Source organism: Cupriavidus sp. MEYA8 (assembly GCF_059278825.1).
In genome coordinates this window covers 515,542-573,212 of the sequence record NZ_JCAEMD010000003.1, presented here as the reverse complement: position 1 = coordinate 573,212, position 57,671 = coordinate 515,542, and the positions used below count along the sequence as shown (strand labels likewise).

At 60.6% G+C, this 57,671-nt stretch carries 52 protein-coding genes and 3 pseudogenes (1 of these 55 running past the window's edge); 30 read left to right on the top strand and 25 right to left on the bottom strand.

Annotated features, from left to right (window positions below; translation table 11 throughout):
• Positions 1-772: 772 nt before the first annotated feature.
• Complete coding sequence (locus AC5WJ1_RS30560) at positions 773-1,771, top strand: PRTRC system protein D (RefSeq protein ID WP_494477190.1); 999 nt, start codon at positions 773-775, stop codon at positions 1,769-1,771.
• Between the two features lie 546 nt (positions 1,772-2,317).
• Positions 2,318-2,449, top strand: coding sequence for a hypothetical protein (locus AC5WJ1_RS30555; RefSeq protein ID WP_494477189.1), 132 nt, complete (start codon positions 2,318-2,320; stop codon positions 2,447-2,449).
• Between the two features lie 75 nt (positions 2,450-2,524).
• Here the strand turns inward: AC5WJ1_RS30555 and AC5WJ1_RS30550 are convergent, their stop codons facing one another.
• The 6 genes from AC5WJ1_RS30550 to AC5WJ1_RS30525 form a co-directional block, all read right to left on the bottom strand.
• Positions 2,525-2,731: a hypothetical protein gene (locus AC5WJ1_RS30550; RefSeq protein ID WP_494477188.1), complete on the bottom strand. Its 207-nt coding sequence runs from the start codon at positions 2,729-2,731 to the stop codon at positions 2,525-2,527.
• A 102-nt stretch (positions 2,732-2,833) separates the two neighbouring features.
• Positions 2,834-3,910, bottom strand: coding sequence for a primase-helicase zinc-binding domain-containing protein (locus tag AC5WJ1_RS30545; RefSeq protein WP_494477405.1), 1,077 nt, complete (start codon positions 3,908-3,910; stop codon positions 2,834-2,836).
• Between the two features lie 217 nt (positions 3,911-4,127).
• Positions 4,128-4,694: a single-stranded DNA-binding protein gene (locus AC5WJ1_RS30540; protein WP_494477187.1), complete on the bottom strand. Its 567-nt coding sequence runs from the start codon at positions 4,692-4,694 to the stop codon at positions 4,128-4,130.
• A gap of 12 nt (positions 4,695-4,706) precedes the next feature.
• On the bottom strand, positions 4,707-5,492 hold the full coding sequence (locus AC5WJ1_RS30535; RefSeq protein ID WP_494477186.1) for a hypothetical protein: 786 nt from the start codon (positions 5,490-5,492) through the stop codon (positions 4,707-4,709).
• Between the two features lie 4 nt (positions 5,493-5,496).
• The gene (locus tag AC5WJ1_RS30530; RefSeq protein WP_494477185.1) at positions 5,497-5,925 is read right to left on the bottom strand and encodes a hypothetical protein; all 429 of its coding nucleotides are present in this window, start codon (positions 5,923-5,925) and stop codon (positions 5,497-5,499) included.
• Between the two features lie 102 nt (positions 5,926-6,027).
• Positions 6,028-6,336: a hypothetical protein gene (locus AC5WJ1_RS30525; protein ID WP_494477184.1), complete on the bottom strand. Its 309-nt coding sequence runs from the start codon at positions 6,334-6,336 to the stop codon at positions 6,028-6,030.
• Between the two features lie 680 nt (positions 6,337-7,016).
• Here AC5WJ1_RS30525 and AC5WJ1_RS30520 point away from each other — a divergent pair.
• The 6 genes from AC5WJ1_RS30520 to AC5WJ1_RS30495 all read left to right on the top strand — a co-directional run bounded on the left by AC5WJ1_RS30520 (position 7,017) and on the right by AC5WJ1_RS30495 (position 12,810).
• Entirely contained in the window at positions 7,017-8,183 is a 1,167-nt protein-coding gene (locus tag AC5WJ1_RS30520) for a hypothetical protein (protein ID WP_494477183.1), read from the top strand.
• Between the two features lie 2 nt (positions 8,184-8,185).
• Complete coding sequence (locus tag AC5WJ1_RS30515; protein ID WP_494477182.1) at positions 8,186-9,358, top strand: FlhC family transcriptional regulator; 1,173 nt, start codon at positions 8,186-8,188, stop codon at positions 9,356-9,358.
• Between the two features lie 4 nt (positions 9,359-9,362).
• The gene (locus tag AC5WJ1_RS30510) at positions 9,363-10,400 is read left to right on the top strand and encodes a CAP domain-containing protein (RefSeq protein ID WP_494477181.1); all 1,038 of its coding nucleotides are present in this window, start codon (positions 9,363-9,365) and stop codon (positions 10,398-10,400) included.
• 480 nt (positions 10,401-10,880) lie between these two features.
• Positions 10,881-11,033, top strand: a complete 153-nt coding sequence (locus AC5WJ1_RS30505; RefSeq protein ID WP_494477180.1) for a YqaE/Pmp3 family membrane protein — start codon at positions 10,881-10,883, stop codon at positions 11,031-11,033.
• Between the two features lie 21 nt (positions 11,034-11,054).
• Positions 11,055-11,696, top strand: a complete 642-nt coding sequence (locus AC5WJ1_RS30500) for a hypothetical protein (RefSeq protein WP_494477179.1) — start codon at positions 11,055-11,057, stop codon at positions 11,694-11,696.
• Between the two features lie 94 nt (positions 11,697-11,790).
• A complete protein-coding gene (locus tag AC5WJ1_RS30495; RefSeq protein WP_494477178.1) occupies positions 11,791-12,810 on the top strand; it encodes a CAP domain-containing protein in 1,020 nt (339 codons plus the stop codon).
• Positions 12,811-12,882: 72 nt separating this feature from the next.
• Here the strand turns inward: AC5WJ1_RS30495 and AC5WJ1_RS30490 are convergent, their stop codons facing one another.
• From AC5WJ1_RS30490 to AC5WJ1_RS30415, 16 genes are all read right to left on the bottom strand, one after another.
• Entirely contained in the window at positions 12,883-13,362 is a 480-nt protein-coding gene (locus AC5WJ1_RS30490; RefSeq protein ID WP_494477177.1) for a hypothetical protein, read from the bottom strand.
• A 9-nt stretch (positions 13,363-13,371) separates the two neighbouring features.
• Positions 13,372-14,619 carry a shufflon system plasmid conjugative transfer pilus tip adhesin PilV gene (pilV, locus tag AC5WJ1_RS30485; RefSeq protein WP_494477176.1) on the bottom strand — a complete coding sequence of 416 codons (1,248 nt, stop codon included), beginning with the start codon at positions 14,617-14,619 and terminating at the stop codon, positions 13,372-13,374.
• 7 nt (positions 14,620-14,626) lie between these two features.
• The gene (locus AC5WJ1_RS30480; protein WP_494477175.1) at positions 14,627-15,106 is read right to left on the bottom strand and encodes a hypothetical protein; all 480 of its coding nucleotides are present in this window, start codon (positions 15,104-15,106) and stop codon (positions 14,627-14,629) included.
• Between the two features lie 196 nt (positions 15,107-15,302).
• The gene (locus AC5WJ1_RS30475; RefSeq protein WP_494477174.1) at positions 15,303-15,803 is read right to left on the bottom strand and encodes a type 4 pilus major pilin; all 501 of its coding nucleotides are present in this window, start codon (positions 15,801-15,803) and stop codon (positions 15,303-15,305) included.
• Positions 15,804-15,837: 34 nt separating this feature from the next.
• Positions 15,838-16,878 (bottom strand): type II secretion system F family protein, encoded by a 1,041-nt coding sequence (locus AC5WJ1_RS30470; protein ID WP_494477173.1) that lies wholly within the window; start codon positions 16,876-16,878, stop codon positions 15,838-15,840.
• Entirely contained in the window at positions 16,875-18,680 is a 1,806-nt protein-coding gene (locus AC5WJ1_RS30465) for a GspE/PulE family protein (RefSeq protein ID WP_494477172.1), read from the bottom strand. Before AC5WJ1_RS30465 ends, AC5WJ1_RS30470 begins: the two co-directional genes overlap by 4 nt.
• The gene (gene pilO2, locus AC5WJ1_RS30460) at positions 18,680-19,918 is read right to left on the bottom strand and encodes a type 4b pilus protein PilO2 (RefSeq protein WP_494477171.1); all 1,239 of its coding nucleotides are present in this window, start codon (positions 19,916-19,918) and stop codon (positions 18,680-18,682) included. Before pilO2 ends, AC5WJ1_RS30465 begins: the two co-directional genes overlap by 1 nt.
• A gap of 3 nt (positions 19,919-19,921) precedes the next feature.
• Entirely contained in the window at positions 19,922-20,608 is a 687-nt protein-coding gene (gene pilP / locus AC5WJ1_RS30455; protein WP_494477170.1) for a type IV pilus biogenesis protein PilP, read from the bottom strand.
• Positions 20,609-20,623: 15 nt separating this feature from the next.
• A complete protein-coding gene (locus AC5WJ1_RS30450; protein ID WP_494477169.1) occupies positions 20,624-22,282 on the bottom strand; it encodes a type II secretion system protein GspD in 1,659 nt (552 codons plus the stop codon).
• Entirely contained in the window at positions 22,279-22,791 is a 513-nt protein-coding gene (locus tag AC5WJ1_RS30445; RefSeq protein ID WP_494477168.1) for a toxin co-regulated pilus biosynthesis Q family protein, read from the bottom strand. Before AC5WJ1_RS30445 ends, AC5WJ1_RS30450 begins: the two co-directional genes overlap by 4 nt.
• 28 nt (positions 22,792-22,819) lie before the next feature.
• Positions 22,820-23,224, bottom strand: coding sequence for a lytic transglycosylase domain-containing protein (locus AC5WJ1_RS30440; RefSeq protein WP_494477404.1), 405 nt, complete (start codon positions 23,222-23,224; stop codon positions 22,820-22,822).
• 26 nt (positions 23,225-23,250) lie between these two features.
• Positions 23,251-24,540: a TrbG/VirB9 family P-type conjugative transfer protein gene (locus AC5WJ1_RS30435; protein ID WP_494477167.1), complete on the bottom strand. Its 1,290-nt coding sequence runs from the start codon at positions 24,538-24,540 to the stop codon at positions 23,251-23,253.
• Entirely contained in the window at positions 24,537-25,334 is a 798-nt protein-coding gene (locus AC5WJ1_RS30430) for a lysozyme family protein (RefSeq protein WP_494477166.1), read from the bottom strand. Before AC5WJ1_RS30430 ends, AC5WJ1_RS30435 begins: the two co-directional genes overlap by 4 nt.
• Positions 25,327-26,553, bottom strand: a complete 1,227-nt coding sequence (locus AC5WJ1_RS30425; protein ID WP_439673040.1) for a TraB/TrbI/VirB10 family type IV secretion system protein — start codon at positions 26,551-26,553, stop codon at positions 25,327-25,329. Before AC5WJ1_RS30425 ends, AC5WJ1_RS30430 begins: the two co-directional genes overlap by 8 nt.
• A gap of 14 nt (positions 26,554-26,567) precedes the next feature.
• Positions 26,568-27,476, bottom strand: a complete 909-nt coding sequence (locus AC5WJ1_RS30420; RefSeq protein ID WP_494477165.1) for a TrbG/VirB9 family P-type conjugative transfer protein — start codon at positions 27,474-27,476, stop codon at positions 26,568-26,570.
• 15 nt (positions 27,477-27,491) lie between these two features.
• Positions 27,492-28,199, bottom strand: a complete 708-nt coding sequence (locus tag AC5WJ1_RS30415; RefSeq protein WP_494477164.1) for a VirB8/TrbF family protein — start codon at positions 28,197-28,199, stop codon at positions 27,492-27,494.
• Positions 28,200-28,577: 378 nt separating this feature from the next.
• Here AC5WJ1_RS30415 and AC5WJ1_RS30410 point away from each other — a divergent pair, with 378 nt between their 5' ends.
• The 15 genes from AC5WJ1_RS30410 (at position 28,578) to AC5WJ1_RS30340 (ending at position 44,715) form a co-directional block, all read left to right on the top strand.
• Positions 28,578-29,627, top strand: coding sequence for a TadA family conjugal transfer-associated ATPase (locus AC5WJ1_RS30410; protein WP_494477163.1), 1,050 nt, complete (start codon positions 28,578-28,580; stop codon positions 29,625-29,627).
• A gap of 19 nt (positions 29,628-29,646) precedes the next feature.
• Positions 29,647-29,994 carry a TrbC/VirB2 family protein gene (locus AC5WJ1_RS30405; protein ID WP_494477162.1) on the top strand — a complete coding sequence of 116 codons (348 nt, stop codon included), beginning with the start codon at positions 29,647-29,649 and terminating at the stop codon, positions 29,992-29,994.
• A gap of 1 nt (position 29,995) precedes the next feature.
• Entirely contained in the window at positions 29,996-30,325 is a 330-nt protein-coding gene (locus AC5WJ1_RS30400; protein ID WP_494477161.1) for a conjugal transfer protein, read from the top strand.
• A complete protein-coding gene (locus AC5WJ1_RS30395) occupies positions 30,319-32,775 on the top strand; it encodes a VirB4 family type IV secretion system protein (protein ID WP_494477160.1) in 2,457 nt (818 codons plus the stop codon). Before AC5WJ1_RS30400 ends, AC5WJ1_RS30395 begins: the two co-directional genes overlap by 7 nt.
• A 14-nt stretch (positions 32,776-32,789) precedes the next feature.
• Positions 32,790-33,548: a TrbJ/VirB5 family protein gene (locus tag AC5WJ1_RS30390; RefSeq protein WP_494477159.1), complete on the top strand. Its 759-nt coding sequence runs from the start codon at positions 32,790-32,792 to the stop codon at positions 33,546-33,548.
• A 17-nt stretch (positions 33,549-33,565) separates the two neighbouring features.
• On the top strand, positions 33,566-34,609 hold the full coding sequence (locus AC5WJ1_RS30385) for a TrbL/VirB6 family protein (protein WP_494477158.1): 1,044 nt from the start codon (positions 33,566-33,568) through the stop codon (positions 34,607-34,609).
• Complete coding sequence (locus tag AC5WJ1_RS30380; protein ID WP_494477157.1) at positions 34,609-35,853, top strand: TraI domain-containing protein; 1,245 nt, start codon at positions 34,609-34,611, stop codon at positions 35,851-35,853. The genes AC5WJ1_RS30385 and AC5WJ1_RS30380 overlap by 1 nt, the downstream gene beginning before the upstream one ends.
• On the top strand, positions 35,850-37,715 hold the full coding sequence (traD, locus tag AC5WJ1_RS30375; RefSeq protein WP_494477156.1) for a conjugative transfer system coupling protein TraD: 1,866 nt from the start codon (positions 35,850-35,852) through the stop codon (positions 37,713-37,715). Before AC5WJ1_RS30380 ends, traD begins: the two co-directional genes overlap by 4 nt.
• 6 nt (positions 37,716-37,721) lie before the next feature.
• Complete coding sequence (locus AC5WJ1_RS30370; protein ID WP_439672793.1) at positions 37,722-38,228, top strand: hypothetical protein; 507 nt, start codon at positions 37,722-37,724, stop codon at positions 38,226-38,228.
• The gene (locus AC5WJ1_RS30365; protein WP_492344664.1) at positions 38,203-38,499 is read left to right on the top strand and encodes a hypothetical protein; all 297 of its coding nucleotides are present in this window, start codon (positions 38,203-38,205) and stop codon (positions 38,497-38,499) included. Before AC5WJ1_RS30370 ends, AC5WJ1_RS30365 begins: the two co-directional genes overlap by 26 nt.
• 1 nt (position 38,500) lies before the next feature.
• A complete protein-coding gene (locus tag AC5WJ1_RS30360; protein ID WP_494477155.1) occupies positions 38,501-39,118 on the top strand; it encodes an IncC plasmid conjugative DNA transfer DtrJ family protein in 618 nt (205 codons plus the stop codon).
• 54 nt (positions 39,119-39,172) lie between these two features.
• The gene (locus AC5WJ1_RS30355) at positions 39,173-40,024 is read left to right on the top strand and encodes an ATPase (RefSeq protein ID WP_494477154.1); all 852 of its coding nucleotides are present in this window, start codon (positions 39,173-39,175) and stop codon (positions 40,022-40,024) included.
• Positions 40,025-40,140: 116 nt separating this feature from the next.
• Positions 40,141-41,129 (top strand): IS630 family transposase gene (locus tag AC5WJ1_RS30350; RefSeq protein ID WP_494477153.1). Its coding sequence is split into 2 segments (ribosomal slippage): positions 40,141-40,591 and positions 40,591-41,129, totalling 990 coding nucleotides; the frame shifts between segments, so codons are not numbered across the junction.
• Between the two features lie 190 nt (positions 41,130-41,319).
• A complete protein-coding gene (locus tag AC5WJ1_RS30345) occupies positions 41,320-43,041 on the top strand; it encodes an ATP-dependent helicase (protein ID WP_494477152.1) in 1,722 nt (573 codons plus the stop codon).
• Positions 43,042-43,470: 429 nt separating this feature from the next.
• Positions 43,471-44,715, top strand: coding sequence for a helix-turn-helix domain-containing protein (locus tag AC5WJ1_RS30340; RefSeq protein WP_494477151.1), 1,245 nt, complete (start codon positions 43,471-43,473; stop codon positions 44,713-44,715).
• Positions 44,716-44,813: 98 nt separating this feature from the next.
• On the opposite strand, the gene AC5WJ1_RS30335 is transcribed toward AC5WJ1_RS30340, so the two are convergent.
• Positions 44,814-46,181 (bottom strand): replication initiation protein, encoded by a 1,368-nt coding sequence (locus AC5WJ1_RS30335; protein WP_494477150.1) that lies wholly within the window; start codon positions 46,179-46,181, stop codon positions 44,814-44,816.
• Positions 46,182-47,533: 1,352 nt separating this feature from the next.
• Here AC5WJ1_RS30335 and AC5WJ1_RS30330 point away from each other — a divergent pair.
• Complete coding sequence (locus tag AC5WJ1_RS30330) at positions 47,534-48,730, top strand: ParA family protein (protein ID WP_494477149.1); 1,197 nt, start codon at positions 47,534-47,536, stop codon at positions 48,728-48,730.
• Positions 48,731-49,717, top strand: a complete 987-nt coding sequence (locus tag AC5WJ1_RS30325) for a ParB/RepB/Spo0J family partition protein (RefSeq protein ID WP_494477148.1) — start codon at positions 48,731-48,733, stop codon at positions 49,715-49,717.
• 264 nt (positions 49,718-49,981) lie between these two features.
• Here the strand turns inward: AC5WJ1_RS30325 and AC5WJ1_RS30320 are convergent.
• Positions 49,982-50,933: pseudogene (locus AC5WJ1_RS30320) on the bottom strand (RNA-guided endonuclease InsQ/TnpB family protein).
• Between the two features lie 1,255 nt (positions 50,934-52,188).
• Positions 52,189-53,742, bottom strand: a complete 1,554-nt coding sequence (locus tag AC5WJ1_RS30315; RefSeq protein WP_494477147.1) for a phage integrase family protein — start codon at positions 53,740-53,742, stop codon at positions 52,189-52,191.
• A gap of 165 nt (positions 53,743-53,907) precedes the next feature.
• Between AC5WJ1_RS30315 and AC5WJ1_RS30310 the strand changes: the two are divergent.
• The 5 genes and pseudogenes from AC5WJ1_RS30310 to AC5WJ1_RS30290 all read left to right on the top strand — a co-directional run.
• Positions 53,908-54,138 (top strand): annotated as a pseudogene (locus AC5WJ1_RS30310) (adenylate/guanylate cyclase domain-containing protein); the annotation flags it as partial.
• 1,057 nt (positions 54,139-55,195) lie between these two features.
• Positions 55,196-55,387, top strand: a complete 192-nt coding sequence (locus AC5WJ1_RS30305) for a hypothetical protein (protein ID WP_494477146.1) — start codon at positions 55,196-55,198, stop codon at positions 55,385-55,387.
• Positions 55,388-55,636: 249 nt separating this feature from the next.
• A protein-coding gene (locus AC5WJ1_RS30300) for an IS5 family transposase (RefSeq protein ID WP_494477145.1) occupies positions 55,637-56,448 on the top strand; the annotation gives its coding sequence in 2 pieces (ribosomal slippage) (positions 55,637-55,988 and positions 55,988-56,448; 813 coding nt in all).
• Positions 56,449-56,455: 7 nt separating this feature from the next.
• Positions 56,456-56,671: pseudogene (locus tag AC5WJ1_RS30295) on the top strand (DDE-type integrase/transposase/recombinase); the annotation flags it as partial.
• 356 nt (positions 56,672-57,027) lie between these two features.
• Positions 57,028-57,671 carry the start of a sensor histidine kinase gene (locus AC5WJ1_RS30290; RefSeq protein ID WP_494477144.1) on the top strand. Its footprint extends 1,213 nt past the window's final position, so the window shows 644 of its 1,857 coding nt (coding positions 1-644); its start codon is at positions 57,028-57,030; its stop codon lies beyond the right edge, outside the window.

Sequence of the window (57,671 nt, the reverse complement as noted above, 5' to 3'; positions counted from 1 at the left end):
CGCCAGGATCAAGTCCTGAATGCCTCCGGCCTATGCCGTGATGGGTGATTACTTGTTGCGCCGTTCTGGTACCGGTAGCGCCCCCCGGGTCGATATTGCTCAGAAGCTTGCGTCCACCGTCGTATCGGTACGCACCAGCTCCCCGCCCCAAAGCCGGATCATTCCCGCCGCAGTGTGTCGGGCTTCGTGATCCGCGCCCAGCCAATCGGCTGAAAGGACGTCGGGCATTCGTGGAAATTCGACAGAGCACCTGTCCGGTGTCCGGCTTCGGAATTGTCCACACTACGGTCTATTTTCACGAACAGACCGCCAATCGGCTTGGTATCGCGGTGTCCGGTGTCCTCACTATCCGACACGGTCCACTTGATTAGATTGAAAAAAATGCCGGTTCAATTTCCGGCGTGAACAACTGGCACCGCAAGGCCCGGTTGCCCGGCTTTGGGTGTTGGATTTGCCGCGCAGATGTCGGCGAGGTCGATGCGTCGGGGACGCTGAAGGTATGCCAAGCATAAACCAAAGCTCCGAGCCGTCGCAACGAAATCGCCGGCAAATTCGCGAGCTTTTGAAAACTTGACTTCGCGCCGCGCGGAGTAGATTCGAAAGGGATCGGAGAGCAGGTGTTAGGGCGTGTCCGCAGGTGATAGATGGGCTCACACCCTGGTCTCACTTGCTTACACCTGATGACACTAGATAGCCCGTGCTGTCAGACGTCTAACAGACGTGTAACACCACCGCGCTCCGACACCGTTCAACATGCCAAGGAGAGCTTCAAATGAGCACCAATACCATTGCGGTCGATGTCGGCTATGGAAACACCAAGTTCGCCTTCCCCCTCGGCGCTGAGGTGGCGACCCGCATGTTTCCATCGCTGGCCCCCACGCGCTCGGCATCCAGCCTCGCCAGCCACGGCGGTGGCTACTTCCAGGCTCGCGATGTGGTTCATGTGACTGTTGATGGCGCAGAATACGAGGTAGGCCCCGACGTCTCAATCACTTCGGCCTATGGTAATAACGGGCGCACCCTGTCGGAAGATTTCGTCACCACGCCTGAGTATGCGGCCCTGCTGTTTGGTGCGCTTCACTATTCCCAGGCCAGGGACGTTGGCCAACTCATCCTCGGCCTTCCCGTCCACACGCTGCAGAAGTATGCCGGCGCCCTGCAGGAGCGATTTACCGGCGTCCATGACTTCGGCGCCGGCGACGTCACGATCAAGCGCGTCGTCGCTCTCCCCCAACCCCTCGGCTCACTGGTGACGTTCATGCGCCAGTCGGGGAAGGAACTGGACCCCGACGACAATTGCCTGATTGTGGATGTCGGCTACTTCACGACCGACTGGGTTGTCGCCCGCGGCTACATGATGGACGACACCCGTAGTGGCGGCGTGCCGGGTGGCTCCTCTCGGATCTACAAGCAGGTGGCCATGCTCCTCTCCGCCGACGAAGGCGGCGAGCCGACCGGGGACATCGAGCGCATCGACAAGTCACTGCGCGAGGGCAAGCTTATGCGCTACTACAACAAGATGGTCGACCTGCGGCCGTACTTCGAAGTCGCCAAGGCCCAGTGCCAAATGGCTGTGAAGGAGATGCAGACCCGGGTGGGCCGCACGGAAGATATCGCGGCGATCGTCCTGACCGGTGGCGGTAGCGCTTTGTACTCAGGCGCCATCCGTGCTGCCTTCCCCCGCTCGCACATTGTCGCCATGGAGTCCCCATGCTACGCCAATGTCCGGGGATTCTTTGACATCGGCAGCGCGCGTCAAGCCCGAGGCTGAGTAACTGGCTATGGAAAAGCTCGCGATCAAAGTTGCCCTCAGCCCGCTGACGACGCCGCGGCTTTGCGCCCAGCTCGCCGAGATCAGTGATCCCCGCCTGCGAGCGGAGGTCCTCCGTCGCCTGGCGGAGTTGGGCGCGGAAGCAATGCTTTCGGCGGGTAGCGGTGTAGTTGTGCAGCCGCCCGCCGGCGGGATCCTTGCTGCGCTTACCTACCGGCCAGACCGGAATCCGGTTCCCACCCCTGCACCTGCCCTGGTCCCGGCTCCGGTTCAGGGGCTGCTTCCATCCAGTGCAGCCCCAGCTCGCCGTGAAGCCCGGCCAGTAGACACTGCCATGAGCTCCCAAACTGCCTCCAAGGCGGCGGTCAGCAGTGCGCCCCGGGAGCCTGAGAATCAATCGGTCCCCCCTCCCGGCAATCTCGATCTGACCGCAGTGAATTCGGCGATGTCCAGGTTCTTCGATTGACACATTGACGGGCCACCCTTGATTCGCTCGAATTCCATGGCAATCTAGAGGTCAACGAAGCAGCGAAAGGAATCATATCCATGCAATTCTTCGACTATCTTTCGACCAACCACGAGATCAACCGATTTGTGTTTGCAGTAGTTATCTGCTATTGCGTCATCGAGGGGGTGGTGTCCCGCTATCGAGGTCTCAAGGCACGGAAGGCGGGCTGACCACACAGCGCGCGTCGTGCGAAAAGGAAAAAAGCCCAGCAATTGCTGGGCTTTGTCGTTAAAGGGAAGGCCGGGTCAGTGCAGCGTCGGCAAGCAGTAATCCAATGCGGAGTCGAGAGACAGGCTGCGCTCTACGAACACCATCCTTCCAGATTCGTCACGGCGATAAATGTGAAAGAACTGCGCTTCCGACTGACGGGCCTGCACGTCATGGTTCTTCGTGCTGCGCATGGCATGAATGTGCAGCTTATTGACAATCATTGTGAAACCCTTTTGCGGCATTGCATTCTCCAGTGAGACCTGCCACGCGGGGGACTCCGCCCCTGTGGGTCGGACCCACAGGGCGGAGGTTGAATATGAGCCACTGGACGGTGGCGGTTAAAGTCAGGCAGCAACGACAGCCTGTTGAGACATCTGGCGAAGCTGGTACTCCGTTCGCCATTGATCGCAAAAGTCCGTGCCACGGACCTTCGGGCGATGCAGGACAACACTGAAACCGACCGCACGTAGCCGCTTTTGCAGCGTCAGTGCGTCGGCCATCCCGGGGGACTTGCCCGTCTTCACGTCGACCTTGTCGAAGTCCGCAAAGATGTGCACCGTGTGGATGCCCAAGCCATCAGGCACCACGAACTTGCTCAACTCCACACGGTTCAGACAGAACCAGGTCGGCACGCGGAACAGCATGTATGCGGCATACGCGCTCTCCAGGCCCTCTGCGACACCGATCTCCCCGTTTCGCGGAGACATCAGGCGAACTGCTCCACCATCGAGCGGCAACGCTGTCAGGTAGTTTCGCTTCGAGGGCAGAATCTCTCCGTCTTTCGAAATGACCGTCGCCTTCTCAGCCTTGTGAGGATCCAACGAGGTCCGGTGGACCGTCGCAATCCTTCCATCTGGTAGCCGATACTCAGCAACGATTGTGGGATACCGCCCTACGATCTCCTTCTCATGCCAGTACTCCTGCGTGGCAAGCCGCAATGCCTGCGGCGGCGGTGCGCATAAGCCAGGAACGCGGGCAGCTAGGTAACGCATGCCATGGTCGCCCGCCGTCAACGGCTTCGAAGAATTGACTTGCTTCATCACGCAGCGCAACAGATCTGCGGGACTCATAGCCTTCTGTCGTGATGGCCGCGGCTTATGGGAGACGACCGGAACGGGGTCAATCGACTGGCCGTTCAGCCGGCACTTCAACTCTAAGTAAGACATGCTGGTGTATCGCCGGACAAGCTCAAGTCCGTCGCCGCCAGCTGGGCTGCCGTCGTTGCACTTGCGGCATACCCAGTCGCCGCGATTCCGCTTGCGGGTGTAAGTGAATCGATCGCGCCCCCCACACATTGGACACGGTCCAGAGCGGCCACGCCAGAAGGCGTCGGTAAGAGCGGACGCTGGAAGGTACTGCGCAACCAGAGCGTCCCATTGGTCGGACGACCAGCCTTTAACAATTTCACTAAGGTCTTTCAGCTTCATGGGATGACTCCAGGTGGAGAAGGTTTGTCGATGCCTGAGACAGGCGAAGGTACGCTTGCTCAAAAGACATCCCGGCAGAAGCCAGAAGGTCTTTTCAGCATCGCGTTCGCGAAGCGAAGGAAGAATGGCCGGGCGGCCTGGAGAAAGTGACTGCTGCTACCGGTGTACCCGGTAGCAGACAGTTAAAACGGGTAGTGCGACGAGCTACACGTCAATACATCGGCGCACCGTCATAGCGGAACGGAATCCCGTCGAGCGCTGCCGGGTGCCGGAACGGGATATCGTCGTCGAAATCCCCGAAGCCACTCGACGGCGGCTGTGCGGGCTGCCGACGCGCCGGCGGCTGGCGCTGCCCCGTTGGGGCCGAACGCTGCGTGCTGTCAGGACTTTGCTGCGAGGCTGCGCGGTCCGTAGCGGGATCGCTATCGCCGTCGTTCGCACCTCCGCGGCTGCCAAGCATCTGCATTTGATCTGCGACGATCTCGGTGCTGTACTTGTCCTGGCCGGACTGATCCAGCCATTTGCGCGTACGAATGCGGCCTTCGATATAGACCGACGAGCCCTTGCGCAGGTACTGGCCAGCAATCTCCGCCAGCTTTCCGAACACCGAGACGCGGTGCCACTCAGTGGCTTCTTTCATCTCGCCACTCTGCTTGTCCTTGTACCGGTCGGTGGTAGCAATGCGGAGATTGGCCACAGCGTCGCCACTGGGCATGTACCGAACTTCCGGGTCAGCGCCGAGGTTGCCTACGAGAATCACCTTGCTTACGGATGCCATGTTGCTTCCTTGTCAATGAATACGGTTCACTTGCCAGACCCAGCGATCCCAAAGCTTCTGTTCGCCGGTAGCAGGGTCCAGAATGGGGCGCCCGGTGCCGTGGTTGAAGGCGGGCACCTTCTCCTTGTGCAAGCGTTTGATGCCTACGCGGTCGCCGATGCTGCAAGCGACATCAGCCAGGGCGTCTTTCAGACCCTCACCTTGCAGCGTCTTCTCGCCGGCACTGGTGTCCAACTTGACAGCGAAGGATGTGTACGTCGCCTTGCCGCCAGGCTTGCGATTCGGGAATTCCATTTCTCCCCACTCGATCAGCGTGCCGACCGTGTAGTTAGACCGGGAGGCATGCCCTTCCTGACGAGCCTCCGCCGACTTGACGGGTGCACGCTGCGGCATCGGATGTTGAGCGTGTCCTGATTGCCGCGACTCGGCCGAGTGCTCCGGGGCTGCAGGCGCTGCCACTGGCTTGCGCTCCTCCGCTTGGCGCATGACGCATTCGGCGACGGACTGCGGCGTCACGCCATCGCCCGCATGCCGCCCGAGCTTGTTCCAGCGCGGAACGACTTCCGGCAGGACCTTGTCGCCGTAGGCCGTATGCTGAATCTGACTATCAAAGACGGCAACGAAGTGAACGACATGGTCGCCTTCATCACGAAACAGGTTCGGTACGCCATTGATCAGGATCTGGTACTCATTGTCCGCGCCAGCGCCCACCGGGACTTCATCCGCGCGCGGCAACGGCGCAGCCGGCTGGCCCATGATGGCGGCAGCGGCTTGCTTGATGACTTGGAACAGTGTCATGGTTTCAAAGAAGAGACCCGCAGCACATGCGCTTCACTCCATCGAGATCGGCTCGCAGGCGGGAATTGTTGAGAATGACGTCTTGCAAGACTTCCGGGCTGACGCCGGAGACTGCACAGACATAGGAATAGGGAAGCGCTCCATCCCAGTATCCGAAGATCCAGCCCAAAGTCATGGAGTACTCCTCCAGTTCCAGTGGCTTGTTCTTGATACGGGCGCGCAGCAGCTCAGTGCAGTCGATCAGCGACTCCGGCATGTTGTCGCCGCGGCGACTGTCGCAGGCCAGGCTGATCAGGGCATCGACCATCCCTTCTCGTACCGACTCGCTCCAAAGCGAAGGGTCCGGTAATGGGTCGACCTTAGGAGGGGGGCGAACGATGGCGGCAGCTTCACCAAAGAAGTCCAGCTGCCATCCCGCTGTCGTTGTTTCCATGATGGTCTCCGGTCAGATACCCGGAGACCCACCTGCCGGCGGGTAACGGGTACCCGTGACAGGTGGAATAGAACCGCCCAGGAGATCTGGGCGGCAAGAAGACTAGGAACGATCGTGCGTTCCCGTACGTCGTATTGGCGTCACCACTGCCGAGCGCTCGTACTTCCGCTCGGAAGGTTCCGCGGGTTGGTCATGCGAAGGCTTCGGCGTGGAGTTGTGCTCCGGCATCGAGACCTTCGGCGCGGCCGGTACAGCCCTGCTCCACTGCAGCGCCTTCTCCTTCAAGTAGAAGAACGCGATTGCGACAACAAACACACCGACGATGAAAGACTGAGACGCCAGATACAGCGCCATGCAAAAGGCGAAGAGCTTGAGCGGGCGCTTGATCAGGTTATTGGCAAAGGATTCCATGGTTTCTCACGAGAAACAGTCAAAGAAATTTCCTGGACGAATGCCAGGCGATTATTCGATGCTCGGAAGAGCAAGGAATCCAATGAGGCGCGCTTGTACGGCAACGCGCTTGCGACATGCCATGCATGTCGAAAGAACGCTGCTCGCGTGCGGAAAGAAATGGAGTCGGGGCGGACCGCCAAGTGGGCCTGTGTAGCCCAAGCGGAATGTCAGTGCAATCTGGCCGCCAAGTCGATGCGTCGAAGACGCTAGAGGTGTCTGCACTCTACACGGCTAGTCAATGCATGACAAGCAGCGCGCTGTTGCATCGGGCCTCGCCTTCGAATCGCTAGTCAAAATCCCGAGCTTTCGCAATTCCGAAAGGAACATGTTCCTTGCATAACTTCCGACAGAGGGGTCCACTTGTCTATACAACCATCCCCATCTGAAGGGGGTGGTACCTTTAATTCGAATGGTGCAAGTCGATAAAAAGCAAAGCGAAGCACTACTGATTCGAACTTGACTTTCGAAAGCGGGCTGTTTTTCCATAGCTTTCGGTTCCGTTAAGCACTCGACATCGGCATATGCTTCCGACCCAAGTTCGCTGCATCCGTTGTCTGCTTGACATGTGCTTCTACCGTGTAAGTTGAAGTGGCTGCCGCGATCACCGGGGCCACAACACCATCCCGTAGGGGCAAACAATGAAGAAGAAAGAAGAAGAAAGTCGCGAATTCAATCTGATCGATCCAAAGTCACCAAACGCTTTGCGCGAACTGGTGACCCAGCAACTGGGTCACTTTATCGACGCCGGCGCCATCGGGCGCATCGTGCAGGCAGCGCAGGAGATCGAGCTCTCCCGGAAACGCATCCTGGCCGAACACACCGCCATCGGGTCTCGGCTATTCCAGATCTACCACTCCATCTTGACGTGCGTGCAAAAGCGATTGGGCGACACGCCGCGCGCCCGCCAGGAAGCCGATGACAGTCTGTACGCCCTCGCCGTCAGGGGCATGCGCATTTCACGCGCCTCTGTAATCAAGTATCTGCAGGCATTTCATCACTTCTCAGAGAACCACGACGCCTTGACGTTTCTGAACCTTGGCGAGCTGACGATCCTCAAGCGTTCGGACATCACCAACGAGGAAGTACAGCGGTTCATCGACGCGCGCAAGAACGATGAATCCTATTCGCGCAAGGAGATCCTCCCCTATATCGAGTGGTCTCGCCGCACGCATCAAGACCTCAATCACGTCATGGCCACGCTGGAAGCCGCGGAAGAGCAACTGAACGAGAGTCTGGAGCGCCAGCGCGATCTCGAAGCCCAGATGCGCCACATGCGCGAGCAAATGAACTCTGCAGACGCGCTTAATGCTGCGCAGAAGGAGCAACTGGATCGCACTTCTGGCGCACTCACGTCCCAGCAGCACGCCATGGACAGCCTGCAGCTCTCCATCACCAGATTGAACGAAGAGCGACAAGCCTTGCAGAAGGCATTGGCCGATTCAAAGATCCGAGAGGTAGTGAGGGAGGTGAAGGTCGAAGTCGTTCCCGCTGAATACAAGGACCTATCCGACGCCGTCATCGGTGAAAGCAGCAGGCTCGACGCCACAAAAGCGCAAGTCAAGGAAGCTGAGCGACGACTGGCGGAGGTCAACGCCGAACTTGACCAACACGAGGCAAAGGAGGCTGACTCAAGAAGCCTGGCGCTGCGCATCGACGGCCTGAAGGCCGATCTCGATGATGCGCTCGCCAAGCTTCGAAGCTCCGTCAAGGCAATCAAGGTAAAGGAACATGGCGCCGCGCTGTTGTCCTTGCGCCGCAGTGCGGAGGCATTCCACAACGAAATGATCGCTATCACTGGAGCTTGACGATGCAATCCACGCTTACCCGTTCCATCTTTGAGCAGTTTGTTCTCCCGGCCTGGGTGCGAGATCGCGTGCTTTCCGCGAATCTCCGGATCAGCAACTACGTCCTGAACACGGTTTCGGTGCATCCGACGCTGGAGAACGTTTTCAGAGTCTCCAGCGAAAACCTTCGGTCGCTTCGTGAAAATATCGGTCAGTCGTCGAAGGTATTGGGGACGCCATTCCTTGCTTACGCACCGACGCTCACGACCGTGGAGGACTGGCATTCGTTCATTGAGGGCAGGATGCCGACGGTCACGATGGAACACCTCAAAGCAATGGTGCCTCACAGCCTATCAGTGGTGGACAGACTGGCGCTCGAGCACACCAACCGTTCGTACATCAATGCTGTGTACGACCTCCTGAACATGTCGGTGTTGGCAGCACCGCTGATCGGCATCTCCAACGAACTGGCGTCGTACCTGCGCTCTGTTCCGCAGCACCAGTTCGACGTGGCCATGACCGAGCGTCTGATACCGCTCTTCCATTGGCGCTTTGCGGACGAGATGTTCTGGCTGGAAATCCACACAGGCCGACTCTCGCGGGAGATGATTGCCCACTACCTGATGGAGACCTCGCCGCTTCGCTCGGACCGCTTGCCCCACTCTGGCGTATGGGGCAAGTTCCGCCTGGAGACGTTCGAACGCGATGCTCTGTTCGAAGCGTTTCTGTCCTTTAGCTGTCGGGCCATGAGCGTTTGTTCGCTGTTCAATACCAGCATTGAGCATACGAGGAAGACTTACCAACGCATACACGGGAAGTCCTCGCCCTCCGGCCAACCTCCTGCTTCGCTGATGTGGTATCTCGAATCCGCGCAACGCCGCGTTCAGGCGACATTCCAGATCTGGCTGTTTCGGTCCGCTATCGCCTGTGACGTCTCGACGCCGGAAAGCTTCGTCGCAATGCTAGACATCCACCGGGCCTTCTTTGCGGACGATTGCAAGGTCCCGGCCGAGCGTTCCCTGCATCTGGCCCGCTCTATGTCGACGAGCGAGGAACTTGCGGTTTGGCCCTGCCGGAAGTGCGGCACACCCTATCTGGCATCGAACTCCTCCGCGAGGATCGAGCTTTCGCAGTCGTTCCTTTGCCCGTGCTGCAACGGGTCGTTGACCCCCTCGCGTGGCGGGCGTCGGAACTAGGCCAATGCGAGACTACTTCGTCATCGCAGCGTGCTGCGCGGGCCCGGTTTGGGCAAATGGCAGCGCGCCACCGCCCGTCCAGTTGCCCGAGGCGCCCGCGGCAGCTTCGCTCAGGATGAACGTCGCCGACCCAACCTACTCCGAAGGCTCTGGACAGCTCGCGCTCTTCACGGGCGTCAACACCTTGCGCCAGAAGCTTGGTGTCGGGCTGCTCGCGCAGGACGCCACGCTCGACACGGCTGCCCAGGCACACGCCGTCTATCTCAGCGCACACAGCGTGGCTCAGCACGATCAAACGGCGGACTCTCAGTATTTCTACGAGGCCACGCCACTGCTGCGCGCGCAGAAGGCCGGAGTCGGGAATTCCCAGTGGGTAGCCGAAGTCGTGGGCGCGGCCAGGAGGCCGTACGACAGAGAGATTGGCCTCGGCTGCGTCGACCAGTGGTATCACACCGTCTATCACCTGCAGTCCCTTGTGACCAACCAGGAATCCATCGGTATTGGGTACAGCAGCACAGGTGCCTTAGGCCTGAACCATTGCGTTCTGGACTTTGGCACGAGCACTGCCACGCAGCCAAGCCCTACTCCCAACGGCGTGCCCTATGGGGGCGGTCAGCAGTTTGACGCTGAAACTTTCGTCACTGTGCCGGCGGACGGCGACATCGGTGTGCAGGGCGGGTTCAATTTCGCCGGCGAGTCGCCAAATCCCGCGCCAGACCTGCTTACACCAGGCCGGCCTCTGATGGTGTACGCCAACGGCGCGCTCGCGGAGGTGCTATCCGTGACGGCTTTCAAACTTGTGGCCAGCAACGGCGCCGAGGTGCCTGCACGCGTATTGGTGTCCCCAGCCGCGAAGGCGGATGGTTCTGTTGGTGTTGCCGACGAGTACCTACGCAACAACGCGGCCTTCCTTCTACCGCTCTCGCCCCTGGCAGACCGCGAGACCTACACGGCTTCATTCTCGGGCACTCGGGCCGGCAAGCCTGTGAGCATTTCATGGACTTTCAAGACTGCAACGCCCACCACCACAGCCTTCCGATAGCCAGCCCCTCCGAGAATGAAGGGGCTGCTCAGACGCGACAACAGGAGATCTAAAATGGAATGGATAACAATTGCGATCGCTTTCGCATTGCCCGCATACCTGGCGTTCAAGTGGGCGAGTCAGGAGGGACGGTGGGCATGGCCATGGGCGCTCGCGTGCATGGTCTTCTCGTACTTTGGCTTGCTCGCATTCGTGCTGACCCGCAAAGGCCTGCCAACGGTGAGCGAGTATGCGCGCAAGTATCCAGCTTGTGTTACCGAGCGAGGCATGTCGTGCTATCGGTGCGGATCTCGAAGCATCCGCCTCTGGCGCGAACAGCCCTTCATCGCAGTGCACCAATGACACATCTGCAACAGCTGCGGAACGTCGCTCTACCGCTCGCGGTGAGGTGCACCGCTTCCGCTCCGCAAGCCGTAAGAATCGTCCGACACCCCTCTTTTCGGGGGTCAATTTCGACTCCTATTTGCCGTCTAGGTGTTGATGATTGGCCGTCCCTTTGCGGGGATCATCCGCCTAATCCTGCAGATCACCGTGATCGGTTGGATTCCGGCAGCTATCTGGTCCGCGTACGCGCTCAGCCAATACAAAATCGACAGAAACATTCAGGCTTCACTCAACAATCGTGCGAACTGATCGCCGATACACGACAAAATCATGAACACCAGGCTCACCCTTTCAATCGCCTCGGCGGTCACACTGCTTGCCCTCACGGGATGCGGAAGCAAACAAGACGCCACCAAAAGTAATTTCAAGGCAGCCATTCAGGACTACTACGACAAGACCAAGGGCGCCTGCGTCATGGCCCCGGCAAAGTCGTTCCCTTTTAAGATCGAAAAAAAGGACGGCTTGCGCTTTATGAGGAATCCCGAGAAGGCGGCGGCCCTTGCCAAGGCTGGCTTGCTGTCCGAGGCGGAAGCAGAGATGCCTAGCCCAAATCCGTGGAACAAGACGCCAATTCCCGCAACTGAGTATGGGCTCACGGAATTGGGAAAAAAATTTCTGATTAAGGGCGCCGGCGGAAATATCGAGAACTGGGACGGCTTCTGTGGTGGCAAGTTTAAGGTCGTCGAAGTCGACAACTTTACCCAGCCCGCAGATATGTTCGGATCCAAGGTTTCCCAGGTGAACTACACCTACGAGATCGTGGATGCTGCCGATTGGACCAAAGTACCCGAGATGCGGGCTGCCTACCCGCAACTCAAGGCGGCGAGCGAAAAGGCAAGCGACAAGACTGTCCTAGTCGCAACGAGCGAAGGATGGATGCACGAACGCCTTTTTAAGTCAGGTGGCAATTAACTTACTCGGTCGACTTGACTTCGCGAAGCGCTCGATAAACTAGAACCAAGCGCTTTAACCGGACGCTCGAATCCAAATCAAAGGAAGAAGAAAAATGAAAAATACCAAATTCGCACTCTCCATCGTATCTGCTGCTGCTCTGCTGACCCTTGCCGCCTGCGGTGGCGGCGGTGGCGACGACGGCGGGTCCAAGCAGGCAAGCCCGCCCCCTACCACGCCGACGACTCCCCAGGAACCAACGTCGGTACCCCCCGCGACAACGGCCAAGGCATCTACCTACCCCGGTGGCGACCTGCGCCTGGCAGCATTCAATGCCCTGAACGACTATCGGATCAAGATGGGCGTTGGCGCATTGAAGCAGGATGCAGCCCTCGATAAGGCCGCAGACAACCACCTCGGGTACCTGAACGCCAACTCGGTCGTCACGCATGAAGAAACGGCCGGCAAGCCGGGCTTCACAGGTGCAAATCCCTATGATCAAGCGCTGGCTGCTGGGGCCTCAAAGAACCAATGGATTGGCCAAGCCGCATATGGCGGCATGATGTCAGCGTGCCTCGGCACATTTAAGAACTCCGTTTATCACCTGCAAGGAATCACGTCAAATCAAGAGTCTGTCGGCCTCGCTGTACGAGATGGCTACTGCGTAATGAACTTCGGTGTAGTTACAGGCGCGCAGGGCGGCGGATACGGCCTCCCGCAATGGGGCGGCCAGCAGATGGCCAGCAACAGTGTTGCCTACTCGCCAGTTGATGGCGAAAACGTTGTAGGATTCTTCAACGCTGCGGGTGAGTCGCCTAGCCCGGCTCCAGACCTACCCAGCGCAGGCCACCCAGTTATGTTCAGAGTACCAGCTCCGAATGCCAATGACGTGCTAACCGTGGCAAGCTTCACGCTGATTGGCAATGGCGGTGCCTCGATCCCCGTGCGGGTGTTGGTTCCGTCGAAGGCGAAGGCCGGTTCCATGACCACCGCGATCGAAGACAGGAATCTGTATGCTGGCGTGGTCTTCATGCTGCCGACGCAACCTCTGGTAGCCGGCACTTATACCGCTACGTTCAGCGGCGCTCGCAATGGCGTGGCAGTCAGCAAGTCGTGGAGCTTCACCGCGTTCTAAGACGCGCTGCAAGTACACACGAAAGCGAGAGGCCCCCTACGGGGTCTCTTTTGAAGTCGCTATTCTGTCTTTCTACCGGCAGACTTCGTTGATGGAGACTCCCATGTTGTTGCCATTGCCCAGTTCGGTCCCAAGGCCTCTGCCGAGGCTGTATCCAGTGGTTGCGATGGCTGCAACGGCGCGAGCGTTAAGAGAGGGCCAATCCCATGTGTCAACCCACATTTCACTCGCGACAATGGCGCCTCCGTAGTAAATCATGTATCCCGTGCCCGAACAGCCGCCATCTGCTGAACAATAGCCCATATCCCCGATATAGATGGCGAAGCGTTTGTATTCATACTGGCATGCCGGCGGGGGCGGCGGCGGCGGAGGCGGTGGCGGCGGCGGCGCGGGAACCCCGCAGTACGGGAGGCCATTGTCGGGATTCTTCATCCATACCTGCCCTGACCGACAGTCGGCGACGGTCATTGGCGCGGCCGGGAATGTGTACAACTGTGCGTCCGCTGCTGAGAACCCGGCAGCGAGAACACATGCCAAAAGAATGCGCTTCATACATTGGTCCTAGTACATGCAGCCTGTCGTGACGGTGCCCAGCAGTTGACCGCCAAGCGCGCCAGTGTCGTTGCCGCTGTACCACGCGGCTGGCGACATGGCGCTGGCTTGCGCGTACCAGTAGGTGCCATAGTCGTTCATCGAGAAATACGTGCCTTGAATGGGCGGCATCACGTAGCCAGTGATATTCACCATTTCCTGCTTGGGTGTGTACATCGCCCAGGCGGTGCCACCAGGACAGTTGTCCTTGCCGAACGTCATGCCGTCCGACACGTTTTCGTACTTCCGCGTGATCGACAAATTCCCCAACGCGTTATTCAAGGCGATAAATCTGTTGCCCTTGCAGACGTAGCCGATGTTCGTTCCACCTGTCGCGATCTGGCCATTGTTTCCGCACCACATACCTTCAAAGACGTTTGCCACCGCAGTACCAACGGGCTGCCAGATTCCGCCGGAGCAGATCACGAAACCAGTGCCTGTGGTGCTTCTACGGGCTGAGGTATCGACGCTGCAGGCCGCGCCGGGGCTGCCGGTATTGGTGAGGTAGGTCTCGCCCCCACTCGTCAGCGACGTGTTTGCGGTTACTCGCCTAGCGTTGTTGACGTCGTTGCCCGCCATATCGATCGACGTCTGCATCTGATTCAGCTCGGGATGGCCCGGAACCTGTACCCGGTACAGATAGCCGTTGTTTGCTTGCGCGCCAGCGAATGCCAGCAACGACGCCAGACGGCCGCTTCCCGGGTTGGTGTAGTTCGCCAGCGGCACCTGCCATGCGCCGTATGCCCCATAGGCCTTGGAGGACACCATCGTTGGATCGCCGTTCTGTCCCGCATAAGGCACGAAGCCGCCCTGCGCACCGGCTTGTGCGGCGATTTGCACCAGCTGGCGCGTGTCCGTGATGGCACGGCCGCCCTGCGATGTGACGAGCGCCTGCAGGTTGTTTGGCGTTGGCTGCAGGACCTGGAGTAGCCAGGTCTGCCCGAAGACGTTCGTCGCTGAGAATCCGGCGGGCAGATAGCCACCATTGACCAGCATCGTCGTCGTGACCGATACCGGCACACTCGCCGTGGCCTGGGCGACCAGCGTTGCAGCTTCGTCCTGCACGAACTGCAGGGCGGCCTTATCAAAAACCAGCATCTGGCTCGCCGCGGCTGCGGTCTGCACGTTCGTGACGCCAGCTTTCGCCCACGTCGCAAAGCCAGCAAGGCTCAGCATCGAGAGCATCAGCGCGATGAGATATCCGAGGATCGCTTCCATGCGTTTCTCAGGTGTTCAGCTGGACCCAGTGGACCAGCGCCCCAATGGGAATGTTCGCCGGCACGCTGTAAGCCATGCCGGTAGCAAGATTGACGGCCATGCCCTGACTGCGGACGCGGAACCACGCCAGGCTGCCTTGGGTGGTGCCGAGCAGCGACCCGCCCGCCCCTGAGGACACGCGCACATACCCGTACACGTCGCGCCCACCGGCGGGGTTGGCCACGGCCATGCAGCCCGCGCCGGCAGGGGTCGTCATGCCCGCCGGCAGCACCGGCAGCACACTCGCCCCGACCAGGCCGGGCGTAGCCCCGGCAGTCGCTATGCAGGCTGCGCCGTAGGCCTGCGCCTGCTGTGCCGTAACAGTCGCGACCGATTCCATGCGCCCGGGAACACCGGCTCCTGGTGCCGCCTGCGACAGCTGCGCAAGCTGGGCCACGACCCCAAGACAGAACAGGACCGTGGCGATCGGCATGATCAGGAAACCCATGACATTTCTCCTGGGGACCTCGACCTCACTGGAAGGTGAGCGTGAAGGTAGCGGTTGCACTGCACGCAGGGCCCGCGGTCGCTTGGTCTGGCAAGGCAGCCTGCGTGAAAGTTGTGGTCCCAACGACCGGCAATACATAGTCCTTGAGGCCATGGGCCGCGCTCACACATTGCTTTAAGGCGGCCGCCCTGCTTGCTTACTGGAAGGTGAGCGCGAAGGCCGCAGTAGCGCTACACGCCGCGCCTGCAGTGGCCTGGTCGGGCATGTTGTTCTGATTGAACGTCGTGGAGCCTACCGTCAGCGTCACGTAGTCCTTCAGGCCAAGAGCCGCGCTCACGCATTGCTTCGCCGTCTGTGCGTTGCCCCCGCCGAAGGTGATGACGCCCTGGGAGCCGTTGTTGGCCGACGACAGCGTGACTGCGTTGCCCCACGGATCGACCAGCGTCGTACCGCGGACCATGTCCGTCGGAAACATCCCGCCGGTGATCATCGCTGGAGCGTTCGCCGTCGTGAAGTTCGTGTAGCCGTTGTTGCCCTGCGAGAACCCGGCACGGGCGTTCGTAATCACCTGCGCAATGTTCGTCGCAACGACGCCGGCCTTGTGACTCTGAAAGCCGTTGTAGCCGGCATAAGCAATGCCTACCAGTGCGAGCAGGCCCAAGACGATGGCGACGATGCGCCCGAGAATTCCATCCATGTGATACCCCTTTTGAGTTTGAAACTGTCGTAGGTTAGAACTGCCCCATCGAGGACGTGAGGATCGATGAGAGAGAGTTGGAGCCGAGTTGCAGCACCACGAAGGCCAGGAACATCAGGCCGGTGAAGACTGCTGACATCACCATCCCTTTCGCAAGCAGCTGCCGCTCGATGACCTCAGCGTTTTGCCGCACGGCCACCGTGATCTTCTCCGTGAAGTCGTCGAAGCCCGCATACGCGCCGATTTCGTCGATCAGGTCCAAAGACGGAAAACCGTTCCCGGTCTGCCGCATGGCTTCCGCCAGGTCCAGGCCATCGGCCAGCCCGAGCCGAATCGGCCGCAGGCGAGACGCCAGCCACGGCGATGCCGAGCCGATCTGTCCCTCCAGCGCGGCGATATCAGGAACGTTCGCCCGCAGCAGCGCGACAAACGACATCAACCAGGTGAACCCGGTGATCTCCCGGTATGCGGTGAAGGGGAACACGTGCTGGTCACAGAACCGCCTGCCCCGGCCGGTCCATCTGGACAGTGCCCACCAGCTCCATAGGGCATACGCGCCCAACCCTCCGAAGATCACTGGCGCCGGCCACCCTACCGCCAGCTGCCCCATCCAGTACATCGCATAGGCCCAGTCCGTCCACTTTTCGAGCGGGAGGACGTCGAGGAACTGCGGCACGATGTAGGCACCGATCAGCAGCAAGACCACATAGAGCGTCATGAGGTACACCGCGGGCGCAAAGAAGCTCGCCTGCAGTTTCTGGCGAAGGCGCGTCGTCAGGTCCCGGACGTCCAGGACAAGCCGCATCGCGTCCGACAATTGCCCTGCCTTCTCGCCCGCGTCCAGCACGCTTCGCTCAAGGTCGCTGAGGCTCGTACCCATTGCCGCCATCAGGGTCTTGCCGTCGCGGACCTGGCGACCGACCTCGTGTGCAGCGTCTGCTGCGCGCTTGCGTCCGCGCCTGGCCTGCCGCTCCCGAAAGTCCTCCAGAATCTGGGCGAGGGTCAGCCCATTCTCCAACTGGTTGGATGCCTGCTGATACAGGCGTCGCCGCATTGCCCATGACAGTCCGCTCACGATTCCTCCCGCATTGGAATTGCGTCAACACTACGCTCGGCGTCCACCGGATCAAGCCGGCCGGTCAGGACGAGATCCATCGCATGGGCAATCATCGGCTTGTCGGAGCCGGGCCGCGCCCGGTGGTTCCGCCTCGCGACCAACACGCCGTGCTCAATGCAGTCCTGCATCAGCGCCTCACTGGCCACCACAACCTCAGCCACCGCCTGTTGGCCAATGATCGCCTCGCCATGGCAGTGATCGCAGCCAGCCCCACGGACTCGCACGGCAGACGTATCTCCCCACGAACGCACCGCGCGCAGCATGTAGTCCGGCAGATTTGCCTGCGCACTTTCGAGTGGAACGGCGCATTCGGGACAGAGCAGCGGAACAATCCGCTGTGCAATCAGACCGATAATCTGGTTGTGATTGCAGATGACTTCCATCGCCAGTCGCACGTGATCCAACATCGCCAGGCGCGAAAAGGTTTCAAAGGGATCGGTGACGTGAAGGGTGGTCGCCACCAAATGACCCGTGGCAGCGGCCTGCAGTGTGGCGATGGCCTCCTCTACACCCCGGATTTCACCGAGCAGGATGACATCCGGGTCCATCCGCAGCGTCATGCGCAGCATCTCGGGAAATCGTTCGCTTTCCGTAACAAGCTGGATCGCCCAGTCCATCGGATACTCGGTCGGGTTCTCGATGGTGATAAGGCGCTTCTGGGGGAATAGCCGCGCTTGATGGCGGGTGCACTCAAAGAGCGTCGTCGTCTTGCCGCTGCCGGTCGGACCCGTCACGACGATCACGCCCATGGGACGACGCAGCAGTTGCGAGACGAGCTCCACCTGGAGCGGCGTGTATCCCATCTGACCAAGCTTGAACGCGCTGGCCGAGGCCTCGGGGATGCGCAAGTCCAGACGTTTCGCCGCCTCGATGGCGTCAGCCTTGCGGGCTCCCTCGTGGTGCTCACGATATTGCAGCCGCGCCACGAGAAAGCCGCCGCCGCTCTCTACCGGGTAAGCGGGTCCGCGCACAATCCGCACGCTCGAAATGCCAGTGCCCGGCAGCGCGTCGCCCGCGATCTGGGCGTCCTGCACGTCCAGCGGGTTGTAGGTGGCCGCCTTCACAGTGGCCAAGCCGGTGTACATGGCGCGAATCAGGCGTTCCCCTTCCTCCCGGCGCATCGACAAGGCCGAGATCGTGCGCAGGTCGCCCTTGATCCGTACCTGAATCTCGGTATGGTGCTCGCGGACCAGAATGTGAATGTCGGAGGCGATCAGGACAGCGCAATCCGCGATCAGCCGCCGCGCCAAGCTCAAGGTCTGCAGGTCAGTATCCAGCTGCTGGCCGGAGCCGCGCTGCTGTCGCAGCACGGCCAGCTCCTGCGCGGACACCTTGCGCAATTGCGGGGCTGCGCCGCTGCGCCGCAGTTTGACCTCCCACGTCAGAAGCCGCGGGGTGCCGAAGTGCCGCGCATCCACATAGACTTCACAAGCGTGCACCGCCAGCACTTCCTGAACGTTGTCATCGGTCAGGCCAAGCCCTTTGGCAAGATCCTCGACGTAGAGCCCGCTTTCCGACGCGCGCTGACGCAGCGCCGCCGCTTGCTCCGCCGTCAAGTGGCCCAGGTTACAGGCAACACGGTCGAAGGTTGCGGGCAGACTGCGTGGATACAGGACATGCGGATCCAGGACATCCGGCGGCGGTGGCAACTTCAGCACATCCGTCTTCACCGATGGCTCGGCCCGCATGGGGAATCCCATGCCGGTTGCCGACTCTTTGCGTGGACTGCGCCACAGGCGCGTAATAGTCGCGAGCATCATCAATTCCTCGCGGGCAGCGACGCGCTGTCCCGCATTGCGTACAGCTTCCCGGTTCCCTTCCATGCCTGGGCGGCCGCTTCATAGCTGACTTCCGTCAGGCGCAAGCCGGCCACAGCGTCCACGCCCTCACCGGCGCCCAGCCATGGCGGTGCGCCGAAGCCGATGTCCGCCGACATTGCCAGCCACGGGTCAGCCGGGGACTTTCCGTCTGCAGGGAGCAGCGCGGGCGGCATGGTCAGTTGCAAGCTCAAGCCGTTGCCCTGCGCATACGTCCACATCGACCGCTGCGCCACGGAAGGCGCGTTGACCGCGCGCGAGGATGGCAGGAAGACAGCCGGCGCATGCGCCGTGGCGTTCGCCTGATTGCCGTCCGCCGAAAGCACGCCTGGGGCATTGGCAGCCACCCCGCCATCCCGCTTCCAGCCGGTCTCGATCGTCAGGGTCGTCGTGGTAGCAGGCTTGCACCGCCAGCTGGCGAGCGTCCACCCGGCGTCCGCCAGGGCCTGCCGGTCCCACGCCCGCCGGCACGCCTGCAGGAAGGCCGTCGGCGCAGCCTCTGCCACCCAAGGCAACGCCTGTTGCCGGGCAGCTTCATTGGCGCGCTGCGCGGCGACGATCGCACGCTGGCGCATCAGCTGCGCCTCGCGCTCGGCCTCCTGTTTCTGGTCATACCAGTACCACCCACCGGCGAGAACGGCCGCCACGCCAGCGACTGCAGCTACCGGATAGGCGGCCGATTTCCATGGGCCGGACTGGACATCTCGCAGTACCGACACACCCTTCGAAGCGCGCGCCATGCTCGCGAGATCGCGCAGCGTGCCCTCGACTTCCGTCCAGTCCCCCAAGGCACGATGCCGCTCGCGGAGCGTAGTCAACTCTTCCAGCGAGCCAACCCGATCACCACCCGCAATGACGGCGTGTCCTTGCCGGACCGCGATGTACCAGTAGCGGCTTCCGTGCAGGTGAAAGAGCCCCATCCATGGCTGACGGTGCTGGCCGGCCACAATGGCGGCCAGCGGCTTCAATGCGGCCGGCTTCGCGCCGGCGATGGCTTCGCAGAAGCCACTCTGGACGGCACCTTCCGCGCTTTGATGCACCACGCCCCAACGCACGTTGCGGCCCAGCTCCAGCGCTTTCGCTCGCAGGGCGCTCCTGCGCGGCTGCTCCTCTTCGTGTTGCCAGGACAGCCCGATGGCGAAGCCGCCTTTCAGCCCGGGGAATGACAGGATCTCCGCCATGGCTCAGGGCCTCAGAGCGCGCACGCGCTTGCCGTTGGCAAGCTTTACCCCACCGTCGTCGATGCTCACGACCTTCCAGCCGCCATCCAGCGTGTCGCCAGCCTGGACCGGAACTGTGCGCCCGTTGACATCCATCAAGGCGTTGTAGTGACCATCGAAAGCGCGCAACGAAATCAGTCGGGGCGCTTCCGGCGCAAGTCGCGGACCCCGTTCGGCAACGCCGCTCGACGGCATCGGGCCAGCCAACGAAATCGAGGGCGCCCCCCCTACCGGCGGCGCGGGCACGCCCGCGGGCGCGGCCGCCAGCGAGTCCTCCGCGCGCCTGACTTCCGCCTTGTACTTGGCGATCTCGGCGCGTGCCTTCCATAGGGCGATCTGCGACTGCAACACCGCCAGCTCCGAGGCGTCGGAAGGGCGCGACGGCTGGGTACTCTCGGCCACCGTTGCCGCCATCGCGGCGGTAGCGGCACTGCCGGCGCCAGTCGTCGCAGTGTCGGCCTTGGCCAGCGCCGCCGGGGCGGATGCCGGTTGCAACGTCACCGCGCCGCCCCCAGCCGATGCGATCGCCGCCGAGACGGGGTTCGACGTCGCCGGCAGCGCGTTGGCCGAGAGGGATGCCGACAGGCCAACGATTGCGGCAACAGCCAGCGCGGGCGGAGCCCAACGAAGATTGAATGCGAGTTTCTGCATGGTGTGGTCTCTGTGTTACAGCAGGCGGGCCGAGATCACGATCGCGATAACCGTGTCGCCCTTACTGGCGCCGACCCCGCCGCCGAGCGCCGCCATCCAGGGCTCGCCAATTCCGTTATTGGTCGTCGTCACCTTCTGGTTGCGCAGCCCGGTCAGCACCAGTGATTCGCCCGGCTTCAGGGTGATCGACTGTGTGAACCGATTGGTCGGCATGGTGCGCAGCTGGACGCTGGTCTGGTTCGAGGTCCCGCCCGAGTTGAACCGCTCCAGCGGCAGCAGGTCGGACAGCGTCATGTCGAAGTTCATCAGGATCCGCCCGTCGACGACCTTGGGCAGGAAGTTGCTGGTGAAGCCATAAGTCACCGTGCCGGTCTGGATCGAACTGGTGGAACCTACATTCGAGGCGAGCGTTGTCTGCGACTGCGAGACATAGTCCTGCAGGGTTGCAGTCTGCAGGGCCAGCACCTTGCCGTTCTGCGTAACGCCCGAGCGCGACACCACCTGCGACACATTGCCAAGCGTCGAAAGCGCCTGGACCACGGCTTTGCTGCCAGCAAACGGTCCGCTCATGATCGTCGCGCCCAGGTTCATGGGCGAGGCGCTGCCAGAAACTGCCGGCATGCTTGCCGAATTGAACGATACGCCTGTGCCGCCACTGGAGCTCTGGTAGGCGAGCGAGAGATTCAGACCGTAGTTGTCCTCCCGCGTCACGCGGACGTCGTAGACCTGCACATCGATGGCCACCTGCTTCCCATACATGGCTGCCAGGCTCTTCACGAACTGCTCAATGCGATCGCACTGCACGGGGTCGCCAGTGACCGTCAAGGTGCCAAGGTTCTTGTCAACAACGACCTCAGCGCTCGCGCCGGCGACTGCCTTCGCGGTGGCCTGGAGGGTTTCCCAAGGCTTCATCTCGATGGACATGCTCATCGACTGTCCGCTTCTGCCGCCACTGCCGCCTGCACTCCCGCCATTGCTTGAAGCGCCTGCCATCCCGCCAGAACTGCTGTCCGACGTTGTGATCGATCCGTTCATCAACGAGGCGTCGGCAAGGCTCGGCAGCATGAAGGTCCGAGTTTCCGTCCTGAAGAACGTCACCGTGCCGTCGTTGTAGCGGGACCAGACGCCGAAATGGGCCTCAACGGCATCCAGAAAGCCCTTGAAGTTGCCTTCGTACCGCAGCGTCAACGGCATAACCGAGGCGATACTGGCGGCCGAGCCAGCAGACACGCTGCCCAATGGTGCGGCGAGGTCGACCACACGCGGCGTTCCCCCCATGGGGATGGGACCGCCTGGCCGTGCCGCGGCGGGTGGCTGCGTCGGCGTACCGGCGGCTGCTGACGCAACGGCCGACACATCCAGAGTCGCGCGCACGCCGACGCTCTGCGCGATCCAGTTGACGGCTTCGTTCAACGAACCAAGTGTGCCTTTGAACGTCACATGCTTGCCGTAGATGTCCGGCTGAGGCTTGCTGGCGCGGATTTTCTCGCCCAGCAACCAGGCGCCTTCGTGCACCCGAAACACAGGGCGACTGCGAGGCGCGTCGGCGTAACGCGCACGCGCCTCGCTGCCGATGGCGTTCTGCACATTGCGCGTCTCCATCACGCCGCATCCTGATAGCAGCGTGGCGGTCGCCACGGCAGCGGCGGTATAGCGTTTGCTTTGCATCTTCATTGCACCATTCCGTTTTGGCTGATGATCACCGTGCGGTTGCCGCGCCAGCTATCCCCCACCACGTCTGCACCGTTGCTGGCCAGCTCCTCGACAACGCGCTTCACAGCGCCTTCGAAGTCGCTCCCGTAGTCCTTGTCGCCCGGCACGATCCATCCGTCCGGAACATTCCATGCGACTGTCCAGCCCGCCCTGGCGGCCCAGCTCTGAAGCTGCTGTTGAAGCGCCTGCCCTTTGACAAGGCGGAACACGTCGCCGACCACCGGAGCGCCGCCCGAAGCGGCAACTGCCAATGCCGGCGTATTGGTTGGGACCGATGCTGCGGTCAGCGAGGACGTATTCGCGGCCAGCAATGTCTGGTCGATTGCGGCCTTGTTGATCCGCGCCGGCTGCAGTTGCTGCCAGCCGTCGCTCGACAGTAGCGAGGCATGCACTGCCGGCGCGAGGCTCAAGCCGCTCAGCAGCGTCGCCGCAGTGACGGCAATGCGGAGGGTTCGGTTGGATTGGCACATAGCTATGCTTTCGATTGATCTGAAGGAACTACCGCAAGGCGGCGCGTTGCAGCGCCTGCCACCGCGCATGAATCTGGTTGGCGTACCGCAACTGCTTGTCGGGTGAGGAGGCGTTGTAAGCCCCGACTGCTTTCCACGTCGGCCCGAAGCGCTGGATGTTCTCGCGCAGGATCCACGCGCCGACGTAGGCATTGATGCATCCATCAAACAGGTGGGCTCGCGTGATGCCGTACCGGCCCAGCCGCGGCAGGTGGATCGAATTGATCTGCATGAGGCCGATATCCTCCGAACCGTTGGCATTGCGATTCGTGACCCATGGGCGCATGCCAGATTCCTGCATGGCGATGCTTCGCAGCAGCGAAGGGCTCACGCCGTGAAACACCGCGGCATCGTCCAGGCAGTCGGCATGGGCAGCGCCGGTCAGCAAGGCCATGAACACGAACCCGATCGCTTCGATCCTCACAGCGCCACCTTTCCATGCTGCTCTTTGAACCGGACCTGCGGCACGCGATCCACGTAGACCACGCTCCCATCCGCGATCACGGTCAAGCGTGCTGCAATGCCGTCGAACTTGTAATAGCGGTCCTTGTGCTCGCCGTTGCGCTGGTGCTCATCGCCGAACACGGAAACGCTCACCATCGACTTGGCAAAGCTGAGGTAGGTGGCACCGTCCTTCTCGAAGACCATATCCAGCCCGGCGCTGTTCTGACGGGAAAACTCATAGGCAATTTCCGGGGTGCGCTTCACCTCCACGGATTTCCCGCCCGCCGTCGCCGTGAACCGGTCGACTGTCGCAAAGGACATTACGCGCTGGGTCTCATCCCACCTCGTCCAGATCTTGCTGTTTGAAGCGTCCCGCAAGACCAAGTCCTTGGGCTCCTGCTCGAACCGGATCTCGATTCGGCCCTGCTTCGTGTCACGGATCGCCACCGCGCCGAATGCAGAGGCCAGGGTAGGGCCCTCTGGCAGCGGTGTCCCGGCTACCGGCGTTACCGCATCGGCAGGGGCTGCAGGCAACGATGCCGGGGAAGCAGGCAACGTGTCAGCTGTCGTGGCAGTGGCCTGAAGCTTCCCGTCAGGGGTTGCGGCTGCGACGTCACCCTCGACCACGGCGAAGCTCTTCGCTGGGCCGGCGCGCAGCGCGATATTGCGGCGGCTGAAATCCACCTCACCGTAGAGGTTGCGCTGCTCTAGCACGCGGGCAAGCGCCTGCAGCCAGTTCTCCCCGCCGCGCGTTTCGAGGATCACTTCTTCGGTCAAGGGGATGTCTTTCTGCGCGGTGCCGCTCCATCCTGCCGGCGCGATCGACTTCACCAGCTGCGCGAGCGGCAGGTTGGACCGGCCAGCACGGACCAGGGGCTGGCTGGCGTAGCTGCCGATCAGTGCCAGTCGCCCAGAGATTGCGGCGGGGCTACGGGCCATATCTCCTACTGGATTCGCCGGCTCCGACGTGAAACCGTTTGCCCGCTTCCAGCGAGCGACGACAGGCTGCCCGCTGACCGAGTAGCGAACGACGTCTGGCACCCCATCGATCACCCAGTATGGGCCGCTCTGGATCGCCCCCTCTGCCTGCACGGCCTGGCCATGCCGAGGCTGGATGTAAGTCGACAGCCCATCGTTGAACACCATGGCGGGGCGATCGGCGGCGCGCGCGACGACCTGATAGTCGAAGTCCAGTGGGTCGGTGTCGGCCGCCATGGCATGCGTCGCCACCAGAGCAAGTGCGGAAAGGATAAGCGGCCTGATCATTGGAATTGCGCGACGTGTTTCATGAATCGGGAGAAGTACGGCCCACCGCGCTCCGGGTTCGCGCTGTGGTACCACGCCACCGCCTTCATGGCGGAGCCGCTGCGTTGCAGGTTCTCGGTCAGAATGTCTTCTGCCACGCGGATGTTCGTCGCCGGGGCAAGCGCATCCCATGGCGAAGCGAACCGCTTGCCGTGGTAGCACCAGTTCACCTGCATCAGCCCGACATCGAAATCGCAGCGTTGATTGGCAAGCAATCGGTTGATGGCGCCGTAGGCTTCCTCGCGCGTCGAAAAGAACATGCCGCGGCCGGCCACATTGAGCGTCCACGGCCAGGGTCGGCCTCGGTAGGACGACTCATTCATGGCAATGCCCGCTGTGATCTTGGGATCCACGCGGCTTCCCATCTGTGCGAACGGTTCTGTCTTGGGGGCACACGCCCAGCCGCCGCGCCGCTCGGCCAGCGCTTCCTGTGCGGCATCATTCAGTGCGGGCGGACGCAGCCAACCCTCGCGCACGAACAAGGCGGCGATCGGTACAGGTTTGCCGGCAAGCGTGACAACTGGGCCAGCCTCCGCACCGGGATCGATCTGTGCACCAAGCAGGCGCGCCGACCATCCGAGGAATGCTTCGAGTCCGCAATACAGGACCGGATTCCCTTCGAGGGTGTGAACACGCGCCCGACCATCGACTTTCACCACAATGGCGTTCGGGCTAATGACCGCGTCGATCGTTGCAGCTTGCGTGGCAAGCGATGCGACGCCACATACGACGAATGCTGCGAGCCGCTTAGTCACGATAGGCCTCCAGCACGATGTCATGCTTGACCTGGACCATCATCTTTTGTCCCGGCTCGGTCGTGATGGTCGGACGGATATTCTGGTTGCGGTTCAGGATGGTCTGCGCGGTCTGCGTGGCGATTTGCCCCGCGGCGTTTCCATAGGCGACCAGACCGGCCGGCCCGACGGTGGTCGTCGTCGGGTTGTCGTTGAAACGAAGCGAGAGCGCACCGATCACCAGCGCACCGCTGAAGATTCTCAAAAAGTGGTTATTGACGTCACCGCTGTTGCCGGCGGTCCCATCTGGATCGGCACCCTGCATCCCCAGGAGCGGCACGGTTTTGCCGTTGGGCAGTTGCATGCGCACGAACGCTGTGAGAAGGCGCTCCTGCCCGACAGCAATGTCCGCGCTATACATACCGACCAGCGTGCTGCCGGCAGGGATTACCTTGCAGGTACCCTGCACGGTGTCGTAGATGTCCTGGGACACGGTGGCGCGGAACTCGCCGGGCTTGTCCGAGTTGAGGCCCCCGGCAAACACTGCCGGGATGACGAAGCCTCGGCTGACTGTGCATTTTGGCAACTTGCCATCGAAGCCGGTTCGCAAGGTGCTCACGCTCCCGGCGTCACGCAGGAACTGCCGGTCACCGGAGACTGGCTGTGGCGTCGCGTTGTCCTGTGCGAGCGCGGCCGCATTCGCAGCGCCCTGGCGTGCGGCCACCGCTTGCTGGATCGCGCGCATTTGCGCAGGGTCCGAGACATCCGCGATCCCGGCTGGCAGTCGCCCCTGAGTCAGTTGAGACTTGCGCACGCCAGACTTGAACACGGGTGCCGTGAAGAGATCATCCTCCTCGTTCTTCTTGGCATCCACCGTGGGCGTCGCTTTCGGGCCGCCGTTCAGATCGGCAGCGGTCAGCACCGGCTTCTTGGAGTCCGGCGTAATGGCTTCCTTGCGCTGCTTGTCGGCTTCGTCGCGAGCCTTGTCCGCCTGTGCGCGAATCGCCGCCTCAAGGCTTTGCCCATTGTCAGCATTGCCCGCGCGCTGCTTGATCTGATCCGCCCGGGCCTGCTCGGCCTTCGCCTCAAGCTGTTCGTCCGTGACGGTCTGGAAGTAGTAGCCCAGAGCGCCCACGATCAACGCCGAAATGCCGCCGAGTGCGAACATCACGTTGCGGGGAAGCTTTCCCTTCACCGTACGGACTTGCGCATCGCTCACGGAAGCTGCGTTTGGATCCATCTTCGAGGCGCGCATCAGAACAGCCCCAGGACGCGACGGCGCCCACGCTCGATCTTGATCTCATCGTCACCGGAGCGCAGGACGACGGTATCGGCGAGGCGCTGCACCACCAGATAGCCGCCGCGACGAAGCTGATTGACCACAACAAAGTCGCTGCCGTCCTTCACCAGCGCGACCGGCCAGCTCTGCAACGCGGCGGCAGGCAGTCGTAGCCAGAGCGCCTTGCCATCGTCGAACGCGGTCTCCGGCTTGAAGCTGGCGGTGCCGGAAATGGAATACTCGAAGTTCAACTGGTCCGGCGACACCGCGACGGCGTCAGGGTTGCGCGCATCGGCCCCGGCTGACCTGGCATCCTCCCCTTGCTCGCCGCGCGCATCGTTGCGCGCCTTTAGCTTGGCCGAGATGGAGGTCGGAATGCGGAAGCGCACTTTCTGGTAGAAGATGCCGCCCAGCGGCGAGGACACCAGCGTGAACTCGTAGCTGCGCTTATTCGTGTTCACCGACAAGGTATTGACGAGACCCGCCGCCTGCGGCTTCACGTAGAGATGGTTGGCGCCATCCGTGTCGTAGTCCCAGCGCACGTTCTCGCCCCAGGCCGGGTCGCCAACGATCTGCTCATCGTCCGGGAACTCGATCGTTGTGACTTTCAGTGGCGCGCTCAGCACGCGGAAGATCTGGTCGCGGCTGTAAGTGAATACGACCAGGCGTGAATCACCCGGCAACGCGATAGGGTCGACACCGCCGTTGAACGGGTTTCCCGGGTTCATGGCGTCGCTCAGGTCGCCGATACCAAGACCGGCGACGCCTGCGCCGAGGCGGCGCCCATTCTTTTCCGCCGCGTTGCCATCGGGGATGGAGAGCAACAGTGCCAGGCCAAGGGCGATGGCCAGCGGGAGAAGTCGGGAGGGGGTGCGCGCTTCCATGGGCATTTGCACGGCTCAGGCCGCAGATTTCTGGATGGAGAAGAAGATGGGGAAGACACCAAAGGGGTTCGTCCCGAGCATGGCTTCCTTGTCCGCCGGCTTGACCTGATAGCGGAACGTGATCGCGTACCGCTGCTTGCGCGGCTTGTACCCATCCTCGGTGGTCGTGGTCACGAATTCCACCACCACGGTGCTATCGGGCAGGCTGGCAATATTGGTGAACTTCGGTTCCCGGGTGAGCGTCGGCGCCGACATCACCTGCCGGAACGGCTCGTCTTCATCGACCCATGCCTTGAACTGCTCCTTGGCCGATCCCAGCATCTGCTCTCGCACCGACCGCAGATTCGCCGCCATGCGCGACGACTCAATCTTTGGCATCAGAATGGGCTCGATCGTGAACCACCGCTGCACGAGGTCCTTGAGCGCGGCCTGCACCTGTCGTTCATCCGGATGGAATGCGTCCAGTTCACGCGTGATCGGCTTGCCGGTCGCATCCGCCGAAACGCCAACGACCTTCACCACCGACGGCGGCGGCTCGCGGGTCAGAATCGCCGCGAGTGCGACGCACGCGGCGCCGACCGTTGCGAGCTTCCAGTGATTGCGGTCCACGGTGATGCGCGTGGTCCGATCGAAAATGACTTGTTCCGGACGCTCTTCGCCATACATACCTGGCGCAACGGTCAGGGGCTTGGCTTTGTCGGTGGATCTGCGTAGGAATCGCATGATGCGGCGGGCTTTTGGGATGCCGCTAATTGAATCAGCGAAATGGCATGCACCTGCCCTCGAAAGCTGTGCCAATTTGCTGAGCTTTCCAATTTTCCTCTCGCTTCACCTCAATTTGATGCCTTCACAGCCGTCGGGATGGCTCGCCCAGCGCCAGCCGCTATGCCGCCACCCGATTTCCCGCGGCGAGGGGCGCCAGCGAGGTGTCTACCTTCGAAAGCTCAGGATTTGACCGCGTCATTCGCTATCTTAAGAAGGAACATGTTCCTCTTGCTACGCCTTGAGCGGACCGGCGCCCCACAACTTCGTCAAAAGCTCTTGAAAATCGCCTAGCTTTCAGTCGACTACAGGACCGTTTGCCCGCCAACAATAGCGGGCATGGAATCAGCGTCCACCAACCACCCTCTTCTGCAGCTCACGCAGCTTGCCGACAGCTCCGTGTCGATGTTCTTCGAATCGCTGGCGCCGTTGCACGATGTCCTTCATGCGGATGACGTGGCGGAGGTCATGATCAATCGCCACAACAGCATCTGGGTCGAGCGACGCGGCATCATGACCCGACTCGATATCGAGATCGATCCGTTCAAGATCGAGGGGGCAATCCGTTCCTTGGCGTCGTCGGTAGAAAAGTCCGCGGTGCGCGGCACGGCCCAGGGCATCATCAACGCCGGTCACAAGGGCCTGCGGATCGCCGCCGTGATGCAGCCAACGTCGATCGACGGCCACGCACTGAGCATCCGGCGGCATCGCGAGAAGAACATGCGCCTGTCGGACTATGTGAAAGCCGGCGCGTTCTCATCCCGGCATGCGCGCACGGAAATCGAGACGCCCATTTTCTGCGGCCCTGTCGAGGACGACGCACTCGCCCGGGCGCTCGGCGAGCTAGTCCGCCAGCGCAAGAACATCCTGGTGGCAGGCGGTACCTCTTCAGGCAAGACCACGCTACTCAATGCCATGGTCGGCGAGATTCCGCCGGAGGAGCGCGTCATCACCATCGAGGACACAACGGAGCTCAAGCCCAGCGTGCCGAACGTCGTGCGGCTGCTTTCCAACGCCGACAAGGGCGTTACCACGCAGCATCTCGTCGCGCTCTCTCTGCGCTTCCGGCCAGATCGGATTCTGGTTGGCGAAGTCCGGGGCGGCGAAGCGTACGACATGCTCCAGGCCTTCAACACTGGCCACGACGGCGGCATGGGGTCATTGCACGCACCGAGTCCCCGCATGGCCTTGTCACGACTCGAAAGCATGGCTCTGCTCGGCATCCCGCCCGGTTCCGGCTGGAAAGTCGAAGACATGCGTCGCCTCATTGCCGACTGCATTCACTACGTTGTGCACATGAAGCGCTCGGGAGACATGCGCGTGCTCTCCGAGATCATCGAGATCAAGGGCTTTCGCAACAACGACTACGAATTCCAACGTGTTTTCTAATCCTCAGGAGTCCTCCCGCATGCCCCCCCATTTCTCCCTGCGCGCTCGCGCGACGGCTCGCAAGTACGCCCCGTCCGCCTTGTTGCTCGTCGGCATGATGGCAGTCGCCACCTCCGCCGTCGCGGCGGACGATTCGTTCCTCGGCAATCTTGGCAACTTCATCTGCGGAATCGCCACCTTCATCAACACGAAGTATCTGTTCGTCATCGGCCTGATCGTCATTGTGCTCGGCGCCTATGCCTATGCCAATGCGGAATCGAGCCTGTCCAAGTTCATCTCGGGAGCTTGCGTTGGCGTCGGCCTGGCCGCGGCGGCGCCGTCGATCCTGAAGACGCTGAACATCGTCGCCGCCTGCACCGGTTTCTGAGATGAGAAAGCACCATGTGAGCATCGGCCTGTCGATGCCTCGCCTGATCGCAGGCGCGGTGCGGGGCCTTGCCATCGCCAACGGCACCATCGTCGCGCTGTTGATCTATGTCACCTACCGCAGCGGCTGGGAGATCCCGGTGTTGATCTTCGTCATCGGCCTTTGCACCCATGCGCTGTTGGCGTGGCTGACGAGCCGAGATCCGTGGTGGAACCAGATTCTCAACGTCTACAACATGTACGGCGACCTGTACGAGTCGGTGCCCTGGCACGGCAAGTCCGACGCGGTGTTCCGCCGGCCGTACGGCTTTGACAGTGACTTGCCATGCTGAAACTCAAACGCCGCCCGCTGGCAGAGATCGTGCCCTGGCTCACGTCCCTCACCCCGGAACTGATCCTGAACAAGGACGGCTCGCTTCTGGCGACCTACGAGTTCCGCGGCGTCGATGCGGACAGCGCGGACGCCAGTGACATTACCTCGGCCCGAGACCAGCTCGACCAGGCTTGCCGATCCTTCGACAACCGGATCACAGCCTGGTGGCGAGTGTCCCATCGCCGTACGTCCGGTTTCATCGACGGCGAGTTCAGCAACGCGGCAGACGCGCGTCTCAATGCGCTCAACCGTGCGCACATGACAACGGGCCGATACTTCCGCAATACGCACGCGCTCAGCATCGCCTATACACCGGAATCCGGCATCGCCAAGTTCTTTGAAAAGATTGGCTATCACATGACCGTGGGGGGGCGGTCCGTCTACGGTGCGATCGTTGAAGCCGCCAAGGACACGGTGCTGTCACGTAGCGCTTTCGCCTTCGATCTGGAGAAGATGCGCGCAGATACTCGGCGTTTCGAGGCCATGCTCGACGCATTCTCCGGCGGCATCCCGCGCATCAAGCCGACACGGCTCACGATGCAGGACAGCTATGCGGCGCTCCATCAAGTTGCCAACCCCAGCGTGCCGCCGCGTCGCATCCGGTATCCGGTCACGCTGCTCGACACGCACCTGACGGAATCCGAAGTCACGGTGGGTGCCGAGAGACTGCTGTTCGAATCCGCCCATGGCAAGCGCTATGCGGCAGTGGTCGCGGTCAAGGAATGGATGAGCTTTCAGGAAGCAGCGCTGGACAGCCTCCTGCAAGTGGATGCCGAGTTGGACATCTGCATCATGTACCGCTTCCTCGACACCGCACGCGCCACCGCATACATCGAGAAAGTTCGTCGCTTCTACAAGATGGCCGCGGTGAACCTGCGCTCCATGATGAAGCAGTATGTATCGAAGGAGGAAAGCGAGAACGACGAAGGTCGCGAGGAACTTGCCAAGGAAGCCGGTCATGCCCTCAAGCGGCTTACCGCTGAAGGGGTGCAGCACGGCTTCGCCAACATTTCGGTGATTATCTATGCCGACTCTGAAAGTGAATGCGAGGACGCCGTCAGCGAGGTGGTCGGCGCATTGACCAACGCCGGCTTCGGGGCGATCCGCGAGAAGGCCAATCTGATGCCTGCCTGGAACAGCACCCTGCCCGGTCGCTGGGACAAGCAACGGCGACTGCAGTTCGTCGAAACGCCTGCCGTGTCCGACATCGCGCCCGTCCGTTCTGTCCTGGAAGGTCCTACATTCAACGCATGGCTGAGCGAGAAGACCGGCGCCGAGGTTCCCCCGCTCACCTGCCTGCCAACCCGCCACCGAACCATCCAGCGCGTCGACATGCACCAGCGGGGTGGCAATGGTCATTTGTTCGTGATCGGTCCAATTGGTGCTGGCAAATCCGTGTTCCTGAACTTCCTGGTGTCGCAGGGCGACAGGCACAAGGCGCGTCGGATTCGCTTCGACAAGGATAGGTCTACCCGCATTCCCACGCTGCTCAGTGGCGGCACGTTCATCGACGTGACGGGCAAGTTCCAGACCAGCACGCCGGTCAATCCCTTGTCGCTGCTGGCCGATCCCGCGAACTTCACCTACGTCACGGAATGGCTGACGCTCGCCCTCGAAGACGATGACTTCACGCTGTCGCCGCAGCAGGTCCAGGACCTCTTCGAGGCCGTGAAGCTAGTCGCGGGATACCCCCGCGAACGCTGGACCCTCAGCTCGCTCTCCACGATGCTGCATGCCGACCTGCGCACGCGGCTTCAGATCTGGCTCAAGGGCGGTCAGTACGGTCACTTCTTCGATCACGCCGAGGACGCATTCGCCGTCAGTGACAACCTGTGCATCGAGATGGGCGAGCTGTTCCAGAAGTATGAACGCGCAGCGGTACTGTTCACCGACTACGCCTTCTACCGCATCAGCCAGTCGATGGACGGTATCCGCTACACCATCATCGAGGTGGAAGAATGCGGCTTCTTCTTCCAGAACGAACGCTTCTATCGGCGCTACGAGGATTGGATCACCACCATCCGCAAGCTCAATGGCGCCATCTGGTCGGCGACGCAGTCCCTTCGCCAGATTGCGCGCGTCGCGAACTTCGAAATCCTCAAGGAGAACATCGCGAACTGGGTCTACCTCCCTAACAGCCAGGCCAAAACTAGTCCTGAGCTTTACAAGGAGAAGTTCGGTCTGACCGATGACCAGGTTGCCCTGATCTCTGACGCGGTGCCCAATCGCGACTACCTCCTCATCACCACTACCCAGACCCGGATGCTGCAGACGTCATTCTCCGACGAGATGGTCGCCATGCTGCGCTCGGATGGCGTTGCACAGTCCATCTGCGACAAACACTACACGTCTGGCGACGCCGATTGGCAGGACCGCTATGTGCGCGAAATGCTCGCGCGCGCCGCATAACGTTGGAGCATCAAGTGAAGAATTGGATCGCCAACATCGCCATCGCCACTGCGGTCTTCGGGGCTTCTTCGGCCCATGCCGCGCTGCCCGTCACCGACTGGGTGGGACTCATTCAGACCACCATGACGGCAATGCAATCGCTGAAAACGGAGGTTTACGAGAATACCAACATCGCCTACCAGTACAAGATGATGGCCAACCAGCTTCTGCAGTCCACGGGCCTGGACGCCGCCGCCCTGACGGAGCAGCTGGACGCGATCAAGGATGACATCGGCAAGTACGAGGTTTATGGCACTACGCTTAAGGACTTGTATGGCACTGTCTCCGACAACGCCGACTATTTGAAGAAGATCCAGAGCATGGTCGTTGCCTCGGGCAAGACTAAGGAGCAATGGTTCCAGGACCAGCGCCAGCTGCTGAGCAACGGCGACAAGACGGCCAAGAACCTGTTCAGCCTGGGCGAGCAAATCTTCAAGAACACGCAGTCTGTCGCACAGCGCCGTCAGAAGATTCAGGCACAGGTCAAGCTCTCGCCGACGGCTCAGGCGGCGGCGCAATCCACCAATCAGATGCTGGACGTGCTTGCCAGCCAGAACTCGGATCTGCTGCAGCTCATGAGCGTGCGGGCCCAAGCGGACGCGGATAGGGACCAACAGAGCGTCGCCAGGGAAACGCAAAGCGCTGAGGCTATGCGCGCGATCTCGACTGCGCAGGATGAGGAGCTCCGGCAACTGCGTGCCCGGGTCTTCTCTCGCAAGCTGCAAGCCGACTGAGCGGGTGCCAGGAAGCCATGCTATTGCGTCTATTGATTCTACTGGTCACTGCTGTGCTATTGCACACAAACGTGGCTTTCGCTCAGACCGAGATTCCCCCTTTGATGATTGGGTCGCAGGCGGAAGAATCCACCAAGACCCCGCCGTCATTCTCCGGACAGAAAGGGACGATCGCCGAATCTCTCAAAAGTTGGGTCGGCCAGTTCGAATCGTTTCGCAGCGGCCTGATCGCAAGCGCTACACCGCTGAGTCAGACCATCCGATCGGAGACCGACAAGGTGGCCTATGGCTTGGCACTCATCACGCTGACTCTGGCCGGCATCCGATTCGCTGCAACGAACGATCCGACCACGGCGTGGACGGACATCTTTGAGGCGTTAATGCTCTTGGGAATCTTCGCAGGGATCTATTTGGGGTACGACAAGTTCGCACCGGGAATTTTCGACTGGTTCAAAATGCTCGGCGACAAGATCGCCGGTACTCGCTCCAGCAATCCGGCCTTGACGCTCATCTCGGTAGGCGCCGGCTTCCTGGACACCTACAACAAGGCTATGGATGCGGCAAGCGGCCTCTCCATACTTAGCGTAGCCCTTTCCGGGATCGTCCTCATCATTACATTTGTGGTCTGTGCGGTTGCAGCGCTGCTCTACAGCTTCTTCATCGCTTTAGGGGAGGTGCAGGCCGCCGTCGGCATCGTCGTGGGCCCTCTCGCTGTAGCGCTCGCATTCTCGGATTACTCGCGCCGCTTCTTCGTCTCCTGGCTCGATTTCATGATTAGTGCCTCGATGTACACGGTCGTTGCCTCCGTCATGGCGCGACTCGTCTCCAGCGCTTTCACTTCCACCATGGTCGACCAGACTGACATCGGCACCCAGTCCCTTGCGGGCGCTGCCTATGCGCTCGGCGTCGCGATGTTCATGCTGCTTGTCGCGCTGGAGATCCCCAAGATGGCGGGCGCAATCTTCGGGTCCGGTGGCGGGCTGAGCGGGGGTGCTGCCGGGCGTCTGGGCATGAAAGCCGCTAGCGGAATCGGCGGGTTCCTGGCCAAGAAGGGCAAGTGATGACGGTCCATCACCACCTGACTCCACCGGCTTTGCTGGCATCCCACGACAGCCGCCTTGCGTTGGTTCGACAGTATGCCAACGAATCGAATGGGGGCGACTTCCGTACCAAGTGGCTCAGCGTTCTAGATCGCTGCGCCGCGTGGTTCTCCAGCATGCCGCTTCGGCCGACCGAGCACGCCGAACCAGGGGGAGCGTTCCGCGCGACGGTCGAAGCCGCGTACTTCGCCATGCGGCTGTCCGGCGCCCAGAAGTTTGCCGCAGATCAGACCTCGGAACGCCGGCGCCAGCTTGAGCCTCAGTACCTGTATGCGCTGTTCCTCGCAGCGTGCTGTTCGCGGCTCGACGAGCCTTGCCGCCACTTCCAGTTTCACCGGCAGCGCGACGGAGCGGAATGGGTTCCTGCCGCCCACGGCGCCTTTGGCATCTGGCTTGGCGATGACACATACCGGGTCACCCGTCGTGAGGCACCTCTGCCGAGCGAGCGGATGCGCACGGCACTGCTAGCACGGGAAATCCTGGGGGCTGAGCGCCTGGGCGCATTTGACAGCCAGGTGCTGACCGATCTGTTCGGCGCCATCAACCCAGATCCACGGCCAGCCGGCCTGGAGACGCTGCTGCACAAGGTGGTGCGTCAGGCCATCGAGACCGTCACCCAGTTCGAGTTGAAGGCCCGTCGGGCGGCCTTTGCCCCGGACACAACACCTGCCCCGTCAGCGCACGCGCTGGCCGCCGATGGCGTCACCGGCGCGTCGACGCCGCCAGCGCAGGCGAAAACGGAGACGGCGCCCGTACCCGAGACGGAGACGGCGGCGAAAGCGGAGCAACCGGAGATTACGACCGAGGCGGATCCAAGTTCCCCAGCCGGACTCCAGCAGGCCGGCAGCGATGCGAGCGCGCAGCACCGTGCGTCGCCTAACACCTTAAAGCTCGACGGTGCCCGATCCTTGCGCAAGGAAGCACCGGCCGAGGATCCGTTCAAGGCGATTGCTGGCACCTCGAACCTCATGCGCGAATTCTTCAAGGCGCTCTCCCAGGACGCGGCCGCCGGCAAGACGAAGGTAACCCGGGTTGAGGGAAAGGTTGCCATCAGCAAGCGCTCGCTGGGCAACTATGGCATTGCCTCCGAGACGCTCATCGAAAATCTGCGCAAGTTCAAGCATCTCTACAAGATCGTGGGGCAAGACATCCTGCTGGTCAACGAGGTTGGAAACCTGATCTTGCCTGCCTCCGAGGCCGCATGAACCAGTACATTAATCACTTTCGCCCCATCTACGAGTTCCGCGCAGTCGTCGGTTGGGCGTTGGCTGTCTTGCTGCTTCTGGTGAGTGGCATGCCCAACAGTGGCTACTTTGCGCTGGGTGGCCTGGCATTCCTGCTCTATCGCTCCAGCCAGGTGTGGCGCGCGCTCAGGTTTCGTCTTTCCATCTCCACGAAATGGCTGACCCTCATCGGGATCGATGATCTCCTGACACAGAGCCGCAAGTTGCGCTCGGATGACAAGGACGACGACGCCATGTATTTGGGTACCGGATACGAATGGTCGCAGAAGCATTGTCAGATCGCCCACGACATCCTGCGCATGCCATCGAGCGACATCCCGGGCCTGCCCAAATGGCTGCCAAAGGAAACGGTCAAGGCTATCGAGAAGCTGTTCGCCCCAGAGAATAGCATCGTCGACCGATCGCCGCAGGGAAAATCCTGGATCGGTGGTATGGAATTGCAGCGCATCCCTATCCCCTTCCACTACAAGGCGATGGGCGGCCACACATCAATCAGCGGTACGACCGGTTCAGGTAAGACACGGACCTTCGAACTCATCTCGACACAGGTCATTCACAATTCAAATGACATTTTGATCGCGATTGATCCCAAGAATGATCCTGACTGGGTCGCTAGGTGCAAGCGCGAATGCGAGCGGACCGGCCGCAAGTTCCTGTACTGGAAACAGGCCGCACCATCGCAGTCTATCCGGTTGAATCCGCTGGAAAACTGGTCGCAGCCATCGGAAATCCCAACGCGTATCGCCCAACTGATGGAGGAAGGCCCTTTCCGCCAGTTCGCCTTTCTGTTCATCGACCGCGCCGTGAAGGGCGAGCTCTATGTCGGCGACAAGCCGAACCTGCGATCGATCCTGCAGTACGCACAGAACGGCATCAACAATCTTCTCGAGCGCGGGCTGGAGCGCTTCTTCCCTGAAGCCGGGAAGCTCGATTGGGAAGAGGAAGCCACGGGGTACATGCAGAAGGTTGCGCAGAAGGCGGGCGGCACCCGCCTGGACGCCATGGTCAGCCTGTACATCGACCGATTCTCCAAGCTCGGCAACGGGCATGAAGCGATCGACGGCCTCATCTCGACCTATCAACACGACCGCGACCACTATGGCCGGATCATTGCATCCGCCCTGCCTCTGCTGCAGATGCTCGCCACGGGCGAGACAGGTCTAATGCTGGCACCAAAGGCCGACGACTTTGAGGACGACCGCGAGATCTGGGATATCGACAAGGTCATCAAGCAGAAGGCGGTTCTCTACGTTGGAGCGGACTCCCTTTCCAATTCGATGGTGGCACAGGCTGTCATGTCGATGCTGCTGGCAGACATCGCTTCTGTCGCGGGCGCGATTTACAACTTCTACGCCAAGCCGCCCGAGATCGTCCTGGTGGTCGACGAAGCCGCCGAGGCCATCAACGAGCAATTGCTCCAGCTGCTGAACAAGGGCCGCGGTGCCGGCTTCAAGGCTTTCGTTGCCTACCAGACCCGCTCGGACTTCACGGCCAAGCTTGGAAACGTGGCCAAAATGCAGCAGGTTTTGGGCAATTTGAACAACCAGATCGTCTTACGATTGGAAGACATCGACACGGCGCAATGGTTCTCCGAAAAGGCCGGTACCACCGCTATCCGCAACCTGGTCGTGTCGAGCAGCACCAGCACCGGAACAGAGGCCCACATCGGCGAGTTCAGCGGGTCGATGTCCCGTTCGGCCCAGCTTGAGAAGGTACCACTGATTCCGCACGACCTTGTCATGCAACTGCCGAACCTGCAGTACTTTCTGCGAATCTCTGGGGGCGCTGTCTACCAGGGCCGAATTCCCATCATCAAAGACTAAACACCAATGCGCAGCAGCCTGTTCCGTCAAATCGTCAAGGATTACAAGCTCTCGGCGAAGCTTTCGCCGGTGTTCTCCCTTTCGCCGGACCTCGATGACATTTGCACGCGTGTGGTCGACTACATCGGTGTCAATTTCCGCGTCCGCGAGGAGCCCCTCGTCAAGGAAATGCTGGCCGACGGCATCACCGCCTGGCGTGCCGCGCGCAAGCATGGCGACCCTAATGTGGCGTTCATGAAGGGCCTGTTCTCCCGCGCGCATGAACTCTATGGCAAGCGGTACGCGGCATTCAAAGGCGAGAAATACAATGTCTGGTATCCGTTTCACGAGTCCATTCCGGCGTTCGAGCAGCGCCAGCCCGAAGGCTATGTCTGCCGGGTCGTCGACGAGCCGGCGCCAGGCGCAATCACCCAACGCTGCGCTGCGTTTCAGCTCGCCGCCCGCGTGCTGACGGGTTACACCTTTACCCGCTACTTCGAGAACTACGATGTCGCTGGCAACTTTGCACAATGACGCACGCCGCCTTGCGATCCGCCTCAAGCAGGCTCCGGCGCGCATGGCTGCCAAGCTTTGCGGTGTCGACCCGGCGCTTGCCCTGCACATGCATGAGTGGCTGACGGCTCCGCCTCCGGGCGCGCCGGCAATGCCGCTAGCCTTCACCACTGGAGCGGCGGCAGCGTGCTTTGCGCTCATCAAGATCTCCGTGGTGAAGCCGGCTGTCTTCTGGGGCGCGTTGGTCGCTTTCCTGAGCCTACCGGTATTGCTCGCCCTGCGATGGAGCTGACATGGCAAATAGCCGATTCGCGTCGCACGTCCGCCTGTGGCTGATCTTTTCGCCGCTGATGATCTGCACGCTCGCTCCGTTCATCCAGGACGAAAGCGCCTTCGAAATCAGTGAGACGGAACAGGCCTCGGTTGAGCGCGTGCTCGGCCGGGAAAAGGCCGACGTCGCCGTGACACTGGCCAACGCCCGCTTTGACCAATGGTTCATCGAAAGCGGCGTCGTCAAGTTGTCGTTCTCCGGCTCCGACGCCCAGACCGGATTTGCCGATGGCGGCGCGTCTGACTTCGGTAGAAGTTGGATGCAGCACTTCTGGCTAACCATCTACCGCGCACTGTATCGTGCAGCGGTCGGCCATTATTGGCTCGTTGGCGCAATCGTTCTGTTCCTTGCCCTGTTCAATGATGGAACCGTGTCGCGGAAGATCCGCGCCGCGGGCGCCGGCTTTGCCAATCCGGTGTCCTTCCATGTGGCGGCACACGGCTTGATGCTCTGCTTTGGCTTCGGCGCGTCCGCCCTGCTCTTACCTCTTCCCATGCTGGCGACCTGGTGGACCTTCGGGGTCTGCCTGGTCGGCTTGCTCTGCTGGCGCCTTGCAGCGTCATTCCACGTCGGCAAGTAGCCGACTCCGCAGCGACTAACAAGGCCGGGTGTCCGGCCTCCCAAAGGAGAAATCATGACCACGACCGATCTGACCCCTGCAGATGAGCCGCTCCAGGAAGTTGGTCCGACCGACGATACCGTTGCACTGCTCGCTGAACCGCCTACCACGCTTGGCTCGATTGATAGCTCCGGCGATGTCGAGACAGAGCTCGCGGAGATGGAGCAGTCCGCCGATGCGCTGCGCAACGAGGGTCTGATCTCGACAGCGGACCATGAGGAGCGCAAGGCCCAAGTGGAACGCACTCGCAAGCTGTTCCGTGACCTCGCGCCCGAGGACCGCAAGGCGATCGTTCGCCGTCGTCGTGAACTCGGTCTGCTGATCCTCAATCGCGAGCTCGCCGGCGCGGCAGTTGTTCCTGTGGCGCTCAAGCTCAATCACACGCGCCTGCGCCCGCTCTTCGAACAATGGTGGCCGTACATGAACCGCATGTCGCTGAACCTGCAACGTTTTGGCGCAACCACGTTCTCGCGTACCGAACTGTCGGCGCTCGAGAACTACCTCGAACGCGAGCTCTCGAAGATCGAGGACTATGTGGACGAACAGCTGCGTGTGGCGAAAGCCTACCGCGAGCAACGGGAACAGGAGATGCGAGCAAGATGCGAGATCGTGTTCGTGCCAACGATCCAGCGCCCATCCCTTGCTCTCGAGGTCCAAGCGTACTCCCGCTTCTCCGTGCGAGCACTGCAGGTTCTCATTAAGTTCGACCAGGCCATGGATCAGTTCGACTTTATGGTCTGGAACGGAATCCGTGACCAGGGCGACGTCAACGACGAAGTAACTCGCTTCCTGCGCAAGTTCCAGCCGCTGGGCCTGCGGAGCTACACCACTCATCTGAAGCTGATGACAACTGTGCGCGGTATCTGACGGATTGGTGTCACTTGCTGTGAGTATGTCGCACCTATTGAGACTTGTATAAATCATGACAACCGATTCGAGTCTGACGCGTTATCTGATCAAGGCGTTGATGGGGAGTCGATTGCATGGCTGGGAAGATGGACGAAGCGACCAGAAAGCGGGTTCGCGCTGGACGGATGCTGTTAGCGAACAAGCCGGTCGCGGAGGTTGCGGCTGCGGTGGGCGTGGCACGGCAGACGGTGTACACGTGGAAGGCGCGGCTGGACGAAGGCGGCATCGATGCGCTGCGCACCATGGCCCGTGGACGGCCGTCGTTGCTCGACGATGCCCAGCGCGAGCAGCTGTGTCGTGCCTTGCTGCAGCGCCCCACCGAGCATGGCTTTGGCACCGAACTGTGGACGCTCAAACGGGTGCGTCTACTCATCGAGCAACGCTTCGGGGTGTCATACAACGAGGCCCATGTCTGGCGCATTCTGGATTCGCTCGGCTTCTCGCCCCAACGCCCAGATCGACGCGCTATCGAACGCGACGAGGACGCCGTCCTGGCGTGGAAGCGCAAGACCTGGCCAGCGCTCAAAAAAAGTGTAAGCGGGAGCAACGACTGATCGTCTTCATTGACGAGTCTGGGCTCTCGGAGCGCCCCACGCGCGTGCGGACATGGGCTCCGAAAGGTCAAACGCCAGTCATCCAGTTTCATTTCAACTGGAAACATGTCTCGGCCATCGCGGGAATGAGTTATCACAACTGCCTGTTCCGCCTTTACGACGGCGCGATCAAGAGTGCGCAGATCGTGGAGTTCCTCAAGGCACTGCGCGCGCACCTCAAGCGCCGCCTGATGATCATCTGGGACGGCGCCGCGCAGCACAAGAGTCGCATCGTGCGCGACTACCTCGATAGCACTGGTGGTGCAGTGCAGATGGCCTTTGTCCCGCCCTACAGCCCGGACCTGAATCCAGTGGAGTATCTCTGGGCTTGGCTCAAGCGCCATGCCCTGGCCAACTTCTGCCCACACTCGCTCGCCGAACTCAAAACGACCGCCCGCAATCGGCTGCGCAGCGCACAGCAACGCGCCAACATCATTGCCGCGTGTTGGAAGCAGGCCGAGTTGTGGTGATGTCAGCATTTATGCAAGTCTCAATAATGTCAGGGTCTCTCGTTTAGCTGTGTGCCGCGTCCTGTCACCTCGTGACTCTTCATGGCACATTCTGACATTAGATGTATGCAAGTGACATTTGCTATCACGGCGTGTGCCACATCGAGTCAGGCTTGAAGTAGTCCAAGTCCATTATTTCCGGTCAAACATCATGTCTCTTGCAGAGACCCTTGATAAGCTCAACCTGTCGCAACGCGAAGTCGTTGACTGCCGTGCCCATTGCGTTGCAATCGCTGTCCCGGGCGCCGGAAAGACGGCGACCATCGCGGCAAAGGCCGCGATGCTGCTCTCAGCGCCCAACGCGAGGGTCGGTGCCGTCACCTTCAGCAAGGATGCCGCCGTTGAGTTGCGCGACCGCATTGGGTCACTTGCGGGCAGTGTCGCCAAGAAGAGGCTGATGGCCGGCACATTCCATTCACTCGCCTACAAGCAGCTCAGCAGCGGCGTCGAGGGAAAGCGTGATATCGCCACCGATGGCGATCGCATTGGGTTGCTCACTCAGGCGCTTGCTGACACAGGATTGGACTGGAAGGTTGAGGACGCTATCACCGCCATCGAGGCCATCAAGACAAACTTTGGCCAAGTCCAGGCAGGGACAACCGAGGAGGTCCTGTACCGCGCCTATCAGGATTCGCTGGAGCGGAATGGGAAGATCGATTTTCAGGACATGCTGCGCCTGGCGGTCGAAGGCATGCAACTTGGCACGATCGCTCCTTACCCCCTCACCTATCTGCTCGTTGACGAATTTCAGGACACCGATCCGCTGCAATACCAGTGGATCGCGCTCCATGCTCAGGCGGGCTCGATTATTACGGTCGTAGGCGACGACGATCAAAGCATCTACGGCTTTCGATCAGCCCTCGGCTTCCGCGGCATGGAGTCCTTCATTCGGCAGTTTGACGCGCAACCTGTGGTGCTGGGAAAAAACTATCGCTGTCATGCCGAGATTCTCGGTGCTGCCGACAAGATCATCCGCCACAACCGCGACCGGATTCCGAAAGTCCTCGTTGCTCACAAGGGCCCAGGCGGCGAAGTAGCATTCCAGCGGTTCCCGGACGAGTACGCCGAGGCAGTCGCCGCAATGGAACACCTCGCACCTGCGCTCTCAAAAAGTCAGTCGGCGGCGATATTGGCCCGGACGAATCGCATCCTTGATCCGGTCGAGGCGGTTTGTCGCTCTCACGGCATCAAATACTACCGGGCGTCGGGAAAATCTATTCTCAGCCGCCCTGAGGGTGCCATGATGTGCAACCTTCTGGAACTCGTCCAGAAGACTAGGAAGACCGGGATCGACGCATTGCTCTCGTTCGTGGGTGTCGGAACGCATGAACTGCAATTACTCCACAACAGTGGCAAGGCGACCGGCGAGCAGCATCAGAGGAAGGACCTGGTCGAGTTGGGTCTCTCCGAGAATTCGGCCGGCAAGTATCGGGAGCTAATGAAGCGTTTGGCTGAATGGCGCGCGCTCTGCGACCGGCAGTTCTACTCGTTAGTTTTGGAGGGCGTGCACGAGTGGATGTTGCAGCAAGCAGGTGCAGATCAGGCCCGCCGCGCCATCACCACCACATATGACGTGCTGTCGCGGTTGAACGGTCCCTTCTCGGATCGTTTGGAGTTTCTGCGGCGAGACAACAACAAGCCGGCGCCGGATGCGCTGGTGCTGACGACGATGCACAGCTCAAAAGGCCTCGAATGGGACCGCGTCTGGATTATCAGGGCGGAAGAGACGGTCGTCCCCGACGAGAAGAGCACCGAGGCTGAGGAGCGCCGCCTCTTCTATGTAGCAGTGACTCGTGCCCGGCGGGATCTGCGGGTATCCATGACCAAGAGGAACCCGACTTCCAGGTTCATCCTTGAAGCCGAGCTCGGGTGACTCGGTACGCGTCCTGAGGTCGAGTAGAGACTGCTCGACCAGATTAGGAATTGCAGCGGCCGATGTCGAAAACAAGAAGGCACTGCACGTTACCCCGCATTACACCGCCGGCGAATTTTGACGCACGGCCAATGGAACCCGCCGACCGAGTGGCCGATGTCTGCGGCCCCTGCAGGCTCCCAATATTACTCGCGCGGCCCCCTCTGGAGGTAGCGCGATCATTTGCAATTTGAAGGAGTTGTCGTTGAGCCCGTAGGCACGCCCCAACAAAAAAAGCCTGGAGTTGGCGCTCCAGGCTTTTCATCCGCATAGACCCAAGGGTGACAGGCTTCTCAACCCACTTGACCGGACCTCTACCACAGTTCGAGTCTACGAAGCCTCGCCCTTCGCTGTCAATGCCCCCTCCACAAATTAGCATGATGATAGAAGATGAATTTTGGCTTCGAGGGGCTTCCTATTGCCCAAAGAACAACAGCATGCGGCAGTGCGTCGCATGCTGCAGCCTCGATTGTTATCGATCGCCGGCAATCCAAGTCAGCCACGTGCGATGCAGGGCGGCTGCCTGCTCGGATACTCAGAGCGATCGCATTGGTCTACGAGTCCGATGGGCTCCGGGCTTTGCACATCACTAGTCGCCAAGTTCTCGCCACGCTCATCCGCTTCGCACTGAACCAGAAGGATCCCACTGCGCTCGCCTTCATCAAGAAGTCAACGATTGCACAGCACCTTGCGATTAGCGAGGCCACTGTCTATCGGGCGCTCGGAGCACTCGAAGATGCCGGGCTTATTGAGCGTGAACGGCAGCAGCGCACCAGAGCGCAACTCGAGGTCGTTGGCCGTATCCGGTTCACCGCAAAGTTGCTCCATTGCATTGGGGTTACTGGCGTGCAGCTTTGGGCCGCTGACCCTCCGACTGGTCACGATGAGCCCCAGTCCAGCGCTACATCTCTCGCACAGGTGAGTGGCGTAAACAATCACCAGCAGTCTTCTACGAAGAAACATCCCGAGCGGGGAGCCTTTGTGCAGATTGCCGATCGGGCAGTGCCCATTGATCTGGCGCCTCTCGTGCGTGATCAAGAGCTGAAGACGTCCGCCCTCTTCTTGCTGATGCGACTTGCGAGGGAAGCTGGCCAGCGACTGTCGGACGTCGTCTCGGCGGCCGGCCATGCTCTCGGGGCGCTGCGGGGGCGGGAACTGTTCGCCTACCTCAAGTCGCTCCTCGGAAAGTCCATTGATTATGGGCATGTGGTCCGGACTCGAAAGGTCCAAGAAGATGAGAGACACGCAGCCGACGCTCGTGCCGATCAGGACCGGCAGGAGATTATCCAACTCGTTGAGCGGTACCGCGGTAGACGGGTGCCAGCGCCCGACGGGCGCATCTATGAGGTGGACTCGGCCTCGATCGTAATCACCGAGGCCAGCGGCCGCCGAAGTTCATTAGGCCATGGCCAGGCGCGGGCCTGGCTTATCGAGATGGACAAAGCAGCGCGTGGGCTCACGCTTGCCCTCGTCGAGCCCCCTTCAGCGGCAAGGTCATCGCCGGCAGTGGCACAAGCAGCTATTGGGCAACTTCGCAGCATCCTCGATGGCAGACCTGCCTCCAACGCGGTCGGTGTTGTCTCGGTGGCGGATAATGAGTCCGCTGCCTGCACCCTGCACGGCGTCCTGTCCTGAGTATTGCGCCCCTGCACCACAAGGCGCGGCGATTGTAAGCATACCGCCCCGCGGGGCGGTAGCAGGCGTTGAGTTGTGGTGAAGTAGCGCTGGTGTGCTCAGATCAGACTTGCTGAGGCCGGTCCACCTACTCGCTTGGCGGCCTTCGCCGCCTTGTGCACTCGACTGGCGACGAAGCCTCCAAACATACTTCGAACAGTAGGGTCATTGATGTGCTCATTGACGTTCAGGGTCGCCACGTTAAGTCTTCGCGCGAGAAGCCTGGCAGCCTGAGACTGACAAAATTCGGAGATCATGTCCGATTGCTGCTCAGTGGACAGCTTGTTGTAGGCCTCCCAACCGAGATCAGCTTCTCGTTGGTCGCGCTCCGCGCCAGCGGCCTTCACGCGGGCCTCGCGCTCAGCCATCTCCTGGTCAGCGGCCTTACGTGTTGATTCCGCAATGGCCGACTGATGATGAATCTGCCGGTCGAGTTCCCCAAGCAAGTAGCCCTCGCGAAGGGCCTTCATGAAATAACCACCTGCTCGCACCTTCACCTTGCCAACTTTCACGTTGTGCCGGGTGTACTCCATGGCCTGGTGGATTCGCTCGTCGTTGTACAGGTCGCGGTTGGTAATAATCTCGTTGAACTCGGACTGGTTGAGTGCGAACTCTTTGCGCAACGTTTCATAGACGTTGCGAAGCACGATGAACGCGGTCTTTTGCTCGTTGGGCTGCTCGGTAGCGTTCAATCGGAATCGGACTTGGCCGATTTTCTTTGAACCGGGCACATTAAGTGTAAGCATCTCAATGTGGAGTCCGGTCACTTGGCGAATTTCCGAGATGGCTACCTCAAGGACTTTACTTCGGAAGTGCTTGAAGAGGTCGTAGGTCTTCTTCTCACACTCTAGCCAAGCTCGTAGGGCTTGAACTTCGAACCAAGGCGTGATGCCCTCAACCATGAATTGTTGTAGTCGGTCGTACAGAACCTTAGAGTGCACTGACTTGAATACGTAGCGCAGGCTAAGAAAGTGGGAAGATTTTGGGTTCTTGATGGCGCGCTGTAGCCGTTCAGGAAGCTCGAAAATGAACTCCCCTTTTTCGATGAATGCTGAGCCCATTAGGGGCACTGCACCCCAGCGATCTTTGGAAGGATCTTCGACGTCGATCTCGTTAAGCTCGATGGCTGCTTTCTGAGCTTCGCGAACAAGCTTGCTAAGGTGGCGTCGGTTGTTGCTGGTTGTGGCCAGAAGCCACTTGAACAATCCGACGTCGACCCGGTATTCGCGACGGACCTCTTGGTCTTCAGCTACAAGAAAGTAGGCAACATCGATGAGACGACGGCCTGCCAGGCTGAGGTCGATGATTTTGACGAAGGCATTGCTGCGACGGAACCCCAAATCCTTGGGCGCTTCCGTGACGCTCTGGCCTCGAGGAGCGAAGTCCTCGAACAATGCCAAGGCTAATTGTTGCGATGCGCTTTCCATACCACTTCCCTCCTTCGGGCAGGAGGTTGCCGGGGAAAGGTCGAAAAGTCAAAACATTTCTTGTGACTTTGCCTTCCTGTCGTCTGGTTTGCGTCATAGCGATGATGTGGGCGAGTTTGGTGAGCAAGAGGAATTTGGCTCCGTCGCGGTTCGGGGCAATTGTGGTGAGGTTTCCTGGGCCCGGGTACTTGGTCCGGCGGTGGGGTTGTTCGACGTGCCGCGCTTTGCGTGGTGTCTATGGGAGCGTGGGGTGGGTAGTTTGTTTTTTTAGTAAACGGAACACCACTTACTAGAGGCAGCAGGCTTCGCCATAAAATCAACGACTTAGTTTGGAAAGGTCACTTTTCTTATTCAAAAGGTCGACGATTTTGTCTGGCAAGGTTACTAGATGTGGTCGTAAGGACACCGGATTTGGCCGGGCCTCTCAGGTCGATGGGCTCTTGGCTCTGTCAAGGTCACCGAAATTGTCCTTAAGGTCACAAGAATTGTTCGAATCGGGCCTAAGCCAAGCGCAACACGGATGTGCGAGCGGTTTGCACGACGCATGGTCACAGGAATTGTATGTCTGCGGGCAAGGGCTTGATACGGAAGCGCTGATGGGGCAAGGTCACTAAAATTGTCCGTAATTGCAGCAACAACAGGCTGCGAGACCGCTCGATTGACCCTTGCACGGGCAACAAGGTCATCAGAATTGTCTGTCCGGTTACTGGAGTGGGAGCCAAGGTCACAAGATTTGTACGATCTGAGCGTCTAGCTGTCGGGGCAAGGTCACCAGAATTGTACGAACTTGCACTGGTTACTGGCTGATGGAACATTGCGCCGCAGTCACCTAGGGAGTTGTCAACAGGTGCCGGCCCTTTTTTGCCAGTTGCCGATGATAAGTAGTCCCGGAGTGCCCGATGTCGCCGGTCTTCATCAGTTGTTCTAAGGGAGAGCAACGCCCGGAGGAATGTGGTGACCTTTACCGCACGGTGATGCGTACAATTTTGGTGACTTTGCCGGTTAGGAAAGAACTCCGCTGTGGGCCCGATACCGATCTACAGAACCACAAAACAGTGAATTCGTACAATTGGTGGTGACTTTGCCTATTAGCCATCGATTCACCGGCCCGTGGTGCGCCGTTCGATGTCTCCCGCGTGCCGGTCTTTATGGAGGGGACGGCTTAAGGCAATATTTTCCTCCAACGCGAATTACGCTCTGGGCGGGGCCAGGTCTCATCAGATACAGCGTACCGCGCACATAGAGCCCCTCCAGGCGTCACTTTTTCGCCAAAAGTGCGTACAAATACGTGAAGTTTCCCCGATGGTCGCGTATTCTACGTTTTATCGTGAATTTCACATGGAACGTTGAATATGGTGGTGAAGAGCGAATTAACCGAGATTGACCGGACTGTCACGATTGGTTCAATGAGTGACTTTTCGAAGAAGCTTCAAAAACTCACTGAGGAACTTCGCGAACATATCCTGGCACCTCGCCCTCGGAAAAGTCCGCCCACGTTCACCTCCACCCAGGTGGCCGAAATGTGCGGCATCGACCGCGCACGGCTTCATTATCTGGCAACGAAAGACGGGAGCACACTTCCGGCGGGTGAGCTTCATGGGCGCGTACGCCAATTTACGCTTGGTGAGACTCGGAAGTGGGTTCAACAAGCTTCACAGGTGAAGCCGTCCCCACTGCTAAGAAAAGGCGAAGCGGATGGCCGCGTTCTGATTTCTGCCAATTTCAAGGGTGGTAGCTGCAAGACGACTTCGAGTATGTGCCTGGCGCAGGGATTGAGTTTGCGCGGTCGGAAGGTGCTGCTGGTTGACTTGGACCCTCAGGCATCGCTGACCGAATTGTGCGGCCTGTATGCCGAGAAGATGATTGTCGAGGAAAGCACCGTTCTGCCGTACATCTACAGCCCAGAAGACTTTACGCTTGAGAGCGTCATTCAGGAGACGTATTGGGACGGGATTGATGTCATCCCTGCGCATCCATCTTTGTTCTCCGCCGAGTTTCATATCCCGGCTATGGCAAGCAAGTCGGCGAATTATCGCTTTTGGACGCTGCTACGTAAGGGCTTGGAGCCTCTTCGAAAAAAATACGACTATATCGTGTTGGATTCGGCGCCTTCGCTATCCTACCTGACGATCAACGGCCTGATGGCTGCGGACGCCATGGTGATGCCTTTGGTGCCGGAAAGTCTCGACTTCATTAGCTCGGTATCGTTCTGGAGTCTGTTCTCCGACATGGCGGACAGTTTCAAGAACATCGAAGGAAACAAAACCTACGACTTTGTGAGCATCCTGCTTTCGAAGGTTGACTATGGCGTAGCGTCTTCGGCTCCGATAGTTCGCTCCTGGGTACAACGCGCCTATGGCGATTGGATGAGCCCAATTGAGGTGCCGGCGAGCTCCGTAATGAGTAATGGAGCTCTCGCACTTGCGACGGTCTTCGACATTAGTAAGTTCGAGGGAAGCAACAAGACATTCCAGCGTGTGCGGATTCCTTTCGACGAATATTGCCGTTGGGTGGATGAGTTTTACGCCGGAAAGTGGGAGGACGCTTAAATGAATATGCGCAAGCGCATGCTGGAGCAAACCGCAAATTTGACTCCTGCTAATGAAATCAAAGTGGAGATCGCCCCCCAAGTTGCAGACCGTCCGAAGACTGCACCAGGGATGATGGCGGCCTTGAGTGCGGCACAGCTTCGGATTCAAGAATTGGAGTCCCAAGGGGCTGCAAGCACCGTTCCGGTCGAGAAGATTCGGCCGAATCCCTGGCAGCCGCGGATAAAGTTTGATGAGAGCAGTCTCACTGAGCTTGCGGAGAGCATTAAGGAACTGGGCCTAATGCAGCCCATTCTCGTTCGACGAGTCACGCCGGACAACGAAGAATCCTATTTCGAACTGATTGCCGGCGAGCGTCGTTGGCGCGCTCACCAGGTGCTGGGTCTGCAAGAAATCAAGGCGCTCATCACGGATGCGTCAGATGCAGATATGGCCGTCCTCGCTTTGGCCGAGAATGTCAGCCGAGAAGACCTCACCGACTACGAAATTGGCAAGGCGATGCGCCGTGTCGAGAAGGAATTTCCAGACAGGAAGCGGATGGCTGAATCCATGGGGATGAGCCGGAGCACACTCTATCGCTATTTTGCCTTCGACAATCTACCTGAATTCATCCGTGTAGATCTGGAGAAGAACCCTTCGCTTTTCAGTGGTACTGCGGCAAGTGACACCTACGCCGTGCTCAAGAAGCATGGGGAGCCAGCTGTGGCGGTGGCTCGCGAGGTGTGGAAGCAACTTGTAGACGGTAGCCTTGAGCAGTCGAAGTTCGCCAAGCTGCTGGAGGCTTCGCTACTCCGTCGCGAAGCGACGCCCGTAACTTCCCAGCGTGACATTCATAAGGTCTATGCCGGTAAGACTCAAGCCGGCAGCATTACCAAGGACTCCGTGAGCTTTACCGTAAAGCTCAAGAGTGCTGTCCTGACTGCCGCTCAAGAGGAGCGGATACGGACGGTTATCAACGAACTTTTTGACGGAGGACCGCAACGCTAACAGTTGTCGTTTCCAGACTATTCGAACCCCTCATGGGGGGTTTGTGTTCCGAGTCGGAACACGAGTGTCGTTCTTATACTGACATGGTCTGAATTCCGCGTGGCCCTGTCAGAAGCGGAGTTTGTCGGCGCGAACGGTGCAAGTGGATCCGTCGACAGCCCGTGCGATCGTGTTCCGAGTCGGAACACGACGTCTTGACATCCTCCCGTCCCCTCGACCTTCGCCCGCCGCCTTTCGGCGAAAAGGAATGGGATTCCTTCGGCGCTACGCGATGAACTGCGCAGTCACTTCGGCGGGTTCCTGCTTCGCAGAGCGGCCCAGCTGCACCGACTCTCCACAGGCCGCAACGCGGTGGCCCCGCGCCAAAACATTGATCGCGCCAACCACGTCGGCGTTTCCTCGAAACCGCATTCGATGCAGGCGAACCGAGCTTGCGTAACCCTGTTGTCCGCGCTCACGTAACCGCATGCCGGACACGTCCGACTCGCCAGCTTGTATTCCAACTGGCGGCGGAATTCGAACCAGCTTTGATCGAGAATCGCTTTGTTCAGGCTGGACTTGGCCCGAACGTTCTTACCCGGCTTCTCGGTGCTCCCCGCTGCCGACCTAGACATGTTGCTCACCTGCAAGCTCCCGTCGCTGAATGTGGCGAAGCGGGCCATGCCGACATCGATGCCGATGGCGCTGGTGGTCTGAGGCACGGGCTGCTCGACCTCTCGTTGCGTCTGGATCGAGACGAACCACTTGCCAGCGCTCATGGATACTGTGGCGTTGCGCACCTTACGGCTGTTGCGATAGCGCAGCCATCCAAGCTTCGGCAGGAAGATACGACTGTTCGCCTGATCCAGCTTGATCTGCTTTGGGTCCGGGTAGCGGAAGCTGTCGCCTTGCCCCTTTTTCTTGAAGCGCGGGGACGCGGCCCGTTTGGTGAAGAAGTTCTTGTAGGCTCGCTCCAGGTTCTTGAGCGGAGCGCCTGCTGAAGCGGATGAATTGGAGAGTCCTTGAGCCACGGTGTCTCCCGCCCGTTGCGCCATCCCGTCAGGTGCTTTGCCATGGCGACATAGCCGATGAACTTGCCGCCCGCCCCGAAGTTTTCCTTCTGCAACGCCAGCGCCTTGTTAAAGACGAACCGGCACGAGCCGGAAAAGCGACGCATGTCGCGCTGCTGGTCGCCGGATGGTATCAGTTCGTATTTGAAGGCCTGCAGCAATTGCATGAATAGATCGTATCAGCATTCACGCGTTGTCAAGGACGCCTACGGCGTCCGCGCTATCCTTCCACGCCCTGAAGGGCGAGGTTTGACGCGCCTACCGATCAAGCACACGATCCCAACGGATGCGAACGACTGCACCGATGCGGTCAACGAAGTCTCCGGGTGCACTGGAAGCCAGCCCCATGTTTAACGCTTCCGAGTAAGTCCGCTGGAAGGCATCGTGTTCCGACTCGGAACACGATGCTCAAAGGTCCGAAGCAGCATCACCCGACAAAGGCGGGTCTTGGGGGGCCGCGCTCTGACTTGGAACGCAGCTGAGCTCGTCCCGTCGATACCTCAGGCGAGCGCATTATGGGCGTCGATGGAGGTCGCTCACAGGGAACCCTTGTAGGGCAGGCACTGCAAAACGACAGCACGAACGCGAGTGCCGGACATGGCGCAAGCTGCGGAATCGGACTATGCCACCCGCAGCCACACCTCTAAATGAGTTGCCTCACGTCACACAGAGCGTGCATGCCCCCGGCTTCGTCTCGCCGATTAGACACATACCTTCGTGGGATCCCTCGACACAATGGCGCAAGGGCCAACAGAAAGGTCACAAAGATTGTACGAATCCTAGTTGCAAGGCTTCCCGTAAGACCTGTGCGCGGCGTGTTTAGCGCCGGACGCTGCCGCTAACGGACAATTGACGGTGACTTTGCCTGTTGGGGAGAATAGGAACGCAACAAATTTGGTGACCTTACGAGGGGATGCCTACTGCGCTGCATACAATTTGGTGACCTAACCACAGCGAGAATGGGCAACGAGGGCAGGCTACAAGGCCAACTTATCGATGGTCGCAGGCAAAACTGACGTTCGTACAATCTCGGTGACTTTGCCCTTGGCGCAGGCTTGACGTTCGGCGACTATTGGTGACATTGGCTCTCTCGCCATACTCGGCGAAGCCGCATTCGGATGAGGAAGGGCTGCGGAGCTGAATGCGCGAAAGCGAAGAAAAGACACTTCGGGAGGGGCTTGGAATTGCAGCCGTCCGTTCACTAGGTAGTGGTCGGAGAGTCTCCACTACTGCTGAGGACGAAGCAGAACCCGGATTGGCGCCGAGGGCGATTATCAGCGCGATTGGGCGGCTTCTCTAAGGAAACCGTGGTGTCGAACTCTAGGGCCTTCCCTCAAGGTCCCGGCCGAGCGAGAGGGAGGAACGCCCCCCGCTTCGCGCAACGCTAAGGTCGGTTGGCGTTGGCATCCCGGCGTTAGCAGCTCAGGCCTGGCTGGCGCGGGTGCGAAGCTGTCCGGGGGCAAAGCCATCCGATGGCCGCCCGCACTGATCGCAGAAGCGCCGCCACAGAGTACGCAGTAGTTGATCCAGGCCGCTGGCGGAATAGCCGGCCGCCACGCCCGCGAGCCGTTTGTTGCGTCCGTGAGTGGTGGCAGGCTGCGCCGTTGGGGCTAACAGCGCCGCCTGCGCCGGCGGCATCACATTTGGCCAGCCGCGGTCGGCCCAATGTGCCTGTAAGGCTCGCTGGACGGCCGTATCAAGGGTCACCACCTGCCGGCGCGAACCTTGGCGTTGCAATACAGCGCCGCCGGCGCTGGACTGCAAGCTGGCGCAGCGCAGCAGCGCCAGCTCGCTCAGTGGCAAGCCTGCGCTGCGCATTAGTTGGGCTGCAACCAGCGCAGCACGATGTCGCGGACCGTGCCGTGCTTCCCCCAACCACGCCAGGAAGGCCTCCACGTCGGGTTGAACGGACGGGGCGCTCTGCGCCGTGGCCGCAGCGGCCGCCGTTTGCCTTGGGATGAGTGGGGCACTCGCCAGGTGCCCGGCCTTAACCATTGCGCGTAGCAGCGCCCGAACCACCCGCAAGGCGGCCGCTACCGAACTGGGTCTCAGCGGGCCTTCGAATGGCCGCCAGTGCATTCTGTCGCGCGCCCCGCTCGGGCCGCGCCAGAACGCCGCCGGCTGAGGGTCCGCTAAAAATTCCTCATAAGCCTCAAGATCGCAGGCCTCCAACGCCTGCAGCCCCTTCTTGTGCGCTGCATTCCACAACAGCAGCCGCTCGGCCTCGCGCCGATAGCTGTTGCGGGTATGTGGCGCCCGGTCCTGCAGCCAGGCGCGTACAAACGCCAGATCGGCGGCAAGCGCCGGCCCTGCCGCGGTATTTAGGGCCGGCGCCAGCATATGCTCGAGTGGTACTGGATACGGCATACCGGGGGCCAAGGCCAAGGGCACCAGCGCATCGCGGCGGGCGTGGGCGGCAGGCGGCAGCACATAGGCATTGACCGCTGCGGCGCCCATGGCCGAGCGCTGGCGCACCAGCCAGTGCGTGATGACCTCGGCCGACTGCGCGCCGATGCGTGGCACCGTGCGCCACCAGCTGCTGCCGCGCCGGTTCGCCAAGGACGTCAGGTCCTCAATCCGCCGGATATTGGCCGCCACCAGCCGGCGTGCCAGGCTCGGCTTGAACCAGAGCGACACCTCGTGCTGGGGCTGCGGGTAGCCTTGCCCAAGCCGCTCGAGCGCCGACACGGCGTCTACCCGCCGGGACATGCCAACCTCTGAGCGCGCGCGCAGCGCTTCGAACATGCCGGCGATCTCGGGCTGGCCATGCTGCAGGGCGAACTGCACCAGCCGGTCGCGCAAGGCCAGGATGCGCTGGATCGCCTGGGCCTCGCTCAGGTGCTCGTCGTCATCGGGGTCCAGCAAGTAGCGGTTGGCGATGTCCACCGGCCGCATGCCCTGCGCATAGGCACGGACCACGGCAAATTCGGTGCGGGTGAGTTTGGTGACGGCGTGCGTACTGGGATCCTGAGCCATGGAAGCAGCGCTAAGTGCTTGAGCTATAACAATATTCAGCAGAAGCCATCTGGAACCGGGCTGAAATGCTGACTAAAGCGCAGTGTAAATTATTTTTGTGTCGGACGCTACGCCTATTCGGCTGACGTAGCGCGGCCCGTCCTAGTTTGTTCAGGGCAGCATCGGCTCAATCCGGTCGTGGCGCTGATGATGGAAGCGGTGCATCACTATGAGGGATACGTGGCCAAATCCCTCGGCGACGGAATCCTCGCCTTGTTCGGCGCACCGATCGCCCACGAGGACCATACGCTGCGGGCGCTGTTTGCGGCGCTGCGCATGCAGCAGGCCATGCGCGGCCATAGCGACAAGATCCGGCTGGAGCAGGGCATCCCGCTACAGATCCGGGTTGGCGTCCATTGTTGCCGATCGCTATTTCCGCCAGCGGTAACCGGCATATTCGCTAGCAATCACCTCCATCTAACTGATTGATCCATAGCCGATTTCTGCTCCGTTGTGACGTCTACCACTGTTGCTCGTAGGCAACGCGTTTTGGGCCGTAGGGTCCACTAATTCCGCCAGCCTGGGTCAGCCGTTCAGTTAATCGCCTAATGTGTGTAAGACCACCGCTTGCATACCTGAAGTTGTATCTACTTTCACCTAAATTTGTGGCTCTAATAGGGAGGGGCAAGGAACCTCAATCGAAGAAGGGCCAGTCGCAGCGCCTTGATGGCTGTCCGCGGCGTCTCGCCTATCGCCTGTACGCGTCCGTCGCATAGACGCGCCACCAACGCCCCGCCCGTTTCCCGGTAAATCCAGAACATCGCGCCGGCATCCTGCTGGCCGAGCAGGCGTCGCTTGCGAATATCGGCGTTGGCGGGGGTGAAGGCGGTTGCGACTGTCCAGCCCCTCTCTCGTGAGCACGTCAATCCGGGGCCTTGGCTATGCCATTGCGCAACGATAGCTCGCCTGCGACGGTGGCGACGACGAGCGACGCCGAAAAGGCGCGCCGCTTTGCTGGTCCTCGACATGATCCCCCACGCCTCGCCGCAATCAATAACCGGTTCGACAAAGCGGGTGATGTCACAACGTCGCTTTGCACTCCACCACGGACGAAGTGGGCAACTCGCAATTTCGACATGGTTAGCGCATTCCCGTGGCCAAGGAGCAACTCCTGGACAGCCTTGTCCGCGTTTGCCCACACCTGGAGCAACGCGGTGGCCGCTGCATGGTCTGCGATCCACATGTGGGTCGCGGAGAATTCCCGATTCGGCGGGCTGATCGAGGCATGTAGCATTACCTGCTCGCTCAAGTCCCCAAACTCGCCAGCCGGTGGCGCACGATAGGGCCAACGGCGAAGGCGCACAAAAGGTTCCACGCTTCATGCCCACAGGCACTCTGTGATCACTAGCGCTGCTTGGGGGTGGTGCGCCAGCCGTCGCGGCGGCGACCGCGGCGGCCGGAGCCTCGAAGATCCGTGGCCTTCGACGAAGATCAGTGCCGAGTGCGTGTCCAGAATGCAGCGCACAACTTCGCCATCCTCAGGCGCATTGCCATGAACCTGCTACGACAGGATCGCACCATCAAAGCCGGCTTGAAGAACCGCCGCATGCTGGCCTGCGCTAACGACTGCTATCTGGTTCAATTGCTTGGCTGGAACGACGTTTAGATTTCCGTCACATTTCATGCGATGGCCTGCACGCTCTGGACACAGTTCATAATTTTTGAGATTTTTGATGCAACGTCACGCATATTATTATTAAAGTAGGAGATTCACCCCCGTGTCTCCTACGTTCCCTTCTGACCCGGCGCAAGCCGGGTTTTTTTGCTTAAGAAGCCCTAACAAAATGAATCTACAGGGCTGTTAACTTCAAGTGATCTTTGTTAACCTTTGCGTTGTTTCGTCAGCGCAAAGGACATGGCCAAACTAATACTCGACGACGAACTGTGGGCACTCATTCAGCCACTACTGCCGCCACCGAAAGCTCGGCGCGCGCGCTATCCCGGGCGCAAGCCGCTGGACGATCGGGCCGTGCTCACCGGCATTCTTTTCGTCCTGCAGTCCGGCATTCCTTGGGAGATGCTGCCCAAGGAAATGGGCTGCGGCTCCGGGATGAGTTGCTGGCGACGACTGCACGCCTGGCAGAAGGCCGGTGTTTGGGATCGCCTGCACGAGGTGCTGTTGGCCAAGCTGCGTGTGGCCGACCGCATCGATTGGTCACGTGTCATCGTCGATTCCTCTTCCATTCGTGCTGTGGGGTCGGGTCAAAAACAGGACCCAACCCCACCGATCGCGCGCGACCCGGTTCAAAGCATCACCTCCTGACGGAGGCTCAAGGCATTCCCCAGGCGCTGATACTGACCGGCGCCAATCGCAACGACGTCACCCAACTGCTGCCGCTGGTGGAGGCGATTCCGCCTATCCGCGGCAAACGCGGCCGTCCATTATCCAAGCCCTGCATCGTCCAGGGTGATCGCGGGTACGACCACGACAAGTATCGCAAGCCCCTTCACGCCGCCGGCATCGCCACCGAGATCGCCCGTCGCGGTGAACCGCATGGCAGTGGTCTTGGCAAAACCCGTTGGGTTGTAGAACGAACAATTGCTTGGCTGCACAACTTCAAGAGATTGCGCGTGCGCTTCGAGCGTCTCGCCACCATCCACGAAGCCTTCCTGAAAATCGCCTGTTGCATCATCTGCTGGCGTCACCTCAGGAAGTCATTTGGTTAGGCCCTCCGTTCGACAGGTCAAATATCTGAACAACATCGTGGAGCAGGACCATCGGGCCATCAAGCGCCAGACTCGACCAATGCTTGGCTTCAAGGACTTCCGCTGCGCCCGCATCTTGCTGGGCAGCATTGAGCTCATGCATATGATCGCCAAAGGCCAAATGCAGTGCCACGAAGGGAGCAGTCCGTCGGCTGCGCAGCAGTTCTATTCCCTGGCTGCATAAGGCAACAGCGCCCCCAGGCCTCGTTCCGCCCTCGCTCGCTTATTGCGACAGAGCCATCTCTTGCGGCTTGGCAGTTGGTAGTGAAATGGTTCTGGCGACTGACTGCTATGAGATTGATGATCTTGCCAGCTTGCCTGGCTATGCCCCGTCGTGGAGATAGAAATGATGGGGATTTGAAATCGACGGAAATTGGCTTGTTTGGCGCTGCGCCGTTTAGTATGAAAAATAAGGGGGGCCGTGCAGCTTATGAAAGCGTCTGAGGGTTGGTCGACTCATATTGAGGCGCGTGCAGTACAGCCTCAACGCGAATGTAGTGCCAAGAAGGGGGGCTCGTTCGTGATGAATTGGGGCGCGCCATGAAGATCAATCGATTTTTCTGGCTGCTGACCTTGGCCGTGATCGCGATTGCCGTCGGCGCCGCCGTCAGCATACCGCTGTCGAGAGGGCACACATATGAACAGGTGTCCGCCGCAGCCGAGGATCTGGTCACCTATCGGCTTGCGCTCATTGCCGCGGAAAAGGTGTCGTGGGAGCGAGGCCCGGCCAATGGTCTGCTTGGGGCAGACCTGCCCGTGCCGGCCCACATCGACGCGGCGCTGGGCCGCGCGCGGCAGCAGACCGATGCAGCGCTGGCTGCGCTGCTTGCCCGCCTGCAGCCCGAAAGCAAAGCGACGGAACGCGCCGTGGTGCAAGCGGTCATTGTCCAGTTGAGAGTGGCGCGCGGCCGTATCGATGCAGTTGCGCAGTTTCCACGGTCCAGGCGCAGCCCGCAGTTCGTTGTGCATGCGGTGGCCAGCATGTTTGCCGCCGTGGATATACTGCAGCCGGCAATCTCGAGCGTGCAGGCCGATCTCGTCCACGCGATGCCCACTTCGGCCAACCAGTTCGTGGCTGCCCGCCTGCTCACTGAGTTCAGGGAATACGCCGGACGCCTGGGCTCCAGATTCACACCGGCGCTCACGCTCGGACAGCCGCTATCCGGCGAGCAGGAAGCCGCCGC

Coding starts and splice junctions, on each gene's coding strand:
- AC5WJ1_RS30435 (WP_494477167.1), bottom strand. CDS start 24,540: ATGATCAGGCCGCTTATCCTTTCCGCACTTGCTCTGGTGGCGACGCAT.
- AC5WJ1_RS30525 (WP_494477184.1), bottom strand. CDS start 6,336: ATGGAATCCTTTGCCAATAACCTGATCAAGCGCCCGCTCAAGCTCTTC.
- AC5WJ1_RS30520 (WP_494477183.1), top strand. CDS start 7,017: ATGAAGAAGAAAGAAGAAGAAAGTCGCGAATTCAATCTGATCGATCCA.
- AC5WJ1_RS30395 (WP_494477160.1), top strand. CDS start 30,319: ATGCTGAAACTCAAACGCCGCCCGCTGGCAGAGATCGTGCCCTGGCTC.
- pilV (WP_494477176.1), bottom strand. CDS start 14,619: ATGGAAGCGATCCTCGGATATCTCATCGCGCTGATGCTCTCGATGCTG.
- AC5WJ1_RS30475 (WP_494477174.1), bottom strand. CDS start 15,803: ATGGATGGAATTCTCGGGCGCATCGTCGCCATCGTCTTGGGCCTGCTC.
- AC5WJ1_RS30490 (WP_494477177.1), bottom strand. CDS start 13,362: ATGAAGCGCATTCTTTTGGCATGTGTTCTCGCTGCCGGGTTCTCAGCA.
- AC5WJ1_RS30495 (WP_494477178.1), top strand. CDS start 11,791: ATGAAAAATACCAAATTCGCACTCTCCATCGTATCTGCTGCTGCTCTG.
- AC5WJ1_RS30345 (WP_494477152.1), top strand. CDS start 41,320: ATGTCTCTTGCAGAGACCCTTGATAAGCTCAACCTGTCGCAACGCGAA.
- AC5WJ1_RS30360 (WP_494477155.1), top strand. CDS start 38,501: ATGGCAAATAGCCGATTCGCGTCGCACGTCCGCCTGTGGCTGATCTTT.
- AC5WJ1_RS30410 (WP_494477163.1), top strand. CDS start 28,578: ATGGAATCAGCGTCCACCAACCACCCTCTTCTGCAGCTCACGCAGCTT.
- AC5WJ1_RS30540 (WP_494477187.1), bottom strand. CDS start 4,694: ATGGCATCCGTAAGCAAGGTGATTCTCGTAGGCAACCTCGGCGCTGAC.
- AC5WJ1_RS30370 (WP_439672793.1), top strand. CDS start 37,722: ATGCGCAGCAGCCTGTTCCGTCAAATCGTCAAGGATTACAAGCTCTCG.
- AC5WJ1_RS30405 (WP_494477162.1), top strand. CDS start 29,647: ATGCCCCCCCATTTCTCCCTGCGCGCTCGCGCGACGGCTCGCAAGTAC.
- AC5WJ1_RS30530 (WP_494477185.1), bottom strand. CDS start 5,925: ATGGAAACAACGACAGCGGGATGGCAGCTGGACTTCTTTGGTGAAGCT.
- AC5WJ1_RS30450 (WP_494477169.1), bottom strand. CDS start 22,282: ATGAAGATGCAAAGCAAACGCTATACCGCCGCTGCCGTGGCGACCGCC.
- AC5WJ1_RS30500 (WP_494477179.1), top strand. CDS start 11,055: ATGAACACCAGGCTCACCCTTTCAATCGCCTCGGCGGTCACACTGCTT.
- AC5WJ1_RS30400 (WP_494477161.1), top strand. CDS start 29,996: ATGAGAAAGCACCATGTGAGCATCGGCCTGTCGATGCCTCGCCTGATC.
- AC5WJ1_RS30535 (WP_494477186.1), bottom strand. CDS start 5,492: ATGACACTGTTCCAAGTCATCAAGCAAGCCGCTGCCGCCATCATGGGC.
- AC5WJ1_RS30510 (WP_494477181.1), top strand. CDS start 9,363: ATGCGAGACTACTTCGTCATCGCAGCGTGCTGCGCGGGCCCGGTTTGG.
- AC5WJ1_RS30425 (WP_439673040.1), bottom strand. CDS start 26,553: ATGGATCCAAACGCAGCTTCCGTGAGCGATGCGCAAGTCCGTACGGTG.
- AC5WJ1_RS30340 (WP_494477151.1), top strand. CDS start 43,471: ATGAATTTTGGCTTCGAGGGGCTTCCTATTGCCCAAAGAACAACAGCA.
- AC5WJ1_RS30480 (WP_494477175.1), bottom strand. CDS start 15,106: ATGGGTTTCCTGATCATGCCGATCGCCACGGTCCTGTTCTGTCTTGGG.
- AC5WJ1_RS30550 (WP_494477188.1), bottom strand. CDS start 2,731: ATGCCGCAAAAGGGTTTCACAATGATTGTCAATAAGCTGCACATTCAT.
- AC5WJ1_RS30420 (WP_494477165.1), bottom strand. CDS start 27,476: ATGGAAGCGCGCACCCCCTCCCGACTTCTCCCGCTGGCCATCGCCCTT.
- AC5WJ1_RS30365 (WP_492344664.1), top strand. CDS start 38,203: ATGTCGCTGGCAACTTTGCACAATGACGCACGCCGCCTTGCGATCCGC.
- pilO2 (WP_494477171.1), bottom strand. CDS start 19,918: ATGGCGGAGATCCTGTCATTCCCCGGGCTGAAAGGCGGCTTCGCCATC.
- AC5WJ1_RS30355 (WP_494477154.1), top strand. CDS start 39,173: ATGACCACGACCGATCTGACCCCTGCAGATGAGCCGCTCCAGGAAGTT.
- traD (WP_494477156.1), top strand. CDS start 35,850: ATGAACCAGTACATTAATCACTTTCGCCCCATCTACGAGTTCCGCGCA.
- AC5WJ1_RS30555 (WP_494477189.1), top strand. CDS start 2,318: ATGCAATTCTTCGACTATCTTTCGACCAACCACGAGATCAACCGATTT.
- pilP (WP_494477170.1), bottom strand. CDS start 20,608: ATGCAGAAACTCGCATTCAATCTTCGTTGGGCTCCGCCCGCGCTGGCT.
- AC5WJ1_RS30415 (WP_494477164.1), bottom strand. CDS start 28,199: ATGCGATTCCTACGCAGATCCACCGACAAAGCCAAGCCCCTGACCGTT.
- AC5WJ1_RS30335 (WP_494477150.1), bottom strand. CDS start 46,181: ATGGAAAGCGCATCGCAACAATTAGCCTTGGCATTGTTCGAGGACTTC.
- AC5WJ1_RS30445 (WP_494477168.1), bottom strand. CDS start 22,791: ATGTGCCAATCCAACCGAACCCTCCGCATTGCCGTCACTGCGGCGACG.
- AC5WJ1_RS30380 (WP_494477157.1), top strand. CDS start 34,609: ATGACGGTCCATCACCACCTGACTCCACCGGCTTTGCTGGCATCCCAC.
- AC5WJ1_RS30505 (WP_494477180.1), top strand. CDS start 10,881: ATGATTGGCCGTCCCTTTGCGGGGATCATCCGCCTAATCCTGCAGATC.
- AC5WJ1_RS30560 (WP_494477190.1), top strand. CDS start 773: ATGAGCACCAATACCATTGCGGTCGATGTCGGCTATGGAAACACCAAG.
- AC5WJ1_RS30330 (WP_494477149.1), top strand. CDS start 47,534: ATGGTGGTGAAGAGCGAATTAACCGAGATTGACCGGACTGTCACGATT.
- AC5WJ1_RS30440 (WP_494477404.1), bottom strand. CDS start 23,224: ATGGCCTTGCTGACCGGCGCTGCCCATGCCGACTGCCTGGACGATGCC.
- AC5WJ1_RS30325 (WP_494477148.1), top strand. CDS start 48,731: ATGAATATGCGCAAGCGCATGCTGGAGCAAACCGCAAATTTGACTCCT.
- AC5WJ1_RS30465 (WP_494477172.1), bottom strand. CDS start 18,680: ATGATGCTCGCGACTATTACGCGCCTGTGGCGCAGTCCACGCAAAGAG.
- AC5WJ1_RS30385 (WP_494477158.1), top strand. CDS start 33,566: ATGCTATTGCGTCTATTGATTCTACTGGTCACTGCTGTGCTATTGCAC.
- AC5WJ1_RS30315 (WP_494477147.1), bottom strand. CDS start 53,742: ATGGCTCAGGATCCCAGTACGCACGCCGTCACCAAACTCACCCGCACC.
- AC5WJ1_RS30515 (WP_494477182.1), top strand. CDS start 8,186: ATGCAATCCACGCTTACCCGTTCCATCTTTGAGCAGTTTGTTCTCCCG.